This is a genomic window from Bifidobacterium sp. SO1 (genome assembly GCF_018555335.1).
Classification (GTDB): Bacteria; Actinomycetota; Actinomycetes; order Actinomycetales; family Bifidobacteriaceae; genus Bifidobacterium; species Bifidobacterium simiiventris.
In genome coordinates this window covers 1-52,878 of record NZ_JAFEJR010000021.1, presented here as the reverse complement: position 1 = coordinate 52,878, position 52,878 = coordinate 1, and the positions used below count along the sequence as shown (strand labels likewise).

Here is a 52,878-nt window from a genome sequence, read left to right as displayed (position 1 = left end):
AAACCTCACCCCTCATCAACCACTCTCATGGACTCCCCAAACAGGAAGCGAGGAATGAACTGGCAATCATTGACTATAAAGAAGTAGTACAAACACGCTCTTGAGTTCTCAAACCACCACCACACGATCAGTTCCTCATCCTCAGGAAGAGAACCAGTCGCTGACCGGCAGCAAGAGATAAACTTACACCACCATCCCGATCCGCGCAAACCGGCGGGCATAGCAAAGCCGAAAACCGTTGCAAACAAACGGTTCCCTCGGCGTGTCGCAAACAGGCTTTTCGTGCCTTCTGAGACTATCCTAAACCCCAAAATCACCGTTTTCGTATCCCAATCCACCTCTCGAACGGCGTGTCGCAACATTTCAATCCCCAGTCAACCGCCCGCCAACCGTCGTTCATCATCGATACACGTTCCGCACGCAACCGGCGTATACCTATGTATATGACGAAAAAGATCGCAGTATTAACCGGCGCGGGCATCTCCACGTCCGCAGGCATCCCCGACTTCCGCGGCCCGGACGGCGTCTGGACCAAGCACCCCGAGCAGATGAGCGTCTACGACATCGACGCGTTTCTTACCAATAAGAAAGAGCGCGAGTATTCGTGGCGCTGGCAAAAGGAGTCGCCCGTATGGAACGCGCAGCCAGGCACCGCACACCAGGCGCTCGTCAAACTGGAGAAGGCGGGTCTGCTCACGCTGCTTGCCACGCAGAACTTCGACGCGCTGCATGAAAAGGCCGGCAACTCGCCGGATGTGATCGTGAACCTGCATGGCACGATCGGCACATCGCACTGCATGAAGTGCCACGCGAAGTACGATACGGCCGACATCATGGCGCGGCTGGACGAGGAACCGGATCCGCACTGCCACCGCAAGCTGCCATACAACGGCAACATGCCGTGCAACGGGTTGATCAAAACCGACGTCGTGTATTTTGGCGAGCAGCTGCCGGACGGGGCGATGGAGAAGTCGATGAAGCGCGTCACCGAAGCGGATGAGTTCTGGGTGATCGGTTCGACGCTCGAAGTGTTTCCGGCCGCATCGTTGGTGCCGGTGGCCGCGCAGGCCGGAGTGCCGATCACAATCATGAACATGGGACGCACGCAGTACGACCGACTCGCCACGCGCCTCATCCGCGAGGATATCGCCGTCGCGCTGCCGCAGCTCGTGGACGAGACGATCGCGGCCGCACAGTAATGCACACAATATGGCTAACGGATTGTCCCCGTCGATTACATGATCGACGGGGACAATCCGTTATATCGGCCGAACCGTATCAGCGATCAGTAGATGCGCTTCGGCTGGAAGCCAGCGTTGCGCAGAGCGGCAAGCACACGGTCAATATGATCCGGGCCGTTCGTCTCAACGGTGACGCTCAGCGACACCGCGTTCGTGTAATGGCCGGACGCCTTGAACTGATCGTGATCCAGCGCGATCACGTTCGCGCGCTCGTTGGCGAGCAGCGTGGCGACCTTGACCAGCTGGCCCGGGATGTCCGGCAGCTCGACCTCGAAGTTCATGATGCGGCCTCGCGCGATCATGCCCTTCTGGATCACCGCGCCGATCGTAACGGTATCGATGTTGCCGCCCGACATGATCGGCACCACCACATGCGGCCCCGGTGCGGACGCGAACTTGCGCGAACGCAGGTTCAGATGCTCGAGCGCGGCCAGCGACACCGCGCCCGCCGCCTCGACCACCAGCTTGTGCTTTTCGAGCATGAGCAGGATCATCTCGTTGATATCGCGCTCGGTCACGGTCACGAGATCATCAAGGAACTCGTTGAGCAGAGCGAACGGCAGGTCGCCCGGGTGCTTGACGGCCACGCCCTCCGCGGAGGTGACCACCTGATCGGCGGGGGACACGCGGCCCGCCGCGAACGAATCCTTCCACGCCGGAGAGCCCTCAGGAATCGCGCCGATCACGCGCACATCCGGTTTGAATGTCTTGATCGCGAGCGCCACGCCAGCGCCCAGTCCGCCGCCGCCGAGCGGCACGACCACATCGGTCACGTCCGGCACGTCCTCGAGGATTTCCAGGCCGATCGTGCCCTGGCCGCAGATAACCTCGTAATCGTCGAACGGCGGCACATAGATCATGCCCTGCTGCTCGCTCAGCTCGAGCGCGTGCGCGGCGGCCTCGTCGAACACGTCGCCGTAGAGCACCACGTCGGCGCCGTACGCCTTGGTGGCGTCGACCTTGAGCGGCGGGGTGATGGTCGGCATGCAGATCGTGGCTTTCGCGCCACGTTCGCGGGCCGCGTAGGCGACGCCCTGCGCGTGGTTGCCGGCAGACGCGGTGACGATGCCGCGGGCGAGTTCCTCGTCGGACAGGGAGGCGATCTTGTTGTATGCACCGCGGATCTTGAACGATCCGGTGACCTGCAGGTTCTCGGGCTTGAGGAGAATCTTGTGACCGGTCATCTCGGACAGGATCGGCGAGGGGATGATTTCGGTGTGACGAGCGGTCCCCTTCAACCGTTCGGCGGCGAGCTTGAGTTCGGCCGCATGGTCACGCTGCAGTGCTTTGAGGACGTCTTTTTGTTCCATGTGCGTTATTGTATGCGCCGCGGTGGGCGAAAACGGCACGGATTCCATGTGCGCGGCGTCCGGCTTCGGCATCCGCAGTATCCACGCCGCCTCGGCTGCGCTCCGACCGGGTATCGGTTGCGTCCGATTCGCGTCCGTCGGCGGATCGAACGGCGCCGGCGCCCGGGCATCACATCAGCGAGAAGCCGGCGAAAGCGCACACCGCGAAGTACGCCACCACGAGCAGGAACCACGGCGACGCCCAGCCGACGTAACTGCCGCGCAGTGAACGGTTGGCGGCGATGTATTCGCGGATCGCGGAACGGCGACGGAACAGCAGCACCGCGGAGACGATATAGACCACGATCAGCGCCAGGCCGATTACGACAGTCACCTCCGGCGACTGCCCGCCCGCCACTTGCGCCATGAATGTGGCGAACGCATTCGTCACGCAGTGCAGCACGATTGCCCACAACAGCGAATACTCCATCGCCACATAGCCCAGCAACAGGCCGAGCATCACGGCGAACAGGCCTTGCAGTACATCGCCATGCATCAGACCGAACAGCACGGCGCTGGTCGTCAACGCGAACATCTTGCCGCGGCCAGCCAGCGAGCGCAGTATCAGACCACGGCATACGATCTCCTCCACGAGCGGGCCGACCAGCACGACGGCGACCACCATCAGCCATGAATCGGAGACCATGCCGTTGATGCCCTCCATCGATGCCGATTTCAGCTGGACGCCCACCAGGCCGAACGCCGTTTGCAGCAGCGAGGAGATGATGGTGCTGACGCATTGGATCAGCAGCATCGTCGCGACGAGCATGAGCGCACGGCGCGGGGTCATGCGCTTGTGGGCCTGCGGGGACGGCTCGCCGAGCCAGAACGTGCGGGTGCGGATGAGGGGGATCGCGGTTGCGGCAAGGACGACTGCGGCGCCGGTGAGACCGATGATTTGCGCGGCCGGCTGGGCGATGGCAGAAGGGATGCCGACGAGCGGGGCCACGTGTTCGGAGAGGAGGCCGAACACCTGCATCAGCGCCATGTAGGCGATGAGCAGGATCGAGGCACGGCCGACGAGAGTTCGGGGGTTGACCGGGGCGGCGACCGGCGAAGCGGCGCCGTCTACGGGTTCAAACGTTACGGTGGACATGATGATGGCTCCTTTGCTGAATGCGCCCATACGATATCGGGCGAGACATTGATCACTCGACTGATCATGAAAAGCATGAAAATCACGAAATCGATAAAGATAAAGAGATGCGTTACGCCATGCCGGCGATGAGCTGGAGGGCGGCGATATGCTCGGAGAACGCCTTGGCCCCTTCACCGGTGAGCGACACCCAGGTGATGTCGTGTCCGTTGCGCGGCCCCGGACGCTTGTCGAGCGAGACATAGCCGTTCTCCGCCAAGACCTTCAGGTGTTTGGAGCATACGGCGTCGCTCACGCCGAGCATATCGCGGATTGCGGCGAATTCGATCTCTCCGGCGCTGTGCAGCATGCCGCAGATGCGCAGGCGCATCGGCGCGTGGATCACTTCGTTGAACTGCGGTTCGTCCACGATGCGCCTCCTTTCCGCGGTTCACGGTCATTCCCACCCAGGCATCCCAGATATCCCAGACATCCCAGGCATGGAACCCTTATCATACCGGCCATGTCGATCACGCTCCCGCCGCGATCGCATCGCGCTGTTTGCGGTCGTACATCCATCCGAGCGCCGAGAACAGCACCACGAACACTGCGCCGCCGATGAACAGTTCCCCAACGGGCGGCTCCGCATGACGCGCCGCGTATCCGATGGCGAATCCGGAAAGGTAGACCGGCACAAGGCACGTCACCCACATGGCGATCATCAGCGCCCAGCAGACGCGGGTCGGCGGCCGCATACGGGTATCCATATTGTTGTCGCGCACATATTGCACGACGCGTTCGAACATCACGCCCGCGCACGATGCCAGGAATGTGGCGTCAATCGCACGATGCCACGAGAAGGCTCCAGCCGAGACCATTGCCGCAACATCGCCGACGGCCCAGATCACAGCCACCGCCCCTGCAGCCACGAACGGATAGAACCACAGTGGCATGACGACCAGTTGCGCGGCCTCACGCCGTTCGTCGTCAGGAAGCGCGCGGAATCGCGCCATCGTCCACAGTTCGCCGTTCGCACCGTAGCGGCGATGGTTGTGTCCCAGCACGTATGGCGACATGGAGCCGCCGGCGATGATGTAGCGGCGGATGTCGCGGTAGGTCAGCCGTTCGAGCAGCAGCGCGGCGAGTGCGGTGGCGACGATGACGAGAGCGGCCTGCCAGTGGGGGAGCGGCGCGATCACGAGGACGCCGGTCACGACGATCCCCAAGATGAATTCAAGTACCATATACACCGCAGCCAGACGGGTCGGAGGCCAGATGACGGCGTGGATGCCGCGTTTGCGCCATATGCTCATGAGCGCGGCCACCGACGCAACCAGTGCGGCGATGAAGCCCACGCATGCGACGGCGAATACGGGACTGCCGGGAGTGAGTATGTCACGGGTTAGCAGCCAGAACGCCGCGAGCATCAGGCCCAGGAACACACACATGATCAGGTCGAAAGAGAAGGGGAGCGTGTATCGGTCGGCTGTGGCTTCGCGGTCGGCAGCGAGGAAGGAGAGCGCGTCCGCGGCGGAGAGCTGGGACTGGCCGGGCCGGTCGGACTGCTCGGATCGACTGGATTGCCGCGGTTCAGATTGTTGCGTTTGCCGTGCAGACTGAGTCGGGATTGTCGATTGGTGATTGCGGTTCATGATGACTTCCTTGTGCTGAGCGCCGACGATGAACGACGGCGAATACGGTGAACTGGATGCGAACTGGACGGGTTGTGTTTGTCGAGAAACGATCGGTGCCATATATGTCGTGCGGTGCGATCGTGCGATTGATTGACCGGTCCGGAAGCGTTCACGGGTTGCGCATCACCATGATTGTTTCCGTTATGGAAAGTATAACGCTTTCCAATATGGAAAGTCAAGCGGGGGCGCGGATCGGTGGGCGCAAGGCAGGATATCCACAGGCGACTCCGCGCACGGACAGGCAGTTATTCACATACACGGAAAAACGCGAACAAACGAGCCGGTTATCCACATGCGCCGCATTGTATGGACACCTGAGTTATCCACATACGCAAAGCCATGCGTATATATAAGTTATCCACACCCGAAAACTCAACGATTCCAACGGCTTTCGAAAGTTATCCACAGCTTATCCACAAGATATCCACCGTTACGCACGCAGTTATCCACTCAAATACGCCACTTATCCACTAGTTATCCCCATAGTTATCCACATCATGTGGAAAACTCCTGCCGAACGACTCATATCAGCGAAATGTGGACAACTTGCCGCTTATCTTATCCACAATCCACAATCGTTGGAATTCCAACGATCCCCACATATAACAATCGGTGGATAAGTCGTTTATCCACGACTTATCCACCGATTCCACACAGTTATACCCAAGTTATCCACATGGTTTTCCACAAATGTGGAAAACTACACGTGTGTAATTCCACGCGAGGCAATCATCCAGTTGACCACCCTGTCCACCGTCCGGACGCCGCACGCCCAGCCGCATCTATCCCAGCAATCCCAACACGCTGCCCGGATTGAATAGCTCACACACCGCGATCAGCACCAGCATCAGCACGAACACGGCCGTGCCGTACACCGTCGTCCGGTACTGCAGGCTCTTGCCGCGCGACCACTGCAACTTCGGCGTCACCAGCAGCCACGTGAACAGTCCGCCGATCAGGAACCCGCCCACATGCGCCTGCCACGCGATGTTCGGCACCACCACCGGCATCGCGAAATTGATCACCATCCACACCATCATCGAACTGATATCCGCACCGATCCGCCGGTACACGACCAGCATTGCCGCAAACAGCCCGAACAGCGCGCCCGACGCACCATACGCCGCGTTCAGCCAGCCCGCACCGCCCGGCCAAAGCACGCCCCACGCCATCATGCCGAACCCGCCGCCGATGCCCGACAGCACGTACAGCGTCAGGAACGACCAGTGGCCCATCATCCGTTCGAGCATCGGTGCGACCGACCACAATGTCAGCATGTTGAACAGAATGTGCAGAATCGACGTCGGCTGGTGCAGGAACATCGACGTAAGGAACGTCCACGGATGGCGGGTCGCGAGCATCGGCTGAAACGCGCCGACATTCAGCATCGCGACCAGTCCGGACGGCCACACGAGCGACAGCAGCAGCTCGATCAGCCACACGGCCACGCAGATCAGCAGGATCGCGGTGGTGAACACCGGACCGCCGTCGCGCCAGTGGTAACGGATCGCGCGTTTGTTGAACAGGTCGCGCAGGCTGGGGGAGCCGGGGAACAAACTGAAACCGTGATATGCCATAGAGTCACTGTATCGGACGGGTGCGGATCGGACGACATGCCAGATCGGGGATGCGCGTAAATCCACCCAATCGTCACATTCGGCGTTCTAAGATGGGGAGCAGAGTTGGCTTGGATGGGCAAGCCGGCCGCACGATTGGGAAAGGAGCCGTCATGGAGAACAAGTCTTCTAACGGTTGGAAGTTCTTTGCGCTGCTGTTCGGCGCTCTGCTCGCCGGCTTGGTGGGCCTGTACATCTACAAGCAGCAGAACCCGGATTACGATCCGTGGGAGGAGCCGTGGGAGAACAGCTCGTCGCCGGTCGATCTTGGCCTGAACAAGGAGGCCGCCGAGGAGCCGGCCGCCGCTGAGGCCGAGCCGTCCGAGACCGCCGCTCCGGCTGAGGCCTGATACCGATTCCGTCGGCTGGCGGATGGCCGGGGCTGACCGGTCTGATCGGCTGACCGGTCTGATCGGCTGGTTTCGATTGGTTCGTCTGTGTCCGGCTGACCGATAACGGCGACGCATGACATATGCCGCCGTTGCCGAGTCTATGGAATGATCCCGTACCGTGATCGATTGCGGTACGGGTTTTTTGTTGCCCGCGTGACCCGAAAATCAATGATGACCGATGAGAACCGAAGCATCCGCGGTGCGGGAGTACGTCTCGATGCCCACTTGTATGGGGAAGCAGGATAAGTGGGGGATTACGGACACCCAGATCACATAGGTGGGTAAATATGGACGCCCACAATGGAAAGTGGGTAAATCAGTACTATTTAGAGCGGTAAATCGGGTCTACACGGTACGTATTTACCCACCTATGGGATATCGGCACGATCCGGGTCCAGTTCTACCCACTTACGCGGCAGTAGCGTCCGAATTCACCCACTTACGGAAGTATCCGTGTTCGATCCGTCCACTTACGGAAGTATCCGCATCCGAATCCACCCACTTATAGATCTAGCGGACAAACCGTGACGGAACAACGGCAATCTCTCCCGGGCATACGGCCAGTTCCAAGGCCCAAAACGGCCGTAAGCCCGGGAACCACCATCGATGACCGGTCACCCTCCCGGGCATACGGCCGGCTACACCCACGAAAACGGCCGTAAGCCTGGGAAGGTTTGACCAACCCGGTCATCCTCACGCATTCATTACGAAAGAGGAGGGGTGTCTCGGATCGAACATCAAATGATGTTCGATCCGAGACACCCCTCCCACAGTCAGGCCTCTTCGCCGATCAGGCGAGCGGACGCAGTCCTATGGACTGAGCATGCGTGTGTCCTCTAGGCGCGCCGAGGGAAGGCGTGCTCAGCACGTCGACCGAGGAGCTGCGTAACACGCAGCCTTCGCAGCATAGCTGCTCACTTCGCCTAGGAACAGCCCACTGGACTGTTCCTTATACGGCTCAGCGCCGCGGACACTCCATGTTCAGGCCAGAGGAGCGAGTCGACTGACGCGTGCGGAAACCGCCGTCCGAACCCGAAGCTGTGCTCAGCACAGCGAGTGGTGAGGAAAGGCGGTATACGCTCCGTCAGTCGGCGAGCGGACCGGTGTGCCAGATGCGCTCGAGGTAATCCTCCATCGAACGGTCGGAGCTGAAGAAACCGGAGTTCGCGACGTTGAGCAGGGCCTTGCGGTTCCACTCGAGCGGGTCGCGGTAGAGCTTCTCGATCTCGGACTGGATGTCGGCGTAGGCGGAGAAGTCCGCGAGCGTCATGAACCAGTCCTTGGTCAGCCAGTCGGCGACGAGCGGCGCGTAGACGTTGCGGTCGCCGTTGGAGAAGGTGCCGCCGGCGACGAGGTCGATGGCCTGCTTGAGTCGCGGATCGGCCTCGTAGTACTTGGCCGGATCGTAGCCGTCGGCGTACAGCTTCTCGACCTCGTCGACGGTCATGCCGAAGAGGAAGAAGTTATCGGCGCCGACACGCTCGCGGATCTCGACGTTCGCGCCATCGAGGGTGCCGACGGTGAGCGCGCCGTTGAGGGCGAACTTCATGTTGCCGGTGCCGGACGCTTCCTTGCCGGCCTGCGAGATCTGCTCGTCGAGTTCGGTGGCCGGGATGAGGTTCTGGGCCATCTCGATGTTGTAGTTCGGCAGCATGTGGACGGCCAGCTTGCCCTTGACGTCCGGATCGTTGTTGACGACCTTGGAGACGTTGTTGATGAGCTCGATGGTCATCTTGGCCAAGTAGTAGCCAGGGGCGGCCTTCGCGCCGAAGAACACGGTGCGCGGCAGGATGTCGTCGGCCGAGACGGTGCCGTTCTTGATGGCGGCGTACTTGGAGATGACGGCGAGGATCTTCAGCGACTGGCGCTTGTACTCGTGCAGACGCTTGACCATCGTGTTGAACATGGTGTTCTCGTCGATGTCGAGGCCGTAGTGATCCTTGGCGAAGCCGACGAACGCGTGCTTGTTGGCGGCCTTGACGGCGGCGAACTTCTTGACGAACTCGTCGTCCTGGGCCAGCGGGACCAGGCCGGAGAGCATCTCAAGGTCGGAAACCCACTTGTCGGTGCCGAGGCCCTCGGTGATGAGGTCGGACAGCGCCGGGTTGGCGAGCTTGACGAAGCGACGCGGGGTCACGCCGTTGGTCACGTTGGTGAACTTGTCCGGGTACACATCGGAGAAGTTCTTCAGCGTGACGTCCTTGAGCAGCTGGGAGTGCAGCTCGGCCACGCCGTTGACGTGGGAGCCGCCGTAGGTGGCGAGGTAGGCCATGCGCACGGCATCGCCGGTGTAGATCGCCATGTCCTTGGCGGTCGCCTCGTCCACGCCCTTGGCCTTGAGCTCAGCCTCGAACTGCTCGTTGATCTTCTCGATGATCTCGAGGTGACGCGGCAGCAGCTCGCCGATCAGGCTGGCCGGCCACACCTCGAGGGCTTCCGGCAGCAGCGTGTGGCAGGTGTAGTTGAAGGTCTTCTGGGTGATGGACCACGCGGTATCCCAGTCGTAGCCGTACTCATCGATGAGGATGCGCATGAGCTCCGGGATGCCGATGACCGGGTGGGTGTCGTTGAGCTGGAACGTGATCTTGTTCGGGAAGGTGGTCAGATCCGGCTTGTCCTGGCCCGGGTAGAAGACGCGGATCGCGTCGTGCAGCGAGGCGGAGACGAAGAAGTACTGCTGCTCGAGGCGCAGTTCCTTGCCGACCTTGGTGGAGTCTTCCGGGTACAGGATCTTGGAGATGTTCTCGGCCTTGACCTGCGGCTCGACGGCCTCCATGTACTCGGAGCGGTTGAACGCGAGCAGATCGAACTCGTCGTAGGACTTGGCGGTCCACAGGCGCAGCGTGTTCACGCGCTGGGACTTGTAGCCCGGCACCAGGTAGTCGACCGGCACGGCGCGCACGGACCAGGCCGGCTTCCACACCTTCTTGCCGTTCTCCTCGACGACCTCGCCGCCGAAAGAGACCTTCTGGTCGCGGTTGTAGTCGATGTGGCCCCACGGCTCCTCGTTGCTCAGCCAGTAGTCCGGGGTTTCGACCTGCTTGCCGTTCTCGTCGAACTTCTGCTTGAAGATGCCGTACTTGTACTGGATGCCGTAGCCGAACGCCGGCACGCCGAGGGAGGCGAGCGAGTCGATGAAGCAGGCGGCGAGACGTCCGAGGCCGCCGTTGCCCAGGCCCGGCTCGTACTCGGCGTCGACGATGTCCTTCGGCTTGAAGCCGAGGGATTCGACGGCCTCGTTGAACTGGTCGGTCAGGCCGGCGTTGAGCAGCGCGTTCTCGAGCTGCTTGCCCATGAGGAATTCGGCGGACAGGTAGCCGACGGCCTTGGTGTTGCCGTTGACGGTATCGGCCTGCGTGGTGAACCACGCGTCCGCAAGATGATTGCGCACGGCCTTGGCGGCGGCGACGTAGACATCAGCCGCGGTGGCCTGCTCGACGGTGACACCCTGAGAGTACTTCAGCTGCTCACGAATCTCGTCGGCGAACTCGGCGGTCGTGACCGGCGACTTGGGTGCGGTAATTTCAGTCATATTTGACTCTCTTTCCGTTGTGTTGTCCCTTGTCATTATGCCCCGCCGCGGTGACGGCGCATAAACGTCAAGATGAACGCTGCATTACGTCCTGCAATCGTTTGCATCAACGTTGCAATCATACAACACAGGGCGCGACACGCAACGTAGCGGTGCTTCGCGATGGCCCGATCCGGCCAGACGCCACGCAACACGCGGCTGATCGACCGGTTGGTACCGCGAACGATTGCTACATTATCGAACCGGTACGATACCGAATGACAGCGTATGCGGCAACCTCTGTTCACGCTCACGATCGGGGGAGCCGCCAACGTAGCCGGACGACGGCCGGACGACGGTCAATCGATACAACTGACCGATACGGCCGATTGATACAGCCGACCCGCACAGCCGACCCGCGCGACCGGCCGACGGAATCACGGCGCGTCCGGCGAAGTGCGGGTAGGGTAGAGGCATGGCTGTGATTCGAGAACAGGACTTGGACAAAGGGCGACTGGCGTGGGCACGATGGCGCGACGCCGCGCACGAACAGCTGGCGCAGTCCGTCGGCGATGCGACCGGCCCGTCGGCTGGATCGCCGACCGATCATGCGGCACGTCGGGAGTTGGATGGTTCGACGAACAGCGCCGATCATGCAACGCGATCCGCCGACGAGACGATGCTTGTCATCCCGATCGCCACACGGCTGGAAATCAATCCGGCACTGCCTCGACCGATCTGGGCGATGGCCGTACGCTACACGCTGTTCCTGCTGGAGCGCCGCGCGCCCGGCCCCGGCGTGGAGGTACGCGTGGCCCCGTGGGGCGCGATCAAGATTCTCGACGGTCCGGCGTCCGACCCGCACAACCTCACCCCGCCCGACGTGATCGAACTCGATCCGGATGTCTGGCTGCGCCTCGCCGCCGGCATCACCACGTGGGACGAGGAGCGCGACGCCGGCCATATCACCGCAGTGGGCGAGCGCGACGATCTGAGCGATCTGCTGCCGCTATAAGACGGCCGCGCACCCACGGTCGGCAGTGCCGATCATCCCGTCCGCAGGATCCTGCGAGCATCTGCGACCACTGGCGGAAAACGCTCACCGACAGGCCGCAAGCAAGAGAAAAAAACGCCGCCGAATAATCAAAATGGCGGATGACGCTCACCGACGGATCATCGGTGAGCGTCATCCGCCACGCAGCAACAGGCGTATTGGCCGCTCAGTCCTTCTTGGGCTTGAGCGCGCTCGGCACCGGCATGGGAATCGGCTTGTGCGGCTTCGGCATGGCGGCCGGCTTGGCCTTTGCGGCCGGGAACTCGCCGCTGGTCGCCTTCGCGGCGGCCTCGGCGGCCCACTTCGCGTACTCGTCGAGATCGTCGTCGACCGCGGCGCCGGACGTTGCCGACGACTCGACGGAATCGTCCGAATCAGCGTCCGCATGGTGGGCATACTGGGCTTCGATATCGGCGAACGGATCCGGAGAACCGACTCCCGGCTCCTGTTCGCTCAGCTCCTTGGCGAGCTCGTCGTAATCAGTATCAGTGGTCAAATACTTGAGCTTTCGGGCAATTTTCTGCTGCTTGGCTTTCTGACGTCCGCGGCCCATGTGACCCCCTGAAATTACTGTACGTGTTGAATCATCACATAAGAGAGTACCACTTGTTTGCACGGTTGGGCTTGTCGGCTCGGACTTTTACGATAAAAGCGATATTTTCAGGTGTTTTCACACGCGCAAAGGCGGGGAATAATGACGGACGAAACCCAGGAACAGCAGTTGACCGCTGCCGGCAACGAAATGAGCGCGAGCTTCCTCGCGGCGAAGAAGCGCTCGGACGAAACGCTCGCCAAGCTCGAAGCCAACCCGGGCAAGTTCACCATGCTCACCGGCGACCGCCCGACCGGCCGTCTGCATCTCGGACACTACTTCGGTTCCATCCGCGAACGCGTCGCCATGCAGGAGCGCGGCGTGAACACGAACATCATCATCGCGGACTACCAGGTCATCACCGACCGCGACACCACCGAGCACATCCAGGACAACGTCCTCAACCTCGTGCTCGACTACATGGCCGCGGGCATCGACCCGAAGAAGACCATGATCTTCACGCACTCCGCCGTGCCGGCCGAGAACCAGCTCATGCTGCCGTTCCTCTCGCTCGTCACCGAGGCCGAACTGCACCGCAACCCGACCGTCAAGTCCGAGATGGAGGCGTCGGGCCACGCGCTGACCGGCCTGCTGCTGACCTACCCGGTGCATCAGGCGTGCGACATCCTGTTCTGCAAGGCGAACGTCGTGCCGATCGGCAAGGACAACCTGCCGCACGTGGAGATCACGCGCACCATCGCGCGCCGCTTCAACGAGCGCTACGCGAAGAAGCACCCGGTGTTCCCGGAGCCGGCCGCGATCCTGTCGGAGGCGCCGGAGATCCCGGGCCTTGACGGGCGCAAGATGAGCAAGTCGTACGGCAACTCGATCATGCTGGGCGCGACCGCGGAGGAGACCGCGAAGCTCATCAAGAAGAGCCCGACCGATTCCGAGCGCCGCATCACGTTCGATCCGATCGCGCGCCCGCAGGTGTCCGCGCTGCTGACCACCGCAGGTCTCGTGACCGGACGCGACCCGAAGGAGATCGCCGAAGAGATCGGCGAGGCGGGCGCCGGCGCGCTCAAGGCGTATGTGATCGAATCCGTGAACGCGTTCCTCGCGCCGCACCGCGAGCGCCGCGCCGAGCTGGCGAAGGACATGGACTACGTGCGCGACGTGCTGCACGACGGCAACAAGCGCGCGAACGCCATCGCCGAGGAGACCCTCGAGCAGGTGCGCGAGGCCATGGGCATGAAGTACTGAGCATTTCGGATCCGCCCCGATCCGACGGCTGATGTTCTGGCGTCTGTTTTTCGCCAGGATATGCGCCATATTAAACGCAAACGCCCTCTGACGATTCGGCCAGAGGGCGTTTTTCATGAGATGGCAGCGGATCCTGGTGGAAAACGGACGCCGGCGACCCATTGGGCGTCCGCTTTCTGCAAGAAACCGGGTTTACTGGGAACAAACGCCCTCCGGGAAGGCGCGTAGCGTCCGTTTTCGTCTAGAACGCAGGCCGGGGAAGGAGAGACGAGGCGGGCGAAAAGAGAGGACCGCCCCGAGGAGCTCAGCGCTCGTCCACCACCTCCGCAGTGATGAGGCCGTCCTCGTCCATCGTGCCGATCGGGTCGAGGTAGTGGTCGAACTCGTAGAGCACCTCGTCGCTCGGCGCGGCGGTGACGAGCGACACCACCACGATCGCGGCCAACGACAGCAGGAACGCGGGCAGCAGCTCGTAGATCGCGAATATGCCGCCGAGCGGCTTGACGAACTCGTGCCACACCAGCACGGCGGCCGTGCCGACGAGCATGCCCGCGATCGCACCCGGGCGGTTGGTGCGCCGCCAGTATAGAGAGCACAGCATGAGCGGTCCGAACGACGCCCCAAGGCCAGCCCACGCGTACGACACGACTTGGAAAATCGAGGAATTCTGGTCGTAAGCCACGATCACTCCGAACACGAACATGAGCACGAGCGTGGCGCGCGCCACCATCATCACCTGACGATCAGTCGCGCGACGATGCATCACGCCGCGGAACAGGTTCTCCGCCATCGCGGACGCGCCGATGATCATGTAGGACGACGACGAACTCATCGACGCGGCGAAAATGCCCGACACCACCACGCCGCACAGGAAACTCGGCAGCAGCGTTTGCGCGATCACGATGAACACGTTCTCGGCCGCCGCCTGAGTCGCGAACTCGGTCGGCATCATCGCGCGGCCCACCAGGCCGATGCACACGCCGCACGCCAGCGACAGCACGCACCACGAGGTCGCAATGATGCGCGACTTGCGGATCTCCTCCACGCTGCGGATCGACAGGAACCGCACCAGCACCTGCGGCATGCCGAAATAGCCCAAGCCCCACGCCATCATCGACACGATGGTGATGATGCCGTAGTCGCGCGGCGAGGAGAACACGGCCTGACCGTCGCGGATGATCTGCTGGCCGAGGTCGTTGAGCGTCGGCACCGCGACTTCGGTGCCCGACAGGAAGCCCGGAATGGCACGCAGGAACGCGACCGTATTGCCGATGCCGCCCGCCGATACGACCGATCCGATGAACACCACGGCCAGAGCGAAGAACATGAGCATGCCTTGGATGAAGTCGGTCACCACCACCGACAGGTAGCCGCCCACGACGGTGTACACGAACACGACCATCGCGCCGAGCACCATCATGAGGTGATAGTCGAAGCCGAACAGCGTGGCGAACAGCTTGCCGACCGTGACGAAGCAGCTGCCCACATATACGCAGAAGAACACGAGGATAATGAACGCGGCGATGGTGGAGAGGATGTTTTCGCGATCGTGATAGCGCTTGGAGAAGAAATCGGGGATGGTGATCGCGTCGCCGGCGACCACCGAATAGCGGCGCAGACGGCGGGCGACGAGCTTCCAGTTGAGGTATGTGCCGACGGCGAGGCCGATCGCAGTCCACATCGGGTCGGCCGCGCCGGTGAAGTAGGCGAGGCCGGGCAGACCCATGAGCAGCCAGCCCGACATATCGGACGCTTCAGCGGACAGGGCGGTGAGCCACGGGCCGACGCCGCGGCCGCCCGCGAAATATTCTTGCGACGACGAGTTGGAACGTTTGGAGAACACGAATCCGACGGACAGCATCGCGGCGAAATAAATGCCCATGGCGAGCAGGATCCAAAAATCGTTCAGTCCCATATGTTCTCGGTTCTCTCGGGTTTCGCGGTTGCTCGCGTCGCCGTGATCGGCGTTGGATTACATGGCGAATCGGGAGAAATGGGAATCGATCGCGTCGTCCCTGCTCCCTTTTTGCTTCGTGTATTCGACGGTCGCTGAGAGGGTGGACACGAAGCCCGTATTATCCGTTCAACGTCTCACGCTGTGAGCCGGCGGCATCGGGCCTACATGCGAATCCACACCCGTCAGGGCAGATTCTGAAGCGGTTTGACGATCAAGAGGCCAAGCCGTCTCGGCAAACCCAAGAACCAGCCTCTCAATCGTCACACCGCGCCCTCGCATGACCGAAAAAACACGATGCCCGGAGCCAACGCATTGCGCCAGCCCCGGGCATACGAATTCGCGCCGGCTCCCCAGATCAGATGTCGTAGCGCCAGGACTTGTCGGTGATGACGCGGGCCATCGCCAGACCGATCGGCAGGCAGATGATGACCATGAACGCGCGGAACGCCCAGTCGAGCGCGCTCAGCGTCTCGAAGCTGCCGAGATACCACATCGCGCGGTACATATACATGCCCGGCACCATGATGACGATCGACGGCACGGTCAGGCAGATGCGCGGGTAGCCGAGGTGCGGCGGCAGCCACCCCTTGCGCACCGACGAGCGCCACACGGTGGCCAGAATGCCGGCCAGGAACGCGCCGATGAACGCGCCCGCCTCGGCCGGCACGCCCATGTCCACGATCTCGAGACGCAACGTGTCGGTGATCATGCCGATCACCGCGGCCGTCAGGCACATGCGCTGCGGGGAATTGAACATCACGGAGAAGCCCCACACACCAAGGAACGCGAACACCGCGCGCAGCAGCATATTGACCCACGGGTTCAGCCCGAGCGGCTCGAAGCCCTGCGGGTTGAGGTGCACGATCGTGGCAACCATCCACCCGGCGAGCGTGGCCATGAGGATGATGCACAGCACGTAGGTCACGCGCTGCACGCCGGACGGGAAGTCGATCTTCGCCATGTCAAGCCCGCCCGTGATGAGCGGGAATCCGGGGATGACGAACAGCATCGCGCCGATGTACGCGGTATCGTGCTGCAGCGCAACCGGATCGAACAGGCCGATCAGACGCAGCGTGCCCGTACACGCGAGCGCCGCGACCGCCACGCACACGAACGTGACGAAGAACTGGTTGAGATGACGCTTGAACAGCACGCGGCGCAGCCAGTGACCGAGTCCGGCGCCGACGAACGCGCCGATCATGTCGTAGGGGCCGCCGCCGAGCAGGAACACGAAGGATGCGCAGGCGATCGCGGAGGCGAGGCCGGCAAAGGCGGGGGAGTAGAGCGGCTTGCGGCGTTCGATCATGTCGAGCCGCTGGTGGGCCTGCCGCACGGTGATGCCGGGGCGGCCTGAGACGCGCTCCTTGCCGACGTGGTCGAAGTGCTCGGCATACTGGCCTTTCGGCGGCTTGTGCGAGTGCTTGCGGGCGTCGGCTTCGCTGGGGAGGAATCCGCTGCGCGGGGCCGGACGATGCCGGACATGATCGCTGATCGATTGGGGGGATGCGCCGGATTGGGCCGGTGCCGGATCGCCGGCGACCGTATCCGCGTCGCCGATGTCGGGCCGCGCATCGCCGGAGATTCGGTACGCCTCGGGCTCGCTGCCGGACTGGGCAGCCTCGGCTTCCTCCTCGCGTTCGACGGCTGCCCGCGCGGCGAGCGACTGCGTCATCGCGGACTGCGACCAGTCGGTTTCGTGCACGTGCAGCTGATGCGCGCGCGGATCGCCCGGATCCGCATGCCGGCTGGCGGCTTCGAGCGCGTCAAGCACGGCGTCCTGCCCAGGCTTGGCGTCGCTTCCGTCCTCAGCTCCGGCGCCCGCGCCCTTGTCGTGCTTCTCCTCCTCGCGCAGCTGCTTGGCCAGTTCGGCCGACACCTGCGAGGCGTCCTTGGTGTCGAGGTGCTGCATGAGCCCTTTCGACACCTCGGGCCGGCTGTGGTACATGGAGTCCTCGCCAAGGTTGACGCTGAACCAGTCGGCGAAGTGTTCGAGCAGCCAGATGCGTTCGGTGTTGACGCCGGTGGAGGGCAGGTCGATGACCTCGGTGATGCGGTCCTTGCCGTCGGTGCAGGCGGCCTCGATGTCGGTGAGGTTGACGTCGGCGCGAACGTGCACGCCGAGCGGGTAGGCGATGCGGTGCATCATCTCGCGCACGCGGAACGATCCGGTGCCGGCCGACAGGTCGAGCAGGCCGACGCGCACGATGACGCTGGCCTTGGCGGCGATGCCCGCTTCGGTGATGGGTTTGTCCCAGTCACGCTCGATGTCTTCCATGTCGAGCGGGATGGAGTGCGTGTGGAAATGCTGTACTGCGGCGGCGCTGCTTTCGCCGTCCTCTCGTTCGTATTGATGCCCTTGACTCACGCTTTCAGGTTTACCGCCCGCCGTGGGCTTACGCCTGAGCGACCATATAGGAGTCCAAATTATGGACTGTCACATCTCACAAAATACCGCGCATATCGAAACCCGAACTCCGTAACGCAAGTGTCGATAACCGGGTCATACAATAGCCCCACAACCGTTGAACCAACGGCTTTGGGTTCGCAACGACCGACTAACACAACCGCGGAGGAGCCGCGGATGGTCGGCAGACCGAACAACCGGGAGTTCAGCAAAGGAGGTCTGATGACAACTAATGATCAGCAGATCACGCCCGCCGACGCCACGATCGTGACGTCCGGTCTGGGGACCAAGGGCCCCGAAGAGCGTGATCTTCCCGAGTCGCTCAAATACGACATGGATCTGTGTCTGCGCATTCTGCGCGACGTTTTGGGCGAATTCGATCCCGAACTTCTCTCCACATTCGACACGGTGCGCAATTACGCCGTGGAGGCCAGTGCCGAGCATTTCGAAGGCATGCTTGACCCGAATCCCGATCAGGACGGGCTCAAGAAGGCCGTGGAGACCATCGACAACATGTCGCTGCACGACGCGCAGCTGCTCGCCCGCGCGTTCACCACGTACTTCCACCTGGCGAACCTGAGCGAGGAGAACTACCGCGTCTCCGTGCTGCGCCAGCGCGAGAACGAGGTCTCCGGCGATCAGGCGTACGATCCGGTGAACGAGATGACCTCCGCCTACCACCAGCTCATCAACGAGATGGGACCGGCCAAGGCGAAGGACCTGCTCGAAAAGCTCGAGTTCCATCCGGTGTTCACCGCCCACCCGACCGAGGCCCGCCGCAAGGCGGTCGAAGGCAAGATCCGCCGCATCGCCGAACTGCTCGAGGAGCACCGCACACTCGGCGGCTCCGACCGCAAGGAGAACAGCCGTCGTCTGTACAACGAGATCGACGCCCTGTTCCGTACCTCGCCGATCGCGCTCAAGAAGCCGACCCCGGTCGAGGAGGCGGACACGATCCTCGACATCTTCGACAACACGCTGTTCCACACGATTCCGGCCGTCTACCGTCGTTTCGACGACTGGGTCCTCGGCGACAAGGCCGGCCTCGTCGAACCGGTGTGCCCCGCGTTCTTCCATCCGGGAAGCTGGATCGGCTCCGACCGCGACGGCAACCCGAACGTCACCGCGAAGGTCAGCCGCCAAGTCGCCCGCAAGTTCTCCGATCACGTGCTCGCCGCGCTTGAGGAGGCCACACGCACGGTCGGCCGCAACCTGACGATGGAATCCGGCACCACCCCGCCGAGCGCCGAGCTGCTCAACCTCTGGAACCACCAGAAGGAGATGAGCGAGCGCCTGACCGACAAGGCCGCGCTGATCTCCACCAAGGAGATGCACCGCGCCGTCATGCTGGTCATGGCCGATCGCCTGCACTACACGATCGAGCGCGACGCCGATCTCATGTACCATTCGGCCGACGATTTCCTCGCCGACCTCAAGGTCGTCCAGCGTTCGCTGGCCGCGGCGGGCGCGAAGCGTTCCGCGTACGGCCCGCTGCAGGATCTGATCTGGCAGACCGAGACGTTCGGCTTCCACATGGTCGAGATGGAGTTCCGCCAGCATTCCGTCGTGCACGCGCGTGCGCTCGAGGACATCCGCGAGCACGGTCTGCACGGCGAGCGCGGCCCGCTGCAGCCGATGACGCACGAGGTGCTCGACACGTTCCGCGCGCTCGGCTCGATCCAGAAGCGCAACGGCATCAAGGCCGCCCGCCGCTATATCATCTCGTTCACGAAGTCCGCGCAGAACGTGCGTGACGTGTACGAGCTGAACCGTCTCGCGTTCGCGCATCCCGAGGACGTGCCGACCATCGACGTGATCCCGCTGTTCGAGCAGCTCGAGGATCTGGAGCATTCGGTGGACGTGCTCGAGGAGATCGTCAAGATCCCCGAGGTGCAGGCTCGCCTGAAGGCCACCGGCAACAAGATGGAGGTCATGCTCGGCTACTCCGATTCCTCGAAGGACGCCGGCCCGACCACCGCGACGCTCGCGCTGCACTCCGCCGAACAGCGGATCGTCGCGTGGGCCGAGGGCCACAAGATCGACCTGACGCTGTTCCACGGCCGTGGCGGCGCCGTCGGTCGTGGCGGCGGCCCCGCGAACCGCGCGGTGCTGGCCCAGCCGAAGGGTTCCGTGAACTGCCGCTTCAAGCTGACCGAGCAAGGCGAGGTGATCTTCGCCCGCTACGGCAACCCGATTCTGGCCGTGCGCCACATCGAGTCCGTCGCCGCCGCGACGCTGCTGCAGTCCGCGCCGAGCGTCGAGAAGACGAACACCGAGATGACCGCGAAGTACGCGGACATGACGGCGAAGTTGGACGAGGCCGCGCACAACCGCTTCCTCGACCTGCTGCAGACCCCGGACTTCGCGCCGTGGTTCTCGACCGTCACGCCGCTGACCGAGGTCGGCCTGCTGCCGATCGGCTCGCGTCCGGCCAAGCGTGGTCTGGGTGCGAAGTCGCTCGACGATCTGCGTACGATCCCGTGGGTGTTCTCGTGGGCGCAGGCGCGCATCAACCTGGCCGCCTGGTACGGTCTGGGCACCGCGTGCGAGCAGTTCGGCGATCTCGATACGCTGCGTGCGGCGTACGAGGAGTGGCCGCTGTTCTCGACGTTCATCGACAACATCGAGATGTCGCTGGCCAAGACCGACGAGCGCATCGCGAAGATGTACCTCGCGCTGGGCGATGATCCGGAGCTGTCGAAGAAGGTGCTCGACGAGATGGAGCTGACCACGAAGTGGGTGCTCAAGATCGTCAACGACAAGTGGCCGCTGCAGCACCGTCACGTGCTCGGTCAGGCGATCCGTGTGCGTTCCCCGTATGTGGACGCGCTGTCTGTCACGCAGTTCCTCGCCCTGCGTTCGCTGCGCAAGAAGGTGGACAAGGAAGAGCTCAGCCAGAGCCAGCAGGCAGGTTACATCTACCTGATCCTGTGCACCGTTTCGGGCGTCGCCGCCGGCCTGCAGAACACGGGCTGACGTTTCGGCCGTTGCTGCATGACTGGCGTCGTGCAGCAACGCTGGGAAAGCCCAGTGGGCTTTCCCAGGCCGAAACGTAGGAGGTTTTTCGCGTTATAGCGAAGCGCACGCGAAAAACCTCCAGCACAGCAAGGCTCCGCGACACAGCGGAGCCTTTCCTTTTCCGCTCCCCTTCAGGGGAGCTGTCAGCAAAGCTGACTGAGGGGTAGCCCCTCAACCGCCTCAACCCACTTCAACGCATCAAAGATCCTTCGACAATCGATACTCCGTAGCAGGCCCCTTACCCACTCGTCGCAGCAACCCCTGTGCCGTCATCATCCTCAGCATGTTCGCCGCCGCCGATTGCGACAATCCGGTAAGTTCCTGCACTTGCCTACGCGTGACACAGCCGACACGTTCCGCATAATCAAGCACTATCCGTTGTCTGTCACCACCCTCGGTTGCGACAGACAACCCATCCCTACCTGACACACCGTGAGACATATCAGATACATGCTTCGGCAACATCAAACGGAACGAATGATCACTGATACCGAACTCCGGCTGCCGCCCCGCATGGCGGTAGTCGCCCATGATTCTGCGTATGCCGGTGCCGTACGCTTCGATCAGTCGCAGCCGGTAGAACACGTTCGCCAATCGCGGGTTACGCTGGAACGATATACCGTTCATCATATCCTGCCGATTGAGGCCATCCGGCAGTCCACCGAGATTGAGGAATTCCATACGATCATCGAATATGCTGACCAATCCCGGCCCGGATAGACCGTAGTCACGATGCACAATCATGTTGAGCAGCGCCTCACGCATCACCGATGGCGAATAATCGTACTGATCAACGCGACGCATGTCCCGTCCCGTATACGAGATCACACGATTATTCCGCTTCAGAAATTCAGCGATCTGACTGAACTGCAACAGCAGCGAACCGGAGAATTCCTGACGATTAAGGAATACTTCCTTATCCGGATCGGCAAATACCGCCACTTTGGTCGTTGCCTCGCACTGATCCGACAGCAACCATGCAAGATTCGTATATTGACCGTCTGCGTTGACCATGCCGAGCGTTCTGCGTGATGCGTCCGTAAATTCCACGCCGGCGTCTTGAAATGCCGTCGAAGTTGCGATAAATGTCAGATCTTGCCGTAACGACAGCGCATCTTCATATGCGTCGCCCGAACTCTGCCGGATCATGTCCAAAATCGCGGATTCCGACGCGGGGATGGATGCGGCACCCGATCGAACATACACACCGGACGGACGAATGCCCTTATCCGTTAGGTAATACGGCCTGTTTGCGCCCCGCTGGATGCGTACGGCCACCACGGTTTTCTCGTCACGCATCTCTGATTCCACGCTGACGAAGCTCATAAGATCAGGCCGAATGCCATCCGATATCGCCTGAGTCGCCTTACGCATGGACGCATCCGCATCGTTCACGCCCACGATAAGACCATCGTCTTCTATGCCTAGGTAGATGACGCCGCCACCGGTGTTGGCGAATGCCACCGCGGTCCGTTTGGCACCATCCACCCAATCACGTTTGAATTCAACTGACGAGCCTTCTGCAAGCATGGTCGTGGCACCTCTCTGCGCTATCTTATACTCAATCTTATACTTTATCTTACATCTTATATAAGATAAGAAGTCAGCTGGTCGATATACGCATTCAGAGACAACGACGACCTAAGAATCGGGAACATCACTCAGCACGATATCTTGCACCTATCTTCCTATCGAACTATTCAATGATTTTGAACAGTTCGGCTGTTCGGCTCCAACCATCCGGCAATTCCGGATAGTTTGCCCATGAGCCGGCGCACTCGAACGCCCCCTACCGCCGCGCGGTGGACTCGCGCTCGATGAGCTTGTACCCCACGTTCACGGTCTGCGGGAAATACTCCTCGTCGGGGTGCTCGATGCGGCGCATGAGCAGCGAGACGGCCGTGTTCGCCATGCCCTTGAAATCCGTGGCGACGGTCGTCAGCGATGGCACGGTGTACTGGCCAGAGGTGATGCCGTCGAAGCCGATCACCATCACGTCGTCGGGCACCTTCACGCCGGCGTCGGCCAGGCCGCGCAGCACGCCGATCGCGATGCCGTCGTTCAGGCAATACAGTCCGTCGTAGCCGGTCTCGCGCAACATCTGCGCGATCGCATGGCCGGTTTCGATGCCGCCGTCGATCGACCATGCGGACTTGATGAAGTCGCGCGTCTCGTCGAACGGCAGTCCGGCGGCCAGGATCGCGGCTTTCGCGGAGTGCATGCGCAGGTCGCGCGAGCCGGGGACGACGTTCGGGTTGCCGGGGTCGCGGTTGTCGCCGACGATGCCGATGCGCGTGCAGCCGCGCGCGACGAGATGTTCGATGGCGGCGCGCGAGCCTTCCGCACTCGGCGCGTTCACGGTGTCGATGCCGGTGCCGGTGTCGTAGTTTTCGAGCATGACGGACGGATGCTCGTGCAGGATGTCGAGCGCGCGCGGTGCGTTGATCGCGATGATGCCGTCCGAGAACGTGTACGACAGATCGTTGCTGCCGCCCAGGTAGCGTGACAGTTCGATGAGCATGTGCGAGCCGCGGCGGTTGACTTCGTCGGCGACGCACATCGACAGATGGGAGAAGTAGTCGCCTTCGAGACCGGACGTGAGGAACGTGATCGTGTCGCTGCGGCCGGAGCGCAGGGAACGGCCGGACAGGTTGGTTTTGTAGCCGAGTTTTTTGGCGGCCTCGCGCACGCGCTGGATGGTTTCGGGACGCACGTAATCCTTGCCGCGCAGCGCGGCGGATGCGGTCGTGGCCGTGACCCCTGCCAGTTTGCCGACATCCTTGAGCGTTGCCATGACGATCCCTTTCTTTCCCTGCGATTACAGCGCTTTATCGTTAAGATTCATTGTAGTCACAGCGCTTCGCAAGGACGCGCGGAGGAACGCGGCGTCAGGAACGTGCCGCCGATCGCACCGGCGGCAAAACATGGCATGGCGACGCGGGGCGATCACCACGGCCATAAGCTCGATGGACGAGCGTACAAGGAGGCAAAACGGTCATGATCAACGTGCTGTGCTTCGGCGATTCCAATACGAACGGGTCGAATCCGGCGGGCGGGCGCCATCCGCGCGACGTGCGCTGGACCGGCCGTCTGCAGCGGCTGCTCGGCGACGACTGGTATGTGATCGAGGAGGGGCTCGGCGGGCGCACCACCGTGTTCGACAATCCGATCGAACCGCATCGCAACGGGCTGGCGGCGCTGCCGGGCGCGCTCATCACGCACCGGCCGCTCGACTACGTGATCATCAGTCTCGGCACGAACGACATGAAAGCCATGTTCCACGCGGATGCGCGTGTGATCGCCGCCGGACTCGACATGCTCGTCCACGAGGTGAAGATCACCGACAACCGCGGGGCACCGGCGCCGCGCATCGTCGTCGTCTCGCCGATCCATATCAAGCCGGGCATTTCGACCAGCCCGTTCATCGGCTTCGACGAGCACGCGGTCGAACTGTCGCACCAGCTGGCGGGGGAGTACCGGCGCGTGGCCGAACGGCAGGGGTGCCTGTTCTTCGACGCCGCGCAGGTCGCCGAGCCAAGCGACCTCGACAAGCTGCACATGGACGGCGAGAACCACGCCAAATTCGCCGACGCGATGGCCGCGCTGCTGCGGGAGGATTGGGCGGCGCGTCACTGACCGCGTATCCCCCTCGTACCGCAAACTGAACAACGAACAATCAAACAACGCATGAGGCCTCGTTCCGGACGGGCGTTTTCCCGGAACGAGGCCTCATGCGTTATTCGGTTGAAGGTCACGCCGCCTTGTGCATGGCGTTGATCACGTTGTTGTGGCCCCAGCACTGCTCGTACGGGATGCCGGCGAGATCCTCGACGACCTTGCGGGTCTCCTCGGTCACGTCGGACATCAGGCCGCCGTTGCGCAGGCGGGCCGCCTCGGCCACAAGGATGTCGTGGTTCTTCTCGTTGAGGTGCATGCGGTAGGTGAGCAGGATGCCGACGAGGGCGAGCACGACCACAGTGCCGCAGTACATGTAGAGCAGCACGTTCACGACGAGCGGGGACTGCGTGGTGACGTCGGCGCCGGACTGGAAGCCGACGGCCTGCAGCAGCACGCCCACGATAATGGTCACGACGGTGTTGATGATGACCTCGAGCGTGGACTGGATGCCGGCGTACTGGCCTTCGCGGCGCTTGCCGGTGACCAGCTCGTCGACGTCCGGCACGAAGGACTGCACGTAGGTCTGCGCGTTCACGATGCCGGAGTTGCCGAGCGTGAACAGGGTGATGAGCACGGTGAAGACGAGCGTGACGGTCGCCTTCGGCAGGTTCGCGACGTTCAGCGCGAGGATGTAGATGCCGACGAACAGCGCGATGGTGACCCACGCGCCGAGACGGTAGGAGCGCATGCCGCCGAGCTTGGAGATGACCGTGGCCCAGACCACGACGCACGCCATGCCGAACAGGAAGCTGAAGCCGGTGGACAGGGAGACCTCGGCCGGGGTGAGCAGCAGCACGAAGATGATGAAGTAGCCGTTGATCGTGCCGCGGACCATGCGGAAGGTCTGCTGTGCGAGGTAGATGCCGAGGTAGTTGCGGAAGGTCTTGATGCGCAGCACGGACAGGAAGTTCCAGAACACGGAGACGAGGCGGCCGAAGAAGCCGACCTTCTCAGCGTCGCCCTTGTCGGCGGAGGAAAGGTCGGTGGTCGCGTCGTACGGGCGCTCCTTGATGCACATCGCGCCGACGACGAGCAGCACGGTGCCGAGCACGCCGTAGATCATGGCGACCTTGAAGTACGGCTGCCAGCCGGTGGAGCCCCAGACCTTAAACAGGTAGGCGTTGAACATCGAGAACGCGAAGCCGCCGACGCCGCCGCCGATCTGCTGGATGGCGACCAGGGCCGCGCGGTCCTTGGAATCATCGGTCATTTCGGACGGCAGGGAGTAGACGACGGTGTTGATGCCCGGGTAGACGCCGTAGTAGATGACGTTGACGAGCAGGTAGAACCACACCGGCATGTTCGGCACCCACAGCAGCACGTAGAAGATGAGGTTCAGCGGCGCGGCGATGAGCAGCGTGCCCTTGCGACGGCCGATCTTGCGGCCGAAGGAGGTGGAGTACATACGATCGGAGATGTAGCCCCAGACCGGCGTGATAAAGCCGCCGATGGCCTTGCCGACCGCGAGTAGCGCGGTGACGACGCCGATGGCGATGGCGAGCGGCTGGGTGTAGTAGATCATCTGCCAGGTGACGACCATGGTGCTCATGGTGAACGACAGCGGCAGCAGCGCGTAGGTGAACTTGGTCACCCACGACAGTTTGCGGCCGACCGCGGGAGTCGAGCTGGACATTTCGTGTTCTCCTGTTTCTCTATGGAAGATCGAAATCGCGCGGCAAGGTCACGGGCTGTTTGCGGTGCGGCGTGATCTTGGTTGCGGGTGGACTGCTCCGTCCGTTCCACGTTCCCCGCAGAGTCTTATCGTTGAGATTCTGCGGTTCGATTTCCCTTACTTGATGTTTGCAAAACCTACCTTACCACAAATCTCATCGATAAGATTATTTTTACGATTTCGGCGTGTCGCAAACGTTACCGATACGTCTGCAGCTGCAGAAGTCGCTTCTACACAATGAGGCTCGACGCCTTATGACGCCGAGCCTCATTCATCAAAAATCAGGGCAGTGAATACCCCGGCGACATGCTCCACGAGAAAAAGTCTATGTTGCGCACCATAAATACCCGTGGTGGTACAGCCTGTCACCGCTCTTATTATGACACAGTTCCTCCCATTTTTCACATGCGCAACCGACCGCAACCGCACATTCCAGTATTCTGAGACACATCTCTTCGACTCCGTTGGTACCGGACGAGAGGAGAACGGTGCACACCGAAAACCATCAAAAATCAATAGTGATAAGGAGGAATCCCATGGGTTCCAAAGAACGCAAGCCGAATAACGGCAATTCCGAAATGTTCCCCGTCATTGCGGCGGCATCGTCTGTCGCCTTGGCCGGTCAAATATCGCCGACGCTGGCATGGGTCACGTACGTGGCCGTTCTGGTATACGCTGCGGTAACTGATCGAAGCAACAAGCGGAAGTAGCCGTCACGGTTTCTTTACGTTCCCCAGCCTCCGCTGGGGAACGTTCCTTATCCACGTCTCACCCGCGCCGGGCGACGTTGATCACGTTGTTGTGGCCCCAGCACCGCTCGTACGGCATGCCGGTCAGGCTTTCGACCAGTGCGCGCGTCTCGTCCGTCACGTCGGCCATGGATCCGCCCTCGCGCAACCGCGCGATCTCGGCCAGCAGCAGCTCATGATTCTCCCGGTTGAGCCTCAGCCGGTACGTGAACACGATGCCGACGATGCAGATCACGATCGGCACGAACGAGAACAGGCACGCGAGCGCGAACACGGTCTGCGGCGGCTGCGACTGCGCGCCCTCCACGAATCCGGTCGCCTCCAGCACGAGTCCGATCACGATCGTCTCGGCGGAGGAGAAGATGTCGTCGATGGTCGAGTTGATGGCCGCGTACTGCCCCTCGCGCCGCTTGGACGTGATGATCTCGTCCACGTCGGGAATGAACGTGTACGTGTACTGCGTAGCGTTCACCACGCCGGTGATGCCGAAGTTCATGAACAGGCCGAGGCCGATGTACAGCACGGCGCGCGTGCCGGTCGGCAGACTCCCGGCGTTCATCGCGAGCGCGAACATCGCGAGGAACACGAAGATCACCTCGATGCCGCCGAGACGGTACGCCCGCGGGCCGCCGATGCGCGCGGTGACCCACATGAAGAATCCGACGCACGCGATGCCGAACAGCAGGTTCACGCCGGTGGCGAGCGAGACGGTCTGCGGGTCGAGCAGCAGCACGAAGATCACGAAGTACGTGTTGAGCGTGCCGCGCACGGTGCGGAACATCTCCTCGGACAGGTACAGGCCGAGATAGTTGCGGAATTCCTTGACCTTGAGCACGGACAGGAAGTTCCAGACGACCGAGACGAGCCGCTGGCCGAAGCCGAGTCTGCCGTTTGCAGCAACGTTGTCGCCGCTGCCAGCGTTCGCAGCCGGATCGACATCCGCATCGGACACGTTGGTCGATTCGTCGAACGGCCGCTCCTGGATCGACAGGAACCCGAGCAGCAGCACGGCAGTGCCGATGATGCCGTACAGCAGGGCCATGTTGAAGTACGATTCCCAGTTGTCCTTGCCCCAGATGGTGAACAGGTAGACGTTGAGCACGGACAGGAACGTGCCGCCGATCGCGCCGGCGATCTGGTTGACGCCGACGAGCTGTGCGCGCTGGGTCGGGTTCTCGGTCATTTCGCTCGGCAGGCCGTACTGCACGGTGGTGATGCCGGCGAAGAACGCCCAGTACAGCAGGTTCGCGAAGAAGTAGACCGCGATCGGCAGGTTGGGGATCCACAGCAGCAGGTAGAAGACGAAGTTCGCGGGGATCGCGAAGATCAGGATGGACCGGCGGCGGCCGAACCTGCGGCCGAGCGCGTTGCGGTACATGCGGTCGGAGATGTATCCCCAGACCGGCCCGATGACGGACGCGACGATCTTGCCGGTGGCGATGAGCACGGCGGTGACGGCCATCGGCACGTTCAGGAACGTGGTGAAGTAGAACATCTGCCACGTGACGATCATGGTCTGCATGACGTACGACAGCGAGAACGTGGAGTAGCCGAGCTTGGCCTTCCACGACAGCGGTTTGATGGTGGCCTCGGCGGCCGATTGGCGGCCGTGCGGCGCGCGCGACCCTGACGATTGCATAGACATCGTCGTCCTATCCTTCCTGCTTCCGTGCGTCCGACTGCGGCACTCCTTGTCGCGACCTCGCGACACGCCGTCGACGCACATTCGTTTGACCTGGTTCAAAACTATATCATCGTTAAGATTTTCGCGCCATCAGCGGCGTTTTGACAACCCATTAAATCAACATTTTTCAACAATCTCATCGTTGAGATGATATGCTGGTTCATGTCACAACAAAGTAGTCAACCGACTCCCGTTCCCGTCCGTCTCCATGTCATCTCGACCGAGGCGAAGCCGAGCGGAGAGATCTTTCCGATGCCAGGCCATTGAAAGATCTCTCCGCTCGCTATCGCTCGGTCGAGATGACATGAGGCGACGAAGGGGAGGGAGCCGACACCACACGCAATGCTGCACCAAAGCTCGCTCATCACAAGTCAATGGAGGTCTTACGATGACGACAGACACCAACCCGACCGACGCGTTCTCTCAGCGCGCCAATGATTTCAACCACGGATGGCGCTTCTTCCGCGGCACGCCGAACGGCGCGGAGAAGCCGGCCTACGACGACGCCGACTGGCGCCCCGTCACCCTGCCGCACGACTACGGCGTGGAAGGCAAGTTCTCGCGCAACGCCCGCGCCACCGTCGGCTACCTCAAGGTCGGCGAAGGCTGGTACCGCAAGACCTTCGTCGCCCCGACCGCACTGGAAGGCAAGCGCGTCACCCTCGACTTCGACGGCGTGATGGACCGTGCCGAGATCTGGCTCAACGGCGTCAAGATCGCCGAACACCACTACGGCTACACCGCCTTCAGCATCGACCTGACCGGCAAGCTCAAGCTCGGCGAGAAGAACGTCATCACCGTGCGCTCCAACAACGAGGAGCCGAGCTCGCGCTGGTACGCCGGCGCCGGCATCTACCGCGACGTGACGCTCACCGTCACCGAGCCGGTCCACGTCGCCCGCTTCGGCACGCAGGTCACCACGCCGACGCTCGAGGCCGACGTCAAGCAGGGCGTCGCGAACGTGCACGTCGCCACGATCGTCGCCAACGAAACTGCCGAGGACCAGCCGATCGTCCTGCTGACGGAAGTCGTGGACGCCGACGGCACCGTCGTCGCGTCCGTCTCCGACCATGTCACCGTCCCCGCAAACACGCCGGACACCACGCACGCCGCCGCCCACTACGACGACGCGGACGCCGCCAACCGCTACGAGCAGACCGTCGCCGTGCCGAACCCGCGCCTGTGGAGCACGTCCGACCCGTACCGCTACACGCTGCGCACCACCGTACTGTCCGGCGAAAGCGGCGAGGCCATCGACGAGACCGAATCGAAGATCGGCCTGCGCTGGATCACGCTCGACCCGGCGTCTGGCCTGTACCTCAACGGCGTGAACATGCGCGCGCTCGGCATGTGCATGCACCACGATCTCGGCGCGCTGGGCGCGGCCACCTACCGCCGCGCCGTCGTGCGCCAGCTCGAAATCCTCAAGGACGCGGGCGTCAACGCGATCCGCACCAGCCACAACCCGTGCTCCAAGGTGTGGGCCGAGGAGTGCAGCCGCATGGGCTTCCTGCTGCTCGAAGAGCTCACCGACATGTGGACTGCGCCGAAGAACCGCAACGACTACTCCAACTACTTCGCCCAGGACTACCCGGAGGATCTCGCCACGATGATCCTGCGCGACCGCAACGAGCCGTGCGTGTTCATGTGGGGCATGGGCAACGAGGTCGCCTGGCAGGAGGCCGAAATCCCGATCGCCGCCGACCTGACCCGTCGCTGCCACCTGCTCGACCCGACCCGCCCGAACTCCGTCAACGACGCATCCTACCTGTCCAAGGGCATCGACGGCATCGGCAACAAGATCCACGAGCAGATGGACGTGCGCGGCTACTCCTACATCAACCGCGACCAGATGGAAAAGGTGCACGAGAAGCACCCGAACGACGTGATCCTCAACTCCGAATCCGGCAACTGCACGCCGTGCCGCGGCTTCTACGTGCACCCGACGATCCTCACGGACGAATGGCAGCTGCGCGGCCGCGACTATCCTTTCGCCAAGGGCCGCCGGCCGTGGACGGAGAACACGTACGAGATCTCCGACTACAACGTCACCACGAACCGCGGCTACCCGCTCGACATCGCGTTCGACCGTCTCGTGAACCTGCCGTTCAACGTCGGCGAGTTCGCGTGGACCGGCTTCGACTACATCGGCGAGCCGGCGCCGTACATCTCGAACTTCTACTGGAACAAGCCGGAGATGCCGGAGTCCGACGGCACCGTGCTCGCGCCGTTGCGCTCCTACTACGGCATGGTCGACACGGCCGGCTTCCCGAAGAACCCGTGGTGGCTGTACAAGGCGCTGTGGACCGACCCGGAGGATGCGCCGATGGTGCATCTGCTGCCGCACTGGAACTGGGACGAGGGCGAGTCGGTGGCCGTGTGGGCCTACACGAACGCCGCGAGCGCGGAGCTGTTCGTCAACGGCCGTTCGCTCGGCAAGCGCGAGTTCGAGTCGCACGAGGCGACGTTCCACCTGAGCAACAAGTACGCCGACAAGCCGTTCGAGTACCGCTACCAGAAGAACGGCAACGAGCCGAAGCAGCTGACCCTGCAGTGGGAGGTGCCGTTCGAGCCGGGTACGGTCGAGGTCGTCGCGTACGACAAGTCCGGCAAGGTCGTCGCGCGTGATTCGATCACGACCGCGGGCGCGCCGGCTGGGATCAAACTGATTCCGGACCGTCATGTGATCGACGGCGACGGTCACGACCTGAGCTTCGTCGAGGCCGACGTGATCGATGACGCCGGCGTGATCGTGCCGCGCGCGAACAACGAGATCGTGTTTCACGTGGAACACGGGCGTCTGCTGGGCACCGACAACGGCTATCAGGCGAACACCGAGCCGCTGCAGTCGCCGGTGCACTCCGCGTACTCTGGCAAGGTGCTGGCGATCGTCGCGTCCGACGGCTCCGGCAAGCCGATCCGCGTGACCGCGACGGCCAAGGGCCTGCGTTCCGACTCCGTCGAGGTGTTCCTGACCGAGTCCGTGGCCGGGGGAGTGTCCGCACCCGAGGCGTCCCAAAGCGCCGGACTACCCCTCAGTCCGACTTCGTCGGCCAGCTCCCCTGACAAGGGGAGCCGAGGAGATAAGGTCCTCGCCGTGCGCGACGCCGCGGTGCGCGTGCGTGCCGGTGAGACGCCGGCGCTGCCGCAGACCGTGACCGCGCTGCTCGCGGACAACTCCCGCGCCGAAGTCCCGGTCGTCTGGGCCGCCGCCGACCTGCTTGACCAGACCGCCGCAGCCAAGTCCGGCGCGCAGTCCTTCGTCGTCAACGGCGAGGCAGCCGGTCTGCCGGTACACGCGACCGTCACCGTCGCGCATCCGCTCGCCGCACGTCCGGTCACGCTGGCCGCCGCGGCCGGCACCGATCCGGCGCTCCCGGCCCGCGCGATGGTCGTCTTCGACGACGGCAGCGAAACCGACGCTCCGGTCGCGTGGCCCGTCGCAACCAGCGCCTCCGGCGACACCGCAACGTTCAGCGGCACCGTCGAAGGCTACGATCTGCCGGTCACCGCAACCGTGCGCACGCTGACCGCATCCGACGACACCGCGCACGACACGACCGATCTCGCGTCGATCACCGTGGACGGCAAGCCGCTCGCCGACTTCGCCGCCGGCACGCACCGCTACACGCTGCATCGCGCGTACATCGATCCCGCGCCGGTCATCGAGGCCACCGCGGCCGACAACGCGACCGCGGTCGTCGTGCCGCCGCTGCACTATCCATACGGCTCGTACGTCGTGCGCGTCACGTCCGAGGACGGCGAGCAGCACGGCTCATACGCGCTCGATCTCGACGTGCCGCCGGCACCGGTCGCCGAAGTGACGATCGTACCGCCGACGCACACGCTGGCCGAGGACGAGACGGCTGCGCTGTCGGTCCGCGCGACCGACGAGGTCGGACGTCCGATCGAACTGGCGATGAACGACGATGCGACGGTCACGTTCGCATCCAGCGACGAGTCGGTTGCCGGCGTTGCACACGATGGCACCGTCGAGGCGCGACTGAGCGGCACGGCAAACGTTACTGCAACCGTCACGTACGGCGGCGTGATCAAGACCAGCGCCCCGGCGATCGTCACCGTCACGGCCGGCAGCGAACCGAAGACCCCGGTCAAGACGACCGTTGCCAACGTGCGCACCGTCGCCGGCACCACGCCGGAACTGCCCGCCACCGCGATCGTCTCGTTCGGCCACGGCGTCGACGCGCCGCTGCCGATCGCTTGGGAACCGGTGTCCGACGCGGTTTTCGCCACCGCCGGTACGGTCACGCTGCGCGGCAAGATCGCACGTTTCGATCGTGACGTGACGACCAGCGTGCAGGTGGTCGAGGTCGCCGCAGTGCAAACGGTGTCGCTCGCGACGATCACCGGCATCGAGCCGCTCATCCAGGAGAACGTGCCCGAGGTCACCGTCTACTGGTCCGACGGCGCGAAGGAACAGCGCCCGGTCACGTGGGATGTTCCGGAAGCGGCCACGTACCGTCATCCGGGCACGTTCTCGCTGCTCGGTACGGTCGAGGGCATCGAGGAGCAGGCCGTTGCACACGTTCGCGTGACCGACGACCACGTGCAGAACCGCGATCTGTTCTCGTACCGCAACGACGTGTACCCGCAGGTGCGCGCCTCCTACACCAACCCCGATCCGAAGGCGCAGGAGGACAGCTCGCTGCTCATGGACGGCATCGTCTCGTACACGCCGCGCGTGGGCTACAACCTGAAGAACCGCTGGTCCACCACCGGCGACCCGTCACGCACCGCATGGCTCGAGTACCGCTTCGGCTACGGCGAGGAGACGCCGTTCATCCTCGGCGCGTTCACCGTGTACTACTGCCTGGACGGCGAGAACGTGGCGCTGCCGGAGCACGTCGGCGTCGAATATCTCGACGCGAACGGCGACTGGCAGCCGGTGCGTAACCTGACCGTCACGCCGCATCCGGTCGAGCAGACCAACGACGCCGCGTGGGTGTACGCGACCGTCGGCGACAAGCCGGGTTCGTCGATGTCGTCGAAGGGCGACGAGACGACCTACTCGTTCGACATGGTGCGCACGTCACGCATTCGCATCACGTTCGAGTCGGCCGAAGACGCGGTCGTGGCGATCACCGAGGTGCGTGGCGACGCGCAGATTCCGGCGCTCAACTCCGATGCGACGATCGCGGGCCTGACCGTGGACGGCGAGGCGCTGGCCGGATTCGATCCGGCTGCCGAAACCGTGCACGTCGCGGCCGGTCATGAGTCGAGCCTCGCGGTGTTGCCCGCCGGCAACAACGCGGCCGTGACCGTCGTGCCCGGCGACGCCGAAACGCAGGTGGTCGTCACCTCCGAGGACGGCACCGCCACCCGCACCTACCACGTCGTCTTCGACAAGTAGGACACGCCCCACCCGCGTCATTCCGACCGAACGGAGATCCCCACATACATATCATTCCGACCAAACGAAGATCTCCATACCCCATGTCATTTCGACCGAGCGAAGCGAGCGGAGAAATCCTTCGACGCACCGACATCATCGCAAGATTTCTCGACTCGGCTTCGCCGCGCTCGAAATGACAGCATGAACCCACCACAAATCGAGGTGATGCCTATACGACCATACTGATGTTGTGCTGATCCGGCCGTCTCTTGTTTCCATCCTGCTTCAGACGGCCTCGCAAAGCCTCCGCCCAACCCCGCGGAGGCTTTGCCATATCCAGCCATATGTCAGTCAACCGTCATCGTCCCGTAACCCGACCGCAATTATCTCAACGATGAGATACGCTATGCTGGATGTCAGCCAAGCAGGGGAGGAGGTGACGCACGATGGATATGCTCAAGTACGTGAAGCGCGGACTGGTCATGACCGGATTCGCCAACATGAAGCACATGAACGACGACATGGCCAAGACCATGATCACGATCGCCCGCGAATACGATCAGGACAGGTAACCCAACCATCAACGAAGCTGATTATCCAGGACAATGGCGTCCGTTTTTTTCATCGCGTTTATGCACATTCCGTACACCGCACCGCCGCTCTGTTCGCGCGATCGCGACATAGACTCGCACATAGCGACGATTGCCGTTCAGCACACAACCAATGTGAACTATCTCACGCACACTTGCGGCGCAGGGCGCGTGTCGTACAACAAGAACGGCGGTATAGTGCTGATTGTCGGCGTCGACAGGGGACAGCAACGCCGATAAACGCACACCAAGGATGTTCGGTCAGGGCACGCCGGCCGCGCGAGATGATCGCGCGACGCGAGCGGCACGGACCGCCAAGCACATTCGCGGCGACGTGCGCGGCAGGCAGTCTCTTGCGGCACCGGCTGATATGACACCACTATCGCCAGCCACGAAAGGACCCAGCCCGCATGGCACGTCTCGCCACGAACCGTTGGATCAGCGCCATCCTTCCCGCACTGCTGATCCATATCCCGATCGGCACCGTCTACTGTTGGAGCGTGTTCAAGCAGCTGATCGCCGACCAGCTCAACGCCAGCCCGTCCTCGGTGGAATGGGCGTTCTCGCTCGCCATCTTCTTCCTCGGCATGTCCGCCGCGTTCGCCGGGCCGATGGTGGAGAAGAACATCAAACGGTCCGCGCTCGTGTCGATGATCTGCTTCGTGGTCGGGTTCGCCGGCACGGGCGTGAGCATCGCGCTGCACTTCCTGCCGGGCGTGTTCATCTGCTACGGCGCGATCATGGGCGTCGGATTGGGCGTCGGCTATCTGACGCCGGTCAAGAACCTCATGCTGTGGTTCGCGGACAACAAGGGGCTCGCGACCGGCATCGCGGTGGCCGGATTCGGCTTGGCCAAGGCCATCGCCAGTCCGGTGATGGAAGGGCTGATCGGCACGGTCGGATTGGTCGCCATGTTCTACGTGCTCGCCGCGATCTACGCGGTGATGATGTTCGTCGGATTCCTGCTGATCCGCCGGCCGGCCGGCTGGGTCTACGATCCGGCCGTCTCGCACGTCAGCCGCCGCGAGATTCTCAAGAAACCCGTGTTCTGGGGCATCTGGATCGCATTCTATCTCAACATCACCTGCGGTCTGGCCCTCATCAGCCAGGAGAAGGACATCCTGCACGACGTTCTGCAGTCGTTCCCGCAGTACGTGGGGCTGAACCAGAGCGAGCTGGCCGCTGCGATCGCGGGCGTCATCGGACTCGTGCTCGCGGTCGACGCCGTGTTCAACGCGGCCGGCCGCATCGGCTTCTCCACGATCTCCGACCATCTCACGCGTCGCGAAAGCGTGTATCAGATCATCTTCGTCATGTCGATCGCGGTATGCGTGCTGCAGGTGGCGCTCAACAGCATCGATAACGCCCTGCTGTGGGCGGTGCTGGCCATGCTGTTCCTTGTCAATGCGGGCTACGGCGGCGGCTTCTCCACGCTGCCGGTGCTGCTCGACCAGCATTTCGGCACGAAAACCGTGTCGACCACGCACGGCCTGACGCTGAGCGCGTGGGCGTTCGCGGGGCTGAGCGGTAACCAGCTCGCGTCGTTCGTGGTCACGCATGCGCCCGATCAGGCGCACCGGTACGCCGCACTGATTCCCGTGATCACGGCGCTGTATGTGGTGGCGCTGGCGAGCGTGACGCTGGTCAAGAAGCGGGCCGGGCGGCAGCGCTGAGTGGGTGGCCCCGGTTTCCGGGATCGGGCGCCAACATCCCGGGAACCGGCAATCGCACATTATGCAACAACCGCACAAACGCAATTGGCGGAATGGCGCGGATTACGCCTGAAAAACGCACATGGCCGGTTCCCGGGATTATTGAGAGAAAATCCCGGGAACCGGCCACATTCATATATCCAATCAGGGCCGTTCAGACTCACGCCCCGATCAGGCTCAGCATCTGCGGCACGCTCTTCTTGCCGAACTCGACCTTCTGCTCGCCGCCCTGATTGATGACGATGCACGGCACACTCATCGCGCCGTACTGGTCCTTGAGCTCGGGGAAGTGCGAGATGTCGTACGCCTCCGCCCGCACGGCCGGGTTGAGCGAGGCGATGCGCTGCGAGGCGAGCACCGTCTCCGGGCACATCGTACAGGTGAGCGACACGAGGATCATGATGTCGGTCGGGCTGGCCGCCGTCGCACGCTCGCGCAGGTCGTCGTCCAACGGCTGGCCCGGGCCGGCGGCGTTGTACAGTCCCAGCACGAACGAGTTGAACTCGTGACCGCTCGGCACGCCGTGGAACGCAAGTCCGGTGAACGTGAGTCGGCCGGCGACCTCGTCCCACACGCACAGCCGCACGGCAGGACGCGCGACCGGCAGCAGTCCGGCCGGATCGAACTCGGCGCGACCGTTGTCATCCAGCGAACCGTAGACTGGCAGTTCGGTGCCGTCCGGCAGTGCGATCGTCGCGGGCTCACCGACGACCAGTTCGGTCGGCGCGTTCTCGCCGTCAACAGCCGAGACCAAGCCGGCCGCATCGATCACGACCGAGTTCAGCTTGCCGCCGGACAGTGCGACCATCTCTCCGATGAATCCTTGCAATTCCGCGGACAGCGGGGTGTCGTCCAATTCCAGCGCGAGTGTGACCGGCCGGGTCATACGGCCGAAGACGACGTCGAGCTGCTGCTTGATCGCGGCGGAGAACAGTTCGCCGGGTTTCTTCGCGGTCTGTGCGGCGGCCGCGGCGGCATCCGCGCTGCGCTTGACCGGCGCGGGGGCGGGCGTGGTGCCAGCGTTCGCAGCGGTGTTCGCGTTTGCGGCTGCACTTGCTTCGGCCTGTTCGTACGCGGACGCGGTCGGCCGCGGCGGCACGAGTCCAGTCTTCTCGCTCATCGACTTCGCGTACCGTTCGAGTTCGACGGCCGCGATCGCACCGTCGGCGGTCGCCGTGACGACCTGACGCAGGTTCTTGACGCGCAGATCACCGGCCGCGTACACGCCCGGCACCGACGTCTCGAGATAGCCGTGCGTGACCACGTATCCGTGATCGTCAAGTTCGACGACCCCGCGCACGAGATCGGTCGCGGGCACGTATCCGGCGAACACGAACACGCCGAACGTGCCGTCATCAGCCGGTTTCCATGTCTCGCTCTCGCCGGTGGAAACGTTGCGGATCGTCGCCTCGCGCAGGCCGCCCTGACCGGCCGTCACGCCGTCGAGCACCGTGTTGTAGCGCACCTCGATCTTCGGATTGCGCTTCGTCTCCGCCGCGACGGACGCGTCGCAGGTGAAGTCCGGCTCGCGCACGAGCACGGTGACTTTGGAAGCGTACTTGGTGAGGAACACGGATTCCTCGGCCGCCGCGAATCCGCCGCCGATGACCAGGACCTCGCGGCCGGTGAAGAACTCGCCGTCGCAGGTGGCACAGTAGGCCACACCGCGTCCCGCGTATTCGGCCTCACCCTCGAAGCCAAGCTTGCGCGGGGATGCGCCGGTGGCGAGCACGATGCCGAAGGTGCGCAGGTCACCGCGCGAGGTGTGCACGGTCTTGATGTCGCCGTCGACGTCGAGCCCGGTGGCTTCCGCGGACAGGAATTCCGCGCCGAAGTCCTTGGCCTGCTGGCGCATGGTCTGCGTGAGCGCGCGGCCGGTGGTGCGGCCGACGCCCGGGTAGTTCACGACTTCGTTGGTGATGGTGATCTGTCCGCCGAAATCGTCCTTCTCAAGCACGAGCACGCGGTAGCGAGCGCGCGCGAGGTACAGGCCCGCGGTGAGGCCCGCCGGCCCGCCGCCGATCACCACCACGTCGTAGAGATTGCTGGTATCAGTCATGAAAAAAGCTCCTTACATATAACTTGGCCCCCTCGGCTGAGGGACATTGCCGTTAAGCAAACAGCAGAGTTGTTTGTAGGCAATGTGCGAACCGACAGGGAGCCAATATAAAACAGCAGACAGGCTGTCCTTACTTGCAGGACGCGGTCAACAAAAGCTGACTGGGGGTGTCATAAATACGCCTTGGCCCCCTCGGCTGAGGGGGCTGTCAGCGAAGCTGACTGGGGGAGCGTACACCCCTTACGTTCCATAGCTACAAAGACCGTAACCGTGTACGCTCCCTCAGTCACGGCCTATCGGCCGCGACAGCTCCCTCAGCCGAGGGAGCCGAGGCTCCGCCAGCATCACTCGCATCGAGTCCATGCAGGAAGAGCCGCATCAATCACACAAGATCAGAGCAGGCCGACCAGATCGAGGCTCGGCTCGATGGTGTCCTCACCCGGCTGCCACTTGGCCGGGCAGACCTGATCGCCGTGCTCGTACACGAACTGCGAGGCCTGCACGCGGCGCAGCAGCTCGTCCGCATTACGGCCGACGTTGGAGGAGATGACCTCGTACGCCACGACCTTGCCTTCGGGATTCACGATGAAGTCGCCGCGCTCGGCCATGCCGTCGGCCTCGTTGTAGGTGTCGAGGTCGCGCGCGAGCAGTGCGGTCGGATCGGCCAGCATCGGGTACTGGATCTTCGCGATCTTCTCGTTCGCGTCGTGCCACGCCTTGTGCACGAAGTGTGTGTCGGTCGAGACGGAGTAGATCTCGCAGCCGATCTTCTTGAAGTCCTCGTACTTCGCGGCGAGGTCCTCAAGCTCGGTCGGGCACACGAACGTGAAGTCGGCCGGGTAGAAGAAGAACACGGACCAGTGGCCGAGCACATCAGCCTTGGTCACCTCGTGGAATTCGTTGTTCTGGAAGGCCTGCACCTTGAAATCGGTGAGCTCGTGCTGCAGCAGGGTCATCGTCGTTCCTTTCGTGAAAAATCTCGGCTCGGGACATGCGTTTCCCGCGCACCGTCTTCTATGGTATCCCGGCCGTCCGCGCCGCGCCGAACCCTGCGCTGGCAGCGCACATGAGAATAATCACACCGCGGCTCGGCATGCGCTTGCCTTACTATGGACTCGTTTGGACCACGTCGAAGAGGAGCATCATGGCAGCAGACCAGTTCGAACAGGACCGTGACGACATCAACCCGGACGCCGGCGACGACGCGCAGCGCGAGTCGACCGCGAACTCAACGTGGAGCCGTATGCTGGCCGGCAACCGGCGGTTCGCGGAAGGCAAGCCGGAGCATCCGTGGCAGGACACGACCACGCGCGAGTCGCTGATCGACCGGCAGAATCCGGATGCGGCCGTGCTCGCATGCTCGGATTCGCGGGTGCCTCCGGAGATCGTGTTCGATGCCGGACTAGGTGACCTGTTCACCGTGCGCACAGCCGGGCAGGTGCTCGACGATGCGGTGATCGCGTCACTTGAATACGCTGTCAGCAAGCTGCACGTCAGCCTGCTGGTGATCCTCGGCCACGAGGGTTGCGGTGCGATCGACCTGGCCGCGCGCGAACTGGACAAGATGATCGCGGCGACGACGCACGATCCGGCCAGCTCGCTGGAGGCCGCTGCGGCGATCGACGATTTGGACGAGCAGATCGCGCAGGCCGAGTCGATCATGCTGCGCACGGTCGGCATGTCGGTGTGGCAGGCGCGGCAGGCCGAACTGGATGCGCACGAGGATTTCGAACGCGTGCACGTGGCACACACGATCGAGGAGCTCGTCACGCGTTCCGAGGTGATTCAGGACGCGCTCGCGCACGACAAGCTCATGATCGTCGGCGCGCGCTACCAGCTCACCACGGGCAAGGTCGAGGTGCTCAGCTTCTGATCTCGCATCAATCGCGTCATTTCGACCGAGCGAAAGCGAGCGGAGAAATCTTTCAGAATCATCGCACGGCAAGAGATTTCTCCACTCACTGCGTTCGGTCGAAATGACACATATCATTGCACCTCATCATCAGTCATCAATCATCCCCGATTGACGTGCCACACCTCTAGAGTGGAGGGCATGTCACTTGGTATGAACATCCTCCTGATCTTCGTCTTCCTGCTGCTCGGTTCCGTGTTCTCCGGCACCGAACTCGCGCTCGTTTCGCTGCGCGGCTCGCAGATCGACCAGATGGAACAGGAGGATGCCCGCGGCGCCCGCGTGGCGAAGATCGCCCGCGACCCGAACACGTTCCTGTCCACCGTGCAGATCGGCGTGACGCTGTGCGGCTTCCTGTCCGCATCGTTCGGCGAATCGTCGATCTCCCCATACATCGTGCCCGTCGTCGAGAGCTGGGGCGTGCCCGCGCACATCGCCGCGCCGCTGACCACCATCAGTCTCACGCTCATCATCTCGTACTGCTCGATCGTCATCTCGGAAATGGTCCCGAAGCGCATCGCCATGCAGCGCACCGAGCAGATCGCGCGCGCCGTCGTGCCCGCGATCGATATCTTTGCAACCGTATGCCGTCCGATCATCTGGTTGATCGGCAAGAACACGAACGGCATCGTCCGTCTGCTCGGCTTCGATCCGAACGAAACGGAAAGCGAGGTCTCCGACGACGAGTTGCGCGTGCTGGTCAATACGAACACGTCGCTGAGCAAGGACGAGCGCACGATCCTGGACGATGTGTTCGACGCGTCCGAGACGATCGTGGCCGAGGTCATGCGCCCGCGCGCGGACGTCGTGTTTTTGGACGGCTCGCAGTCGATCGCTGATGCCGCTGCATACGTTCGCGAGATGCCGTACTCGCGTTACCCGGTCACCGGCAAGGATTTCGACGACGTGATCGGTTTCGTGCACGTGCGTGACCTGCTCGACGTGCGCGATCCGAACGCGAAGACCGTGGCCGATGTGACGCGCGAGGGGATCTCGCTGCCGGGCACGTCGAAGCTGCTGCCGAGCCTGTCGCTGCTGCGCAAACGCGGCATTCATCTGGCCGTGGTGATCGACGAATACGGCGGCACCGACGGCATCGTCACGCTCGAGGACATGACCGAGGAGCTGGTGGGCGACATCCGCGACGAATACGATCTGCCGGAAGAGGCGGGCAAGACCGGGAAGAACGGGCGCAGCGCGTTCGTGAACGGCGTGGCGACGATCGACGGCGGCATGACGATCGAGGACTTCGACGACCTGACCGGCATCGAGCTGGAGGATGGCCCGTACGAGACGGTGGCCGGGTACTTCCTTGCGCACACCGGCAAGATGGGCGAGGAGGGCGACGTGCTGCATTCCGATGATGGCTACGACATGGTCGTCACCAAGGTCGACGGACGCCGCATCGAAACGCTCGAGGTGCGCAAGGCTGCCGAGGCGTGAAGCGGACAGTCCAGTGGACTGTCCGTAGCCAAGGCCTGAGCGAAACGATAGTTGAGCGAGGGCAGCACTGAGTCTCGCCAACGGCGAGTCCATAATTGCCGATACCCGATCACGCACCGGTCGCATAATCACGCGGAGCGTGACCGGGAGCGCCCCCACTCCAGCGCTCCCATCGCAAAAACCTTGATATTTCAACGTTTTGCGATACCGCCATCACAGGTACGGCGCTCCCGGTCACGCTCCCGCGACGCCAAGGGAATGGGCAGCGGGCCGGCAGTGTGAGGTAGGCCACTGCCGGCCCGCGCACGGCGTGTGATTGCGGCGCGTAGAGTGGACATACATGGTTCCCACAAGGAGCCGCTGATCGAAAGGAGCGAGCTATGACGCTTGCATTCGTTGTTCCCGGACTCGACGAGGCCACGTCCGAAAAGGCCATCGCCATCCTGCAGAACCGCCTCAGCCAGGAGCAGGAGGCCGCGCTGGTGCTCAAGCACGCGCACTGGAACGTGACCGGACCGAACTTCATCGCCGTGCACGAGATGCTCGACCCGGAGGTCGAATCCGTGCTGGCTCAGGCCGACGAGACGGCCGAGCGCATCGCCACGCTGGGCGGCACCCCGGACGGCCGTGCGGATGCGATCGTGCGCAACCGCACGTGGAAGCCGTTCGACACGGAAGGCCGCGCCGGCACCACTGCGTACCTCGAGGCGCTGATCGAATACTACGATGCGTTCATCGCGGAGGATCGCCGCGCGGTGGCAGAGCTGGACGAGCTCGACTTCGTCAGCTCCAACATCATCCAGGATCATGTGCAGCAGCTTGAGAAGTTTCACTGGTTCATGCGTTCGCACCTTGCGTAACCTTGCGTAAGTAAGCAATCCCGCACGATAACGGCCGTAACCGAGTCCCGATCCCGATGATCAGACGCGGTTGCGGCCGTTTTTGCATCTCAGGCGACCGTAACTCAGCAATATCCCGTCTGTACCATTGAGTTACGGTAGTTTCGGGATGCTGAAGCGACCGTAACTCAATAAGATACCGACTGTACTGTTGAGTTAGGGTCTTCGCGAATTACGGCCGTCGCATCACCGGGTGACGGTCGAGTTCGCGCTTGAGCTGCCGCCAGTCCGGCTGATACGTGTCCATGCGCCGCTGAAACTCGGGACCGTGGCCACGCGTGTTCCACAGATGCGTCATCTCGTGCACGAGCACGGATTCCAGAAACTTCGGATCCAAAAGCCCCAATTGCAGATTCAGGCGGATTCGCCCGGTTTTGGGCGTGCAGGACCCCCACCGCGAGGTCATGATGCGCAACGAGATATGCGAAGGCGCACGACCGATGACCGGCTCCCATTTCGCCAACAATCCCGGCAGCGCCGCCCTGATAGCCGTCTCCGCCTGTCGCACGAGATCCTCCGTCCACACCGCGCCGGCCGCACCCGCAGATTGCTGTCGCTCGCGCAGCTCGCCCAACCGAGCCTGTGTCCGCGCGATCCACTCACGTCGTCCACGCACGAAATCAACGATCTGCCGCTCGCCCATGCGCAACGGAGCGGACACCTCCACGCCACCGTCCGCAGGCCGCACCCGCAGATACATGTTCTTGATGGACTTGCGCGTCACCGTCACGTCCATTCCATCAACGGCTATGGTTCGGGGCGGACGCGGCGAAGCATGAAAACGGCGAACGGGCATATGATCCATTGTCACAGCGTCGCGGACAGCCTCTCACGCTCTGCGGGCGCACCAGCCCATAATCAGCGCAACCGGCCGATACCGATGCCGACTTTGCCGCCGTCGAGCAGGAACTGCTTCATGTTGCGCTGCAATGACGTGTTCTCCGGCAGCTCCGAGATCGGCACCGAAGACCGCTGGAACACCCATTCGCGCCAATCCTGCGCATCCGGATTCGTCGCCAGAATCTCGAACCGATGCTGGAACGCGAGAATGTGCGAGTCCTCCGGCAGGAGCCGCTCCAACGCGGGGGAGAGCAGCCACGATTCGCACATGTACGGCAGACGCGCCCAATCGGGGAAGAACCGCGCGAAGAACGACCGCGAGCGCGCGATCGACATGTCGCAATGGTCGGGGTCGAGCCGCGCGTCGGATGGGATGTGCATGTTGACGATGTGCGGGGTGCCCGCAACAGCCTGCACGTCCTTCGCATCGTAGGCCAGTTCGAATTCAAGGTCGCCGAGACGGAACAGCCGCGCGCTCAGCTGACGGTACGTCCAGAAGTCGCGGTCGAAGCCGTACAATCCGTAGCTGACACGATGTTCGTTGATGAACCGCGTGAAGCAGGCCATCGTATTGTCGAAGACGCTATCGGGGATGCCGAGGCGACAGTATTCCGGGAACGTGTATTCGCCGGCTGCGTAGAGCATCCAGTACAGCATGCGCCACCCGTTCGGATCGTCGCCGATCAGGGATTTCAGCGTGGTCCATGATGCGGTCCGTCGCTCGGGGTCGGCAAGGCCCCGGACTGCATCCATTCCTTCGGCCGGCAGCGATTCTCCGCCGGCTTCCAGCTTGCGCAGCGCATCCCGAACCTCTTCGGGCAGATCGATACGTTCCATCATCTGTTCGACGGGAACGGTCATAGTTATGCCAGTACTTCCGATGCCGTTACGCATCCCATTCATTACATCTCTCTTCCTCATGGGATTTGCGTGACCGACTTTACCAGCGGCACGGAAGATGCGCGAGGCCCCGATCGAAACGCAGACACCGCCAGGTTACGCGCGTAACAGGTCGGCGCAACGCCAGACCACGTCGGCAATGCGCCGCAGTTCCGATTCCGCACTGACCGTGCGCCACACGTCCGCATACGCCTCGAACCATCGTTCCAACCCGCGCGCGACGGTCTGCGCGTATGCGTGCATGTCCGCGCCTCCGCTCGCCTCACCGTCAAGCACGCCGGCGCGAACGGCCAGGCACCATCCGAGTTCGTTGAACAACCGCTGGCCTTCGGCCGCGATGCGCACGGCCTGCACTATCCGTCCACAAGAACCGGCCTCATCGGAAGCGCCGGCGGCAGCCGCACCGTGGTCGGACGCACCGGCCATCGCCGCACCCATCCGCGCTTCCGCAGCCCGCAGAGCCGAGTTCGCCGCGACAGTCCGGCGAATCCCGCCATCGGCCCCGTCCTGCGCCGTATCGACCAGCCATGCCAGCAAGTGCCGCCGAGCCTCGTCCACGGTCGCGCTCGCATGAATCCGCTCCGCGGCCTCGGCATCCGAACCGGTCCAGATCGAGTCGCGCACGTCGGTATTCAGCGATCCGTCGCCGTAATCAAGTTCCGCATACCGCACGATGTTCATCCAACTGAACGTCACCTGCCGCGAGGCGTCGCGTAATGCGGCGACGAACGTGCCGCCGCGGTCGCCGTACTCGACGATCGAGATGCGCCGGTCAAGCTCGACGTGTGCGGATTCGCCGGCGTCCCGTGCGACGCACCGGTCATCGTCGACGCATGCGTCGCATGACAGATCGCCGCTGTCGTACTCGTCGTCGTCCAACGTAAGTCCGGTGTTGCCGGACCCGCAACAGCCGGACCCGCAACAGCCGGACTCGCAGCAGCCACAACCGTCGCAAGTCGCCGTCCAGTCGGGATCCCACGCGCACTGCGCGCCATAGATCATGCCGGGGATCGCCATGCGCGGATCGTTGACGTGCCCGAAGTCGCCCCAATCGGTCACGAGGAAACCGGCCGCACCGTACCGCAGGCCGTATCGCGCGAGCCGCGAGATGTTGTTCCACGCCCAGTCGAGCCGCGGCAGCAGCGCGTTCCAGCACCACACGGCCGGGCACACGTACTGCGTGGCGCCCGATTGCGCCACGAGCCGTACTTTGTCGTCGTCGATGTCGGGCGCGTACAGCCAGTTGAGCAGGGTCACGTCGTGCGGCAGCCGGTCGAGGATTTCGGGATGTTCGATCGCGATGTCGCCCCAGAACAGCGGTTCGCGGCCCTGTTCGGACAGGTGCTGGCACAGTCGCGTCACGTAGTCGGCGTACATGGCCGCGACGCCGCGACGGTCGGCCTCCGGCTTGGAGAGGCCTTTGCCGAGGTCGAAGGTCTCGTCGCCGCAGATGTTGAATTTGCGGGTGCGGAACAGGCCGAGATAGTCGTCGATGAGCGTGAACGAGAACATGAGCGCGTCCGGTTCGGTGATGTTGAGCGTGTGGTGTTCCAAGCGTTCGATGAGGCTGAACGGGCGGTCGGCCTGGTCGGGGAATTCGCCGAGCCGGCGCAGTTCGTGCGTGCGCAGGGCGGTGTAGTGGTGGCCGAAGGTGGAGACGGAGGGGACAAGTTCGATGCCGCGGGCGGCGCAGTAGTCGTCGAAGGCGATGATGTCGGCGGGCTTGAGCGGGCTGGCGCCGCGCCAGGTTTCGCTCAGGCCGTCGAATGCGAACGTGTGCTCGATGTAGAGCTGAAGTTGGTTGTATTTGTAGAGGCAGAGTTTGTCTGCCCACGTTTTCAGCCAGTCGAGCGTAGGGACGCGGCCGCGCGTCGCGTCGAGATAGTAGCCGCGTACTGCATACGCTGGCTGGTCTGCGATCGTAATCACCGGTAAGGTCGGTGCGCATTGGCGGATGATCTGGCGCAGCGTCTGCACGCCGTCGCGCAGGCCTGCCGCGCTGCCGCCGACGACCGTGATGCCATCCGGTGAGATCGTAAGTCGGTATGCGGTCGGGGCGAGCGGGGATGTTGACGCGGGAGAGAATTGTTCGACTGTTGGAATGTCCGCCGGTTCGGAAGATCGATTCCGTTGATGATCATCATCGCTGCCGGTCTCGTCAAGGATCGTATCGGCGATCGTCTGTTTGGCGGCGGCATCATCGGCGATATCGTCTGCGGCAACGCTGTTGGCGATCGACAGTGTGATGAACGATTGCCAACGATCGCTGTTCGCCACGTCCCATCGCAGTCCGGTCGCCGCTTCGATGTCGTCGACGATCTGGTTGGCGAGTACGCACCCGGTATCGCCGGCGTTCTCGGTCTCAACGATCCGGTCGACGTACGGCAGCAGCACATACGCGTCCGGTTCGATCGAGATGTTCCGCGGTTGCGGGATCAGTTCGAAGTTCTTGGATTCCCCTTCGACGGAGTACTGCATGACGTTCCTTTCCGCCGTCCGACGTATCGAAGCCGCACGGGGACACCACGTCATGCCCGTTTCTCGCGTTGCGGCTTTCAGTCCCGGCGGAGGCCTTGTTCGACACCAGTCTATCGGATGATCATGGACTGTACGCAGCGGCGTCATTCTATGCGACACGCCGACGACACGTTTTGACTTGACGTTCGGATGGACTCTGGTATTCTAGTCGATTGTGCGCTTTTGAAGCGTATGGATCGGGCCCGTAGCTCAGGTGGTTAGAGCGCATCCCTGATAAGGATGAGGTCGGAGGTTCAAGTCCTCCCGGGCCCACAGGAAAAATGAAGCGGCCAGTGTGCCGCTCTTTTTTTCTAACTACCCAGATTTGGGGCATTGGCGCAGCTGGTAGCGCATCTGCTTTGCAAGCAGAGGGTCGCCGGTTCGAACCCGGCATGCTCCACAACACAACACGAAACCCCGGAATCGCAAGGTTCCGGGGTTTCGTGTTTCACGTCCAGGAACCGGCGTCTACCCGGGCTTACGGCCAGTTCCGTTCCTCAGAACGAGCCCGCCGGACTTTTTGGGTTGTACACAGAAGCATCAGTAACACCAGCGATATCCGAACACATCAGTCACATGGCATCAACAGACGCACAAATCTGCTTGACTCCCACATTTTACGTACGTAATATGTGCATACAATCCACATTCTGCGACTTAATTTGCAAAGAGGTCAAAGCATGGAACGCACTGCACTACATCAGCTCGACACGTGGAAAACCTCGCGCAACCGCAAGCCACTCATCATCCGAGGTGCCCGTCAAACCGGGAAAACCTGGCTGTCACAGGAATTCGGGAAAACCCGATACACCAGTGTGGCCCGCATCGATCTTATGAACAACGAACGCGCACGCCATTTCTTCGACGGCGATCTCGACGTCCATCGCATCGTGCGCAATATCAGTCTGGAAACCGGCGTCAGGGTCACGCAGGATACCCTCATCATTCTCGACGAAATACAGGAGTGTCCGCGAGCGCTGATCGCGCTGAAATACTTCTGCGAAGACGCACCCGAATACCACGTCATCTCCACCGGCTCCTACATGGGCATCACCCGGCACGAGGGCGACTCGTATCCTGTCGGCAAGGTGAATACGCTCACGCTGCATCCCCTGGATTTTTCCGAATATCTTCGCGCCATCGGGCAGGACATGATGGCCGACATGCTCGCTGACCGTGATGGCATACGCGATCTGGACGCCTCATTCCGGGACAAACTCACCGCATGGCTTAAGGAATACATGGTGGTGGGCGGTATGCCGGCCGCGGTCGCCGATTTCGCCGATCATCATGATTTTTCGGAGGTCCGCAGACTGCAGCGGGATATTCTCGACGATTACGATTCGGATTTCTCCAAACATGCCCCGCTGCGCATGCTGGAACGTATTCGGATGGTCTGGTCGTCCCTGCCGTCCCAGCTTGCGAAGGAAAACCGCAAGTTCATATACGGCGCCCTGCGGGACGGCGCACGAGCCAGAGATTTTGAAGAGAGCATCCAATGGCTGTGCGATTACGGTGCGGCGATCAGAGTCCCTGCCGTCTCCGCGATCCGTACACCGTTGTCCTCGTACGCCGAACAGACCGCATTCAAACTGTTCGCTGTGGATTGCGGGCTGCTTGGAGCATTGTCCGGTCTCAATCCGAAGACCATTTTGGATGGGGACGCGTTGTTCACCGAGTTCAAGGGCGCCTTTACGGAGCAGTACGTGTGTCAGCAGTTGGTCGCTCAGGACTTGAAGCCGTATTACTGGAGTGCGCCGCGAGGCCGGTCCGAAGTCGATTTCGCCGTGGATCATCCGGATACCGCACTGCCGATAGAAGTCAAGGCCGAAGAGAATCTTCACGCCAAAAGTCTGCGTACTGCAGTCGATCATTTCGCACTGCGCAAGGCGGTACGGACCAGTTTGGCCGGGTACCGAGACGAGGGATGGCTGCTCAATCTTCCGCTGTGGTCGATTAACAGTCTTCGTGGACTGGACATCACCGCAAACAACTGACCGCACCTGCGCACGCTCGCTCGTTCACATATCCGCCGCACAACTCCCACGTAACTCACAGAGTCCTCGCACGCGATGCCATGAGTCGAGTGGTTATATGTAGTCAACGGCCGGAAGGCCGCGCAACATAACTGAAAAACACCTTCTTCCTTCTTCTCCTTTCTCTCTTCCGAAAGCCCGGCCCAACCGCCGGGCTTTTTGGGTTGCGAAAGAAGGCCACGAGAAAAGCACGAAGTCGCAGCGCCGCAATGCCGCAGCGCCGCAATGCCGCGACCAAGTCGTCCGGCCAGCAGATCACAATGGACGGGCTCCACACCGGTCAACGGAACAACCAACAGCACCATCAGAAGGAACCAGCCCACATGCCATTGCACCTCGCCGAAGCAGGACGCACCATCATCCCGCGCAAGAACGACCGGTACGGGCTGCTCAGTCCGGCGCTGGTCGTGCTCACGTTCGTCGCCGGACTGGTGGACGCGCTGAGCTATCTGGCACTCGGCCACGTGTTCGTGGCGAACGTGACCGGCAACATCGTGTTCCTCGGGTTCGCGTTCGCGCACGCGCAGGGCTTCGTATGGTGGACTTCGGCGCTGACGCTGGCCGCGTTCATGATCGGCGCGCTGATCGGCGGACTCATCATCCGCCGTTTCGGCACGAACCGCGCCAAGCATCTGCTCGTCTCGACGTGCGTGCAGCTGGCGTTCGTGATCGCCGCGCTGGTCGGTATCTGGCTACTCAACCGGTTCTCGCCCGAACCGACGATCGGCGGGATCGGCAGCGGTACGGCCGCGTCCGCAACGTCATCCGCACTGTCCGCGGCAGCGAGCGCACAGGCCACGCAGCCGAGCCTGAATTTTCCGACGGCGAACCATATCGACCTGCATATCATCACGCTGATCGTGCTGCTCGCACCGGCCATGGGCATCCAGAATTCGACCGCACGCAAGCTGTCCGTTCCGGATCTGCCGACGACTGTGCTGACGATGACGCTGACCGGCATTGTGGCGGACACGTCGGCGCACGGTCACGAACAGTCGAAGCTGGGCAGACGCGCCGTGGTGATGTGCGCGCTGGCGCTCGGCGCGCTGACCGGCGCGATGCTGCAGACGCGCGGCTACGAGGACGTGATCCTGATGGTGATGATCGCATGCCTGATGCTGGTGATCGCGATGATGCTGCCGCATATTCATTCCGATGCCCGCTGGGTCGCCGGCGAGCGCTGATCGTCGTATCGTCACGCGTTGCGCTTGGCGAGTTCGTCACGGATCTCCTTGAGCAGCGCGACGGTCTGCTCCTCGGGAGTCGGTTCCGGCTCGGGCTGGGATGCTGCGGCCGCCGCGGCATCGGCCGCTTCCTTGAGCTTGGCCTTGACCAGCAGCGCTTCCGACATGTCGCGGAACTTGTTGATCGGCACGAGGATGAAGAAATACACGGCGACCGCGATGATGAAGAAGTTGAGGATTGCGCCGAGCACCGCACCGATCGATACGGTCGCGCCGTTGAACGTGACCGCCAGCAGACCGTCCATATTCGGTTTGCCGAAGATCATCGCGATGAGCGGGTTGATCAGGCTGTTGACGATCGCATTGACCACGGACGTCACCGCGCTGCCCATCACGACACCGACCGCCATGTCGATCATATTGCCACGGGAAATGAACTTTTTGAATCCGTCGATCATCGAAATGCCTCCCTGCGTCATGCCGCAATCGTTCCGATAGGAATAATCGCAAGCCTAACGCAAGGAGGCATCAACTCTGTCGCATCACGCTGCCGCGGGAGTCTGAGCAGCCGATTCGCCGCCTTCCGCCGCACGTTTCGCCGCGACTTCCTTCCATCGGGCGATGCACCGCTCGATGCGCTTGTATCCGATGATTTCCGGGCCGAGTCCGGCCTCGCGGAACATCTTCACCGGGGATTCGCCGCGCGCATACCGCTCCATGCAGTCACGCTGGAAATCCTCGGAATATTCGATCCGGTTCGTCGTCGCCGATCGCACGGCCGGCAATCCGATCAGGTACGCTACCCGATCGGCATCGAACACCACTTTCTTGCTGACCATCGTTACGCCTCATCCACCATTTCCACACTCGTCCGTCACGAGTAGCTTACGTTTGTAATTGCACGCCAAGGTTACGCGAACCTTCGCATATACGCTACAAGGTAAGCCCCCCCCCGAGATAAATTTTCACTCTAATTCTACTCAAAGAATGGTAAAAAATGGCCGAAAATCAAGGGAGAATCGCTTATTTATCGATCAAGAAATTACTTGCAGCAAATACTGCAAACGGACAACAATATGAGATGCAAGCCAAATCTTGGAAAAATCCTTGTGCAACGCCGCAGCCGAACCATACAATGAAGCCGTCTTACTGATGACTGAACCAAGGGAGATCCATGTTCACCAACGATTACATCAAGCGCGTCTATGCCCAGGTCGAGCAGCGCGACGGCGACCAGCCCGAGTTCCTGCAGGCGGTGCGCGAGGTGTTCGAAACCCTCGAACCCGTGATCGAGAAGCACCCCGAGTATGAGAAGGCGGGCGTGCTCGAGCGCATCGTCGAGCCGGAGCGCGTGGTCAAATTCCGCGTCGCGTGGACCGACGACGAGGGCAAGGTGCAGGTCAACCGCGGCTACCGTGTGCAGTTCAACTCCGCGATCGGCCCGTACAAGGGCGGCCTGCGCTTCCACCCGACCGTGAACGAGGGCGTCATCAAGTTCCTCGGCTTCGAGCAGATCCTCAAGAATTCGCTGACCACGCTGCCGATGGGCGGCGGCAAGGGCGGCTCCGACTTCGATCCGAAGGGCAAGTCCGACGCCGAGGTCATGCGCTTCTGCCAGGCGTTCATGACCGAACTGTGTCGTCACATCGGCCAGTTCACCGACGTTCCGGCCGGCGACATCAACGTGGGCGGCCGCGAGATCGGCTACCTGTTCGGACAGTACAAGCGCATCCGCGACGAATACTCCGGCGTGCTCACCGGCAAGGGCCTCGAGTTCGGCGGCTCGCTCGCCCGTACCGAGGCGACCGGTTACGGCGTGTGCTACTACACCGCCGAGGCGCTGCGCGTGCTGCGTGGCGATTCGTTCGAAGGCAAGACGGTCGTAATCTCCGGCTCCGGCAACGTGGCGATCTACGCCGCGCAGAAGGCCGAGCAGCTGGGTGCGAAGGTCGTCACCGTGTCCGACTCCAACGGCTACGTGTATGACCCGAACGGCATCGACGTGGCCGTCGTCAAGCAGATCAAGGAGGTCGAGCGCGGCCGCATCAAGGAGTACGCCGAGCGCGTGCCGTCCGCCGAGTACCACGAGGGCTGCTCGGGCGTGTGGACCGTGCCGTGCGACATCGCGCTGCCGTGCGCCACGCAGAACGAGATCAACGAGGAGTCCGCGAAGGCGCTCGTGGCCGGCGGCTGCAAGGTCGTGTGCGAGGGCGCGAACATGCCGTCCACTCCGGAGGCCATCGCCGTGTACCAGAACGCCGGTCTGCTGTACGGCCCGGCCAAGGCCGCGAACGCGGGCGGTGTGGCCGTCTCCGGCCTCGAGATGAGCCAGAACAGCTACCGTCTGAGCTGGACCTTCGAGGAGGTCGACGCTAAGCTCAAGAACATCATGGAGACCATCGTGGCCGAGTCGCTCAAGGCCGCGAAGGAGTACGGCCACGAGGGTGACCTGATGCTCGGCGCGAACGCCGCCGGCTTCGTCAAGGTCGCCAACGCGATGGTCGCCCAGGGCATCCTGTAAGCCGTCAGCCGCTCGACCGGCCG

General features: G+C 62.6%; 36 protein-coding genes, 2 tRNA genes and 1 pseudogene. 19 read left to right on the top strand and 20 right to left on the bottom strand.

Going from position 1 to position 52,878, the window contains the following annotated elements:
• The first annotated feature begins 443 nt into the window (after positions 1-443).
• Entirely contained in the window at positions 444-1,199 is a 756-nt protein-coding gene (locus tag JS541_RS12910) for a Sir2 family NAD-dependent protein deacetylase (RefSeq protein WP_214374895.1), read from the top strand.
• A gap of 86 nt (positions 1,200-1,285) precedes the next feature.
• On the opposite strand, the gene ilvA is transcribed toward JS541_RS12910, so the two are convergent.
• The 5 genes from ilvA to JS541_RS12885 form a co-directional block, all read right to left on the bottom strand.
• The gene (ilvA, locus tag JS541_RS12905) at positions 1,286-2,551 is read right to left on the bottom strand and encodes a threonine ammonia-lyase (protein ID WP_214374890.1); all 1,266 of its coding nucleotides are present in this window, start codon (positions 2,549-2,551) and stop codon (positions 1,286-1,288) included.
• 169 nt (positions 2,552-2,720) lie between these two features.
• Positions 2,721-3,686 (bottom strand): type II CAAX endopeptidase family protein, encoded by a 966-nt coding sequence (locus tag JS541_RS12900; RefSeq protein ID WP_214374889.1) that lies wholly within the window; start codon positions 3,684-3,686, stop codon positions 2,721-2,723.
• A gap of 112 nt (positions 3,687-3,798) precedes the next feature.
• Positions 3,799-4,095 (bottom strand): transcriptional regulator, encoded by a 297-nt coding sequence (locus tag JS541_RS12895; protein WP_338023679.1) that lies wholly within the window; start codon positions 4,093-4,095, stop codon positions 3,799-3,801.
• Positions 4,096-4,195: 100 nt separating this feature from the next.
• Positions 4,196-5,317 (bottom strand): hypothetical protein, encoded by a 1,122-nt coding sequence (locus tag JS541_RS12890; RefSeq protein ID WP_214374888.1) that lies wholly within the window; start codon positions 5,315-5,317, stop codon positions 4,196-4,198.
• An 824-nt stretch (positions 5,318-6,141) separates the two neighbouring features.
• A complete protein-coding gene (locus JS541_RS12885) occupies positions 6,142-6,936 on the bottom strand; it encodes a rhomboid family intramembrane serine protease (RefSeq protein ID WP_214374887.1) in 795 nt (264 codons plus the stop codon).
• Positions 6,937-7,088: 152 nt separating this feature from the next.
• Here JS541_RS12885 and JS541_RS12880 point away from each other — a divergent pair, with 152 nt between their 5' ends.
• Positions 7,089-7,325, top strand: a complete 237-nt coding sequence (locus JS541_RS12880) for a hypothetical protein (RefSeq protein ID WP_214374886.1) — start codon at positions 7,089-7,091, stop codon at positions 7,323-7,325.
• 1,126 nt (positions 7,326-8,451) lie between these two features.
• Here JS541_RS12880 and JS541_RS12875 read toward each other — a convergent pair.
• Entirely contained in the window at positions 8,452-10,899 is a 2,448-nt protein-coding gene (locus tag JS541_RS12875; protein WP_214374885.1) for a glycogen/starch/alpha-glucan phosphorylase, read from the bottom strand.
• Between the two features lie 454 nt (positions 10,900-11,353).
• On the opposite strand from JS541_RS12875, the gene JS541_RS12870 reads away from it, so the two are divergent.
• Positions 11,354-11,893, top strand: coding sequence for a sterol carrier family protein (locus tag JS541_RS12870; RefSeq protein WP_214374884.1), 540 nt, complete (start codon positions 11,354-11,356; stop codon positions 11,891-11,893).
• 205 nt (positions 11,894-12,098) lie between these two features.
• Here the strand turns inward: JS541_RS12870 and JS541_RS12865 are convergent, their stop codons facing one another.
• Complete coding sequence (locus JS541_RS12865) at positions 12,099-12,485, bottom strand: DUF3073 domain-containing protein (RefSeq protein ID WP_214374883.1); 387 nt, start codon at positions 12,483-12,485, stop codon at positions 12,099-12,101.
• A 141-nt stretch (positions 12,486-12,626) separates the two neighbouring features.
• Here JS541_RS12865 and trpS point away from each other — a divergent pair, with 141 nt between their 5' ends.
• A complete protein-coding gene (gene trpS, locus JS541_RS12860; RefSeq protein WP_214374882.1) occupies positions 12,627-13,727 on the top strand; it encodes a tryptophan--tRNA ligase in 1,101 nt (366 codons plus the stop codon).
• A gap of 304 nt (positions 13,728-14,031) precedes the next feature.
• On the opposite strand, the gene JS541_RS12855 is transcribed toward trpS, so the two are convergent.
• Together JS541_RS12855 and JS541_RS12850 are read right to left on the bottom strand one after the other, a co-directional pair.
• A complete protein-coding gene (locus JS541_RS12855) occupies positions 14,032-15,642 on the bottom strand; it encodes a sodium/proline symporter (RefSeq protein ID WP_214374881.1) in 1,611 nt (536 codons plus the stop codon).
• A gap of 397 nt (positions 15,643-16,039) precedes the next feature.
• Positions 16,040-18,049 carry a threonine/serine exporter family protein gene (locus JS541_RS12850; protein WP_338023677.1) on the bottom strand — a complete coding sequence of 670 codons (2,010 nt, stop codon included), beginning with the start codon at positions 18,047-18,049 and terminating at the stop codon, positions 16,040-16,042.
• A gap of 261 nt (positions 18,050-18,310) precedes the next feature.
• Between JS541_RS12850 and JS541_RS12845 the strand changes: the two genes are divergently transcribed.
• Complete coding sequence (locus tag JS541_RS12845) at positions 18,311-21,064, top strand: phosphoenolpyruvate carboxylase (protein ID WP_214374880.1); 2,754 nt, start codon at positions 18,311-18,313, stop codon at positions 21,062-21,064.
• Positions 21,065-21,304: 240 nt separating this feature from the next.
• Here JS541_RS12845 and JS541_RS12840 read toward each other — a convergent pair whose 3' ends face one another.
• Entirely contained in the window at positions 21,305-22,636 is a 1,332-nt protein-coding gene (locus tag JS541_RS12840) for an RNA-binding domain-containing protein (protein ID WP_214374879.1), read from the bottom strand.
• A gap of 259 nt (positions 22,637-22,895) precedes the next feature.
• Complete coding sequence (locus JS541_RS12835; RefSeq protein WP_214374878.1) at positions 22,896-23,900, bottom strand: LacI family DNA-binding transcriptional regulator; 1,005 nt, start codon at positions 23,898-23,900, stop codon at positions 22,896-22,898.
• A gap of 203 nt (positions 23,901-24,103) precedes the next feature.
• Here JS541_RS12835 and JS541_RS12830 point away from each other — a divergent pair, with 203 nt between their 5' ends.
• Positions 24,104-24,742: an SGNH/GDSL hydrolase family protein gene (locus JS541_RS12830; RefSeq protein ID WP_214374877.1), complete on the top strand. Its 639-nt coding sequence runs from the start codon at positions 24,104-24,106 to the stop codon at positions 24,740-24,742.
• A gap of 115 nt (positions 24,743-24,857) precedes the next feature.
• Here JS541_RS12830 and JS541_RS12825 read toward each other — a convergent pair whose 3' ends face one another.
• A complete protein-coding gene (locus JS541_RS12825) occupies positions 24,858-26,417 on the bottom strand; it encodes an MFS transporter (RefSeq protein ID WP_214374876.1) in 1,560 nt (519 codons plus the stop codon).
• Between the two features lie 575 nt (positions 26,418-26,992).
• On the opposite strand from JS541_RS12825, the gene JS541_RS12820 reads away from it, so the two are divergent.
• Positions 26,993-27,166 (top strand): hypothetical protein, encoded by a 174-nt coding sequence (locus tag JS541_RS12820; RefSeq protein ID WP_163230901.1) that lies wholly within the window; start codon positions 26,993-26,995, stop codon positions 27,164-27,166.
• Between the two features lie 58 nt (positions 27,167-27,224).
• Here the strand turns inward: JS541_RS12820 and JS541_RS12815 are convergent, their stop codons facing one another.
• On the bottom strand, positions 27,225-28,850 hold the full coding sequence (locus JS541_RS12815; RefSeq protein WP_214374875.1) for an MFS transporter: 1,626 nt from the start codon (positions 28,848-28,850) through the stop codon (positions 27,225-27,227).
• 427 nt (positions 28,851-29,277) lie between these two features.
• Between JS541_RS12815 and JS541_RS12810 the strand changes: the two genes are divergently transcribed.
• The 3 genes from JS541_RS12810 (at position 29,278) to JS541_RS12805 (ending at position 36,505) form a co-directional block, all read left to right on the top strand.
• A complete protein-coding gene (locus JS541_RS12810; protein WP_214374874.1) occupies positions 29,278-34,260 on the top strand; it encodes an Ig-like domain-containing protein in 4,983 nt (1,660 codons plus the stop codon).
• 428 nt (positions 34,261-34,688) lie between these two features.
• Entirely contained in the window at positions 34,689-34,814 is a 126-nt protein-coding gene (locus JS541_RS15030; protein ID WP_274608031.1) for a hypothetical protein, read from the top strand.
• Between the two features lie 428 nt (positions 34,815-35,242).
• A complete protein-coding gene (locus JS541_RS12805; RefSeq protein ID WP_214374873.1) occupies positions 35,243-36,505 on the top strand; it encodes an OFA family MFS transporter in 1,263 nt (420 codons plus the stop codon).
• 199 nt (positions 36,506-36,704) lie between these two features.
• Here the strand turns inward: JS541_RS12805 and JS541_RS12800 are convergent, their stop codons facing one another.
• Both JS541_RS12800 and ahpC read right to left on the bottom strand, forming a co-directional pair.
• On the bottom strand, positions 36,705-38,603 hold the full coding sequence (locus JS541_RS12800; RefSeq protein WP_214374872.1) for an FAD-dependent oxidoreductase: 1,899 nt from the start codon (positions 38,601-38,603) through the stop codon (positions 36,705-36,707).
• Between the two features lie 392 nt (positions 38,604-38,995).
• The gene (gene ahpC, locus JS541_RS12795; RefSeq protein WP_214374871.1) at positions 38,996-39,559 is read right to left on the bottom strand and encodes an alkyl hydroperoxide reductase subunit C; all 564 of its coding nucleotides are present in this window, start codon (positions 39,557-39,559) and stop codon (positions 38,996-38,998) included.
• Between the two features lie 287 nt (positions 39,560-39,846).
• Between ahpC and JS541_RS12790 the strand changes: the two genes are divergently transcribed.
• From JS541_RS12790 to JS541_RS12780, 3 genes are all read left to right on the top strand, one after another.
• Positions 39,847-40,476: a carbonic anhydrase gene (locus JS541_RS12790; RefSeq protein ID WP_214374892.1), complete on the top strand. Its 630-nt coding sequence runs from the start codon at positions 39,847-39,849 to the stop codon at positions 40,474-40,476.
• Between the two features lie 180 nt (positions 40,477-40,656).
• Positions 40,657-41,958 carry a hemolysin family protein gene (locus tag JS541_RS12785; protein ID WP_214374870.1) on the top strand — a complete coding sequence of 434 codons (1,302 nt, stop codon included), beginning with the start codon at positions 40,657-40,659 and terminating at the stop codon, positions 41,956-41,958.
• A gap of 380 nt (positions 41,959-42,338) precedes the next feature.
• On the top strand, positions 42,339-42,818 hold the full coding sequence (locus JS541_RS12780) for a DNA starvation/stationary phase protection protein (RefSeq protein WP_214374869.1): 480 nt from the start codon (positions 42,339-42,341) through the stop codon (positions 42,816-42,818).
• Between the two features lie 211 nt (positions 42,819-43,029).
• On the opposite strand, the gene JS541_RS12775 is transcribed toward JS541_RS12780, so the two are convergent.
• The 3 genes from JS541_RS12775 to JS541_RS12765 all read right to left on the bottom strand — a co-directional run bounded on the left by JS541_RS12775 (position 43,030) and on the right by JS541_RS12765 (position 47,075).
• The gene (locus JS541_RS12775; RefSeq protein WP_240539367.1) at positions 43,030-43,662 is read right to left on the bottom strand and encodes a SprT family zinc-dependent metalloprotease; all 633 of its coding nucleotides are present in this window, start codon (positions 43,660-43,662) and stop codon (positions 43,030-43,032) included.
• Between the two features lie 53 nt (positions 43,663-43,715).
• Positions 43,716-44,558 (bottom strand): acyltransferase domain-containing protein, encoded by an 843-nt coding sequence (locus tag JS541_RS12770; RefSeq protein WP_214374867.1) that lies wholly within the window; start codon positions 44,556-44,558, stop codon positions 43,716-43,718.
• A 135-nt stretch (positions 44,559-44,693) separates the two neighbouring features.
• Positions 44,694-47,075: a glycoside hydrolase family 20 zincin-like fold domain-containing protein gene (locus JS541_RS12765; protein ID WP_214374866.1), complete on the bottom strand. Its 2,382-nt coding sequence runs from the start codon at positions 47,073-47,075 to the stop codon at positions 44,694-44,696.
• 238 nt (positions 47,076-47,313) lie between these two features.
• On the opposite strand from JS541_RS12765, the gene JS541_RS12760 reads away from it, so the two are divergent.
• The 4 genes from JS541_RS12760 to JS541_RS12745 all read left to right on the top strand — a co-directional run bounded on the left by JS541_RS12760 (position 47,314) and on the right by JS541_RS12745 (position 50,334).
• Positions 47,314-47,387 (top strand) — tRNA-Ile (locus tag JS541_RS12760).
• A 54-nt stretch (positions 47,388-47,441) separates the two neighbouring features.
• Positions 47,442-47,514, top strand: a tRNA-Ala gene (locus JS541_RS12755).
• A gap of 280 nt (positions 47,515-47,794) precedes the next feature.
• Entirely contained in the window at positions 47,795-49,111 is a 1,317-nt protein-coding gene (locus JS541_RS12750) for an ATP-binding protein (RefSeq protein WP_214374865.1), read from the top strand.
• 362 nt (positions 49,112-49,473) lie between these two features.
• Entirely contained in the window at positions 49,474-50,334 is an 861-nt protein-coding gene (locus tag JS541_RS12745; RefSeq protein WP_214374864.1) for a YoaK family protein, read from the top strand.
• Between the two features lie 11 nt (positions 50,335-50,345).
• Here JS541_RS12745 and mscL read toward each other — a convergent pair whose 3' ends face one another.
• Together mscL and JS541_RS12735 are read right to left on the bottom strand one after the other, a co-directional pair.
• A complete protein-coding gene (mscL, locus tag JS541_RS12740) occupies positions 50,346-50,792 on the bottom strand; it encodes a large conductance mechanosensitive channel protein MscL (protein WP_214374891.1) in 447 nt (148 codons plus the stop codon).
• A 150-nt stretch (positions 50,793-50,942) separates the two neighbouring features.
• Positions 50,943-51,173 (bottom strand): annotated as a pseudogene (locus JS541_RS12735) (hypothetical protein); the annotation flags it as partial.
• A 158-nt stretch (positions 51,174-51,331) separates the two neighbouring features.
• Between JS541_RS12735 and JS541_RS12730 the strand changes: the two are divergent.
• Both JS541_RS12730 and gdhA read left to right on the top strand, forming a co-directional pair.
• Positions 51,332-51,487 (top strand): hypothetical protein, encoded by a 156-nt coding sequence (locus tag JS541_RS12730; RefSeq protein ID WP_214374862.1) that lies wholly within the window; start codon positions 51,332-51,334, stop codon positions 51,485-51,487.
• Between the two features lie 21 nt (positions 51,488-51,508).
• Positions 51,509-52,855, top strand: coding sequence for an NADP-specific glutamate dehydrogenase (gene gdhA, locus JS541_RS12725; RefSeq protein WP_214374861.1), 1,347 nt, complete (start codon positions 51,509-51,511; stop codon positions 52,853-52,855).
• Positions 52,856-52,878 lie beyond the last annotated feature (23 nt).

Bases quoted from the DNA above. Each gene is read 5' to 3' on its own strand.
- JS541_RS12910 (WP_214374895.1), top strand. From the start codon at position 444: ATGACGAAAAAGATCGCAGTATTAACCGGCGCGGGCATCTCCACGTCC.
- ilvA (WP_214374890.1), bottom strand. From the start codon at position 2,551: ATGGAACAAAAAGACGTCCTCAAAGCACTGCAGCGTGACCATGCGGCC.
- JS541_RS12900 (WP_214374889.1), bottom strand. From the start codon at position 3,686: ATGTCCACCGTAACGTTTGAACCCGTAGACGGCGCCGCTTCGCCGGTC.
- JS541_RS12890 (WP_214374888.1), bottom strand. From the start codon at position 5,317: ATGAACCGCAATCACCAATCGACAATCCCGACTCAGTCTGCACGGCAA.
- JS541_RS12885 (WP_214374887.1), bottom strand. From the start codon at position 6,936: ATGGCATATCACGGTTTCAGTTTGTTCCCCGGCTCCCCCAGCCTGCGC.
- JS541_RS12880 (WP_214374886.1), top strand. From the start codon at position 7,089: ATGGAGAACAAGTCTTCTAACGGTTGGAAGTTCTTTGCGCTGCTGTTC.
- JS541_RS12875 (WP_214374885.1), bottom strand. From the start codon at position 10,899: ATGACTGAAATTACCGCACCCAAGTCGCCGGTCACGACCGCCGAGTTC.
- JS541_RS12870 (WP_214374884.1), top strand. From the start codon at position 11,354: ATGGCTGTGATTCGAGAACAGGACTTGGACAAAGGGCGACTGGCGTGG.
- JS541_RS12865 (WP_214374883.1), bottom strand. From the start codon at position 12,485: ATGGGCCGCGGACGTCAGAAAGCCAAGCAGCAGAAAATTGCCCGAAAG.
- trpS (WP_214374882.1), top strand. From the start codon at position 12,627: ATGACGGACGAAACCCAGGAACAGCAGTTGACCGCTGCCGGCAACGAA.
- JS541_RS12855 (WP_214374881.1), bottom strand. From the start codon at position 15,642: ATGGGACTGAACGATTTTTGGATCCTGCTCGCCATGGGCATTTATTTC.
- JS541_RS12845 (WP_214374880.1), top strand. From the start codon at position 18,311: ATGACAACTAATGATCAGCAGATCACGCCCGCCGACGCCACGATCGTG.
- JS541_RS12840 (WP_214374879.1), bottom strand. From the start codon at position 22,636: ATGCTTGCAGAAGGCTCGTCAGTTGAATTCAAACGTGATTGGGTGGAT.
- JS541_RS12835 (WP_214374878.1), bottom strand. From the start codon at position 23,900: ATGGCAACGCTCAAGGATGTCGGCAAACTGGCAGGGGTCACGGCCACG.
- JS541_RS12830 (WP_214374877.1), top strand. From the start codon at position 24,104: ATGATCAACGTGCTGTGCTTCGGCGATTCCAATACGAACGGGTCGAAT.
- JS541_RS12825 (WP_214374876.1), bottom strand. From the start codon at position 26,417: ATGTCCAGCTCGACTCCCGCGGTCGGCCGCAAACTGTCGTGGGTGACC.
- JS541_RS12820 (WP_163230901.1), top strand. From the start codon at position 26,993: ATGGGTTCCAAAGAACGCAAGCCGAATAACGGCAATTCCGAAATGTTC.
- JS541_RS12815 (WP_214374875.1), bottom strand. From the start codon at position 28,850: ATGTCTATGCAATCGTCAGGGTCGCGCGCGCCGCACGGCCGCCAATCG.
- JS541_RS12810 (WP_214374874.1), top strand. From the start codon at position 29,278: ATGACGACAGACACCAACCCGACCGACGCGTTCTCTCAGCGCGCCAAT.
- JS541_RS15030 (WP_274608031.1), top strand. From the start codon at position 34,689: ATGGATATGCTCAAGTACGTGAAGCGCGGACTGGTCATGACCGGATTC.
- JS541_RS12805 (WP_214374873.1), top strand. From the start codon at position 35,243: ATGGCACGTCTCGCCACGAACCGTTGGATCAGCGCCATCCTTCCCGCA.
- JS541_RS12800 (WP_214374872.1), bottom strand. From the start codon at position 38,603: ATGACTGATACCAGCAATCTCTACGACGTGGTGGTGATCGGCGGCGGG.
- ahpC (WP_214374871.1), bottom strand. From the start codon at position 39,559: ATGACCCTGCTGCAGCACGAGCTCACCGATTTCAAGGTGCAGGCCTTC.
- JS541_RS12790 (WP_214374892.1), top strand. From the start codon at position 39,847: ATGCTGGCCGGCAACCGGCGGTTCGCGGAAGGCAAGCCGGAGCATCCG.
- JS541_RS12785 (WP_214374870.1), top strand. From the start codon at position 40,657: ATGTCACTTGGTATGAACATCCTCCTGATCTTCGTCTTCCTGCTGCTC.
- JS541_RS12780 (WP_214374869.1), top strand. From the start codon at position 42,339: ATGACGCTTGCATTCGTTGTTCCCGGACTCGACGAGGCCACGTCCGAA.
- JS541_RS12775 (WP_240539367.1), bottom strand. From the start codon at position 43,662: ATGGATCATATGCCCGTTCGCCGTTTTCATGCTTCGCCGCGTCCGCCC.
- JS541_RS12770 (WP_214374867.1), bottom strand. From the start codon at position 44,558: ATGACCGTTCCCGTCGAACAGATGATGGAACGTATCGATCTGCCCGAA.
- JS541_RS12765 (WP_214374866.1), bottom strand. From the start codon at position 47,075: ATGCAGTACTCCGTCGAAGGGGAATCCAAGAACTTCGAACTGATCCCG.
- JS541_RS12750 (WP_214374865.1), top strand. From the start codon at position 47,795: ATGGAACGCACTGCACTACATCAGCTCGACACGTGGAAAACCTCGCGC.
- JS541_RS12745 (WP_214374864.1), top strand. From the start codon at position 49,474: ATGCCATTGCACCTCGCCGAAGCAGGACGCACCATCATCCCGCGCAAG.
- mscL (WP_214374891.1), bottom strand. From the start codon at position 50,792: ATGATCGACGGATTCAAAAAGTTCATTTCCCGTGGCAATATGATCGAC.
- JS541_RS12730 (WP_214374862.1), top strand. From the start codon at position 51,332: ATGGCCGAAAATCAAGGGAGAATCGCTTATTTATCGATCAAGAAATTA.
- gdhA (WP_214374861.1), top strand. From the start codon at position 51,509: ATGTTCACCAACGATTACATCAAGCGCGTCTATGCCCAGGTCGAGCAG.